Origin of the sequence: Flavobacterium akiainvivens, assembly GCF_001278115.1 — a bacterium.
Classification (GTDB): Bacteria; Bacteroidota; Bacteroidia; order Flavobacteriales; family Flavobacteriaceae; genus Flavobacterium; species Flavobacterium akiainvivens.
This window is the reverse complement of record NZ_LIYD01000005.1, coordinates 1,233,565-1,291,235: the sequence shown is the minus strand read 5'-3', so window position 1 is coordinate 1,291,235 and position 57,671 is coordinate 1,233,565. Positions and strand designations below refer to the sequence as shown.

Here is a 57,671-nt window from a genome sequence, read left to right as displayed (position 1 = left end):
TAACGTTTCACCTTGCTGAGGGCGGCGGGGTAGCGGCGGTTATTGTACCTCAGAATTAGATTGTTGGATTGTTGGATGATTCGACTGTTGGATGATTCGACTGTTGGATGATTCGACTGTTGGATGATTCGACTGTTGGATGATTCGATTGTTGGATGATTCGATTGTTGGATGATTCGATTTTTTGACATTAGAGTATAAGATTGTTAGAATTTTTAAACGTTATATAGTCATACAGACACTTTGCCTTATTTTTGGGGCAGCAATATAATCAAACCATGACCTACCAACCTTCACCAGACCGTTATACGTCTATGGAGTACCGCCGTTGCGGGGCTTCGGGTATAAAGCTGTCGGCCTTTTCATTAGGGCTGTGGCACAACTTTGGCCACGTTAATAACTTTGAAAACAGCGCCAATCTTATAAAAACCGCCTTTGATGCGGGCATTACGCATTTTGACCTTGCCAACAACTACGGCCCGCCACCGGGTTCGGCAGAAGAGAACTTTGGCAGGATACTGCACCGCGATTTTAACGGCTACCGCGATGAAATGGTTATTTCGTCTAAGGCGGGCTACACCATGTGGGATGGCCCTTATGGCGACTGGGGCTCTAAAAAATACCTGGTATCGAGCCTTGACCAGAGCCTTAAGCGCATGAAGCTGGAGTATGTGGATATTTTTTACCACCACAGGCCCGACCCAGAAACCCCGGTTGAAGAAACCATGGCCGCGCTTGACCTTATTGTGCGCCAGGGCAAGGCACTGTATGTGGGCCTTTCTAACTATAATGCAGAACAGGCCGAAAAAGCCATTGGTATACTAAAGCAACTGGGCACGCCCTGCCTTATCCACCAGCCTAAATACAGCATGTTTGTCCGCAACCCTGAAAACGGACTGCTGGATGTGCTGGGGCGCGAAGGTGTGGGCTGCATACCGTTCTCTCCATTAGCGCAGGGGCTGCTTACGGATAAATACCTTAACGGCATACCCGAAGATTCGCGCGTGGCAACAAGCGGAGTGTTTCTTAACGAAAACCACATTACGCCAGGCAAGCTAAGCAAGATTGCCGCACTTAATGATATTGCACAGCGGCGTGGCCAAAAGCTTGCCCACATGGCGCTGGCATGGCTGCTAAAGGATAACCGTGTTACATCGGTGCTTATTGGTGCCAGCAAGCCGGGGCAGATAACCGATTCTTTAGAGGCATTAAAAAACTATGCGTTTAGCGAAACCGAGCTTTCTGCAATAGAAAATATATTACAGCAGGCCGATTAACCTGCCAAAACCAGACTTCATGAAAAAACTGTTTACACTGCTGCTGGCTGTTGCCGGCCTGGGCAGCCTTTGGGCACAAACAACCCGAGAGCATTTTAATATTGATAAGGGCTGGCGCTTTGCCTTTGGCCATGCCACTGATTTTACCAAAGACTACAACTATGGCACCAACTACTTTTCGCACCTGGCCAAAACGGGTTATGGCGAGGGTATAACCACGGCCGCGTTTGACGACCGCAGCTGGCGCCTGCTTAACCTGCCGCACGACTGGGCGGTAGAGCAGCCTTTTGACCAAAAGGGCAGCCTGAGCCACGGATTTAAAGCCATAGGCCGCAATTTTCCGGAGGCCAGCATTGGGTGGTACCGCAAGGTTATAAACATACCTGAAAGTGATTTTGGCAGGCGCATAAGCCTTGCTTTTGATGGTGTGTACCGCAACAGCGAGGTGTGGGTAAACGGCCACTATATGGGCAACGAACCCAGCGGCTACCTGGGCTTTGAGTATGATATTACCGATTATGTAAACTATGGCGGCGACAACCAGATTGTGGTGCGTGCCGATGCCACGTTTGAGGAAGGCTGGTTTTATGAGGGCGCAGGCATTTACAGGCATGTGTGGCTCAACAAGACTGATAAGCTGCATGTAGCCACTGATGGTACGTTTGTAACCAGCGAGGTTAAAGACGGCCAGGCAGAACTTTCCATCTCGGTTGCTGTACAGAACGACGGCCTGCAGCGCAGGAACTTTACCATGAAGCACATACTAACTGATGCACAGGGTAAGGAAGTGGCTACCGATAACCTTTTGGAGCTGTATGTGCTGCCGTATAAAACGCAGGAGGTTGTATCTCAGCTAACGCTTGATAAGCCCGTGCTTTGGGATTTGGATAACCCGCACCTGTATACGCTAACCACTACTGTTTATGATAATGGAAAGGCGATAGATACTTACACGACTACCATTGGCATACGCACCATTCGCTTTGATAATAACGAAGGTTTTTTCCTTAACGGGAAACACGTAAAAATAAAGGGCACCAACAACCACCAGGACCATGCCGGGGTGGGCAGCGCCATGCCCGACGGGCTACAGGAATACCGTATTAAAGTGCTAAAATCGTTTGGCAGCAATGCCTACAGGTGTTCGCACAACCCACCTACGCCAGAGCTGCTTGATGTTTGCGACCGCCTGGGCATACTGGTTATAGATGAACACCGTATGATGGGCAGTTCGCTATTACAAAAAGACGACCTAAAGCGCCTTATTGACCGCGACCGCAACCACCCAAGCGTAATAAGCTGGAGTGTGGGCAACGAGGAGTGGGGCATAGAAAACAAGGTAAGCGGTGCGCGCATAGCCCAAACCATGCAGGGGTATGTAAAATCGCTTGACAGTACACGCCCTGCCACGGCGGCCTTTAGCGGCAGCATAGGCAGTAAGGGCATTACTACTACGCTCGACCTTTTGGGCATAAACTATATAGTAAACAAGAGTACCGATGACCAGCACAAGCTGTTTCCTGCACAAAGCATCTGGGGAACCGAAGAGGGCAGTACGCACGCTACCCGCGGGGTGTATTTCCGTGATGATGAAAAACACCATATTCCCGCTTATGACAAAGCGCCAAACAGCAGTTTTATAAGCATTGAAGACGGCTGGAAACACTATGCAAGCCGCGATTACCTGGGGGGTATGTTTATCTGGACGGGGTTTGACTACCGCGGCGAGCCTACGCCTTATGCATGGCCGTCTATAGGTACATACTTTGGCATGGTAGACCAGTGCGGGTTTTATAAAGACGATGCCTGGTACCTGAAAAGCTGGTGGGGCAATGAGCCGGTACTGCACCTGCTGCCACACTGGAACTGGGAAGGTAAGGAAGGCCAGCCCATTGAAGTATGGGCGCACAGCAACTGCGATGAGGTAGAGCTGTTCCTGAACAAAAAGAGCCTGGGCAAAAAGAAGATGGAGGCCAACAGCCACCTGCAATGGATGGTAAACTACACCCCCGGCACACTTGAGGCCGTGGGCTACAAAAACGGCAAAAAGGTACTTACCGACAGGATACAGACTACCAAAGCCCCGGCGACGCTTGCCCTTACGGGGAATGCCAGCACTATTAAGGCTAACGATACTGATATTGTAATGGTAACCGTAGCCGTTAAAGACAAAAACGGCCTCGCAGTGCCTACTGCCGAAGACGAGGTGGGCTTTAGCATAAAAGGCCCGGGCAGGATAATAGGCGTGGGTAATGGTAACCCGTCATCTTTAGAGCGCGACCGCTTTATTGAAACCATAGAAACCGCACCTATTGAAAACCTTAAGGAGAAGATAGTTACCGCCACTACAGGTAACGAGGCATTGGTAACCGAAAGCTATGATGCCACGGGCTGGGACAATGCCTTTAAGGACGACCGCACGCAGGAGTTTGGCCAAAAGGCACCGGCGCTGGTATACAGGGGCAGCTTTACACTGCCGCAATGGCAAAAAGATGCTACCATAACCCTGTTTAGCAGTAATATAGGGGTAGAGCAGTCGGTTTACGTAAACGGTAAGCTGGTAGCGGCTAACCTTAAGCAAAAGGCTGAGCTGGTACTGCCTCATGACATACTGCACACAGGGGCTAACAGCATAGCCATAGTAGCCACACCCATACTTAAAAACCGCCCGTGGGATTTTATAAACATGAACCCCGGCCTGGTAAGGATATTTACCCCGGCACCGCAATGGAAAAGAAAACTGTTTAGCGGGCTGGCGCAGGTTATTATACAAAGCACCGGCGAGGCAGGTAGCATTGAACTGACCGCAACCGGAAACGGGTTAAAACCGGCTACACTAACCGTTAAAGCGCAGAAATAATTTCAGGAGAGACGTTTTTACTGTTTCACACCGTGAAAATGAATTCCGAAAGTGAAAAATTAGCGTTAAAATTGTGTTAATATGTAAGAAAAGCCCCCATCATCGATGGGGGCTTTTAATTTATGGTTTTGACAAATGTAAATTATAGGCGCACACGCTTATTCCCTTCAGAATAAGACTTTTGCTCGCCCCACAAAGACTCAAGGTAGTCAGGGTCGGCCAGTACTATGGCATCCAGTTTCAGCTTGGTGGCAATATCAGTGTTTTCGGTAACATTGGTGGCAAACGGTATCTTGGTTACCACTACAAGTATTTGAGGTACAGGGTTTTCTACCTCAAAACAGTGAAATTCATACAGGTATTCCTTAGTAACGAGGTTTTGGTTGTGAGCATAAACAAACCCTTTGGTTTCGAAGCGTTTACGTATTTCTTTAAGCGATGTTTGCCCGAAGGTAAAGCCCGGTATAAGGGTAGAACCGCCTTCGGCTTTCTGGTTCCAGTCGTTTTCCATGAACACCACCTTACCTTCTTCGGTAGTTACCACAAAGTCGTTACCGTTGTCTGTACGGTACTTGGTTGTCTCGCCACTCCTGGCTATCTGTTTGATAGTTAGTTTGGTAAGGGCACTCTCCGGGCTGCCTATTTTAATGCCGAGCATAGAGGCATCGGCAACTGTAAGCAGGGCGGTGGCTATAAGGGCAACAAGGGCTTTCATAGGCTGTGTTTTGCGGCAAATATAGGCAAAGTACTATATATGGGCAATAAACGGGGTTAGGTGTGTTGTTATTGTATAGCAACAGGCCTAAAAATAGGTAATTGAAGCCTTGGGCAAAAAGATTGTATGTTATAAATTTGCGCATTAAGATTTTTTTATGATAAATTTGATGTTATCATAATTTAAGTGGTTTAAAATTAAGGAATGAGCAATGTTTGAAGGCAACAACCATAGTGATGTACTGCTGGTAGAAGCGCTGAAAGCCTCTGAAGAAAGGGCTTTCCGCACGTTGTTTGACCTTTATCACAAAGATATTTACGGCTACAGCATAAGTCTGTTAAAGTCTAAAGAACTTGCCGAGGAGAACGTTCAGGAGGTGTTTTTAAAGATTTGGCTGCACCGCGAAACCCTTGATACCACCAAATCATTTAAGGCTTACCTGTTTACCATAGCTCGAAATCAGGCATTTAATATGCTGAACAAGGCTGCTAACGATGCCGCACTCAAAGAAGAGGTATTCCACACGAGCCAGGAAGCCTATGAACAGGCCGACTATGCTGTGCGCGAAGATTTTTGTAAAAAGCTTGAAAAACAGGCGATTAAAGAGCTTCCGCCGGGCAGGAAAAAGATATTTAAGATGTCCCGTAAAAAAGGGATGACTTATGAAGAGATAAGCGATGAGCTGGGCATATCGGTCAGTACCGTAAAAAACCAGATGAGTAAGGCGCTCGAAAGCCTGCGGGTATACCTCAAGGCACATGATGAATATACATAAGCAACAAAACCAAACCTTAATATTGTTAATTGAAAATCACCTGCGGGTGATTTTTTATTTTGTAACGTATTGAAAATGTTTGTCTTGAAAAATAGTTGTAAAAAAATATAACGTTTGAATAGTACTAAAACGGTTTCGGGCTGTATTATATAAAACCGCTAATACAACCGCCGTGAACGAATCAACGGACATAAAATTACTGCTTCAGAAATTTATAAAGGGACAGTGTAGCCCTGCTGAAGCAGAAAAAGTACTTCAATACTGCAAAGACAACCACTTAACGGCAGATTTCCCTACCGTTGAAGAGGTAAAATACCTGCTCGAAACATTACCTGAACCCACACAGGAAAGGAGTGATACCCTGTTTTTAAACATTATGGCTCGTGCCCAACAGGAAGAGCAAGTTATTGAAAATGAGCCTAAAATCCGGAAAATATACTGGAAACGCTATACTGCCGTGGCAGCCTGCTTTGCCATTATGGCTACAGGCGGCTGGTTTTTCCTGCAAAATAATGAGGAGGCTAAAAAGCCTGTATTACAGCTTGATGGTACTGAGATTACCCTGCAGTTTGAAAATGGCGATATTCAGGTTATAAAAGAAGATGGTTCTACCCAAATTATTGATGCAGAAGGAAATGTGGTGGGCAGCCAGGACAAAACATCCATTACATACAGTAATGATGCTGATGTGGAAGGGCTGGTTTACAATACGTTAAAGATACCTTATGGCAAGCATTTTCAGCTGCAATTGTCAGACGGTACTGTGGTGCACCTTAATGCCGGTACTACGCTACGTTATCCTGTAAAATTCCTGGCAGGGCAGGAGCGTACTGTTTATCTTGACGGCGAGGCCTTTTTTGATGTATCTAAAGACAAAAAACATCCCTTTATTGTTAATGCCGATGAGCTGAATGTGAGGGTGTTGGGTACGCATTTTAACGTGTCTAACTACCCTGAAGATGCCCGTACCGATGTAGTGCTCGTAGAGGGCTCGGTAGGGTTATATACCGCCGGTAAAACCTTTGATGCCCAAAGCACAATGCTGGAACCGGGCTATAAAGGTAGCCTTTCTAAGGGTAATACGGTTATTAAGGTTAAAGAAGTAAGCACGCATCCCTACACCGCATGGGTAAAAAACGAGCTGGTTTTCAGGAACATGACGTTTAAAAACATTTGCCGCAAGCTGGAAAGGCAGTATAATGTAACCATTACAAACAGCAATAATACCCTTGCTAATGAGCGCTTTAACGCCAGTTTTAAAAATGAGCCTGTTGAAAAAGTATTGGGCTATTTCCATGAGCTTAACGGCTTTGCCTATACCATAAAAGATAATATTGTTACTATAAAATAACCCAAACCTTAACCCAAAACCCAATATGCTTATGAGTAGAAACTGACCCAAATGCACATAAAAAAATCGGAAAGAGCTGCGAACAATTTCCGATTAGAGAATGATTGCAAATCAGAGTTAACACAATCAATAACAAACGTATGAAAAAAAAACCAAAAGGCATTGGTTTAGATATTCCTTTGCCTAAAATTGACCTGAAATTGAAACTTACAACCCTACTGTTTTTGGTCGCTATGTTTAACATGAAGGCAAGTAGCTATGCCCAGAGCACAGTTACGCTTAATTTAAACAACACAACCGTTGAAAAGGTTATAGAGGCCATAGAGCAAAGCACAGATTTTCGTTTTGTGTACAGCCTTAGCGATGTAGAGCTTAACAGGACTGTTTCTATCCGTGTAAAAAACGAAGAAATAGCCGGTGTGCTTAAAAAAATATTCAAAAAAACCGATACCAATTACATAGTGCGCGGCACACAGGTAATGCTGAAAAGAACGGCGCCGGTGTTTTGGCCAACGCTTATACAGGAGCCTGTAAAAGGCCGTGTGGTAGATGAGTTTGGCATGCCGCTGCCGGGTGCAACCGTTATGGAAGATGCCACACGTAAAACAACTGTAACTGATGAAGACGGTAACTTTGAAATCAATGTTTCAGGGCCTGATGCAGTGCTAAGCATTACCTACCTGGGCTACCAGACCAAAACCTTTACAGCCTCTCAAAACCCTGGCACTATAGCTCTTGTGCCCGATGCGGCGCAAATGGAAGAACTTGTGGTAGTGGGCTACACCAGCACCAGTAAAAAAGACGTTACCGGTGCGGTAGGCTCAATTTCGGCCAAAGACATGAACCAGGGTGCAATAACCAGTCCGCTACAGCTTATGAGTGGCAAGTTGGCCGGTGTAACGGTTACCCAAACAGGCAGCGAGCCGGGTTCTGCACCTTATGTAAGGATTCGCGGTATATCGTCGCTTATAGGCGGTAGCGATCCGCTTGTGGTAGTAGACGGAGTGCAGGGTGATATGAACCTGCTTAACCAAATTGCCCCGGGCGAAATTGCCTCAATGGATGTGCTTAAAGATGCCAGTGCCACAGCCGTTTACGGTTCGCGTGGTGCAGCGGGTGTTATTATCATCACAACTAAAAAGAGCAAGGCAGGCACTACATCGGTAGAATTTTCGGCCAATACCTCTTTTGATTTTATCCCTAAAAAGCTTGATATGCTTAGTGCAGACCAATGGTGGCAGCAGGCACAGCTTAACGGCGTTCCGGCTTCGGCAAACCATGGTTCTGATACTGACTGGTTTGATATTATGACCCAAACAGGCTTTACCCAAAATTACAACCTGTCTTTTGGCGGAGGTACCGACAAATTTAACTACCGTGCATCGGTAACAGCTATTCTTCAGGATGGTGTGGTTATAGAAAGTAACAACAAGCGCTACATAGGCCGCCTTCAGGCTACCCAAAAAGCCCTTGACGACAGGCTTAAGCTAACTTTTAACCTAAATACCGGTACCAGCGATATTAACCGTATGGTAGCCAGCATAGGCCGTGCATCGTTCACATCAAACCTTATTACAAATGCCTACCTTATGCGCCCTACAGACCCGGTGTATAATACAGATGGCACTTATTTTACAGATCCTAACGTTTTCCAGTACCTTAACCCGTATGCTGTATCGCAAACCGTTACCAGCGAAGAACAAAACGACAACTTCTTTGGTAGCCTTCGTGCCGACCTTGATGTGGTTGAAGGGCTAACGGCTTCATGGTTTGGTTCCTGGAGGAAATCAAGCAGCAGCAACGGTTTCTTCCTTCCGGTAGAATCTACCAGTGCTAACGCCATAGACCAAAAGGGCTTTGCTAACATTAGCGATAACAGGACTAATGAAAAGCTTATGAACATGAGCCTTAACTACAGGAATACTTTTGGCAGCCACGCCATAGATGTATTAGGGCTTTATGAATGGCAAAACCAAATGTACCAGGGCAATTACAGCCAGGCACGCGGTTTTATTAATGATATTACCACCTACAATGCCATGCAGCTTGGCGACCTGAGTGCTGTGCGCCCGGGCGATATCTCATCTTATAAAAACGACCGTACCCTGGTATCATTCCTGGGCCGTGTTAACTATACATTTAAGGAACGCTACCTGCTAACGGCCAGCCTGCGCCGCGATGCATCCTCAGTATTTGGTGCAAACCACAAGTGGGGTAATTTCCCATCGGCATCGGCAGCATGGCAAATAGAAAAAGAGCCGTTTATGGCCAACCAGACTACCTTTAACGAACTTAAGCTGCGTGTAGGCTATGGTGTGGTGGGCAACCAGTCTGGACTTGGCCCGCAAAACTCGCTTTCGCTGGTAGGCGCTAATGGTGTTACTTACTTTGGCGGCCAGCAAATTACCAATTTTGCCATTTCCCAAAACGATAATGCCGACTTAAGGTGGGAAACCAAGAAACAGGCCAATATAGGTGTAGATTTCGCTATGGCAGATAACCGCCTTCGCGGTACGGTAGACGTGTTTACCGCTAAGACTGACGACCTGTTGTTCAGCTATACAGTGCCACAGCCGCCGTTCCCGTTCCCAACTATTATGGCAAACGTGGGAAGCCTGCGTAATGAAGGTATAGAGGCATCGCTTGCTTATGATGTTATCAGTACAGATGATATGAGCCTTACCCTTGCCGGTAACGTTACCTTCCTTCGCAACGAGGTGCTTAGCCTTAGTGGAAGCATAAACGGTGTGCCGCTTAATACAAACAATGTGGGCTGGGGGCCAAGTACTTACCTGATTGAAGGCCAGCCAATAGGTGTCTTCAACATACTACAGCACGAAAGTAAAACCGACCAGAATGCCGAAACCGTGGTAGACCGCGATGGCAATGGTATTATAGACCAGGGCAATACCAGTCCTGACAGGTACCTTGCAGGGCAGTCGCTTCCTAAATATACGTTTTCGTTTAACCCAACCTTCCGTTACAAAGACTTTGATTTCTCTATGCTTTGGAGGGGTTCAGGCGGAAACAAAGTGTACAACGGCCTGCGCTCTGCACTTAGTTATACCGAAAACATTGGCCGTTCTAACATACTGGCAAGCGCTGTGCCACTGGGCATATATACTTCACAGTACCAGTCAGACCTTTTCCTTGAAGACGGTTCTTTCATAAGGCTTGATAACGCCACTATTGGCTACAACCTTAATGTGAAAGACAACAAGTACATAGAAGGGCTTAGGTTCTCGGTAACCGGAAGCAACCTGATACTGATAACCGACTATACAGGCATAGACCCTGAGCTAAACTTTACAGGAGGCAACGGTGCCGGTGGAGACAACGGTATTTACCCACGCACCAGGACTATTGCACTGGGCTTAAACGTACGATTTAAATAACTATGAAAATGAAAAATCTATATATATCACTTTTGGCCTGTGCAGCACTTTTGCCGCTACAGGGCTGTACAGATGTGAGCGAAGAAGTTTATGATAAATATATATCAGATGAGTTTTACGGTACGCCGGAAGGGTCTAACGCAGCACTTGCAGCCGTTTACGGCCAGGTAGCGGGCAACTGGGGCGGTGTGGGCTATGCCGGGGCCGATAACAGCTGGTATGACCTTAACTGTATGAGTTCTGATGAGCAGGTAATACCGCACCGCAACACGGGCGACTGGCAACTTGATTTTGCACGCCTTTACAAGCACGAGTGGCTGCCTACAGATGGTATTGTGGTAAACACCTGGAACTGGCTGTACAAGTCGGTTTTTAACGCCAACCTTGCTGTTGAGCTGCTTGAAAACGGTGGTGCAGAACAGTCTAAAATAGCCGAAGCACACGTGCTGAGGGCATTTTTTTACTACCTGCTTATGGATGATTATGGCAACATACCTTTTTATACAGATAACAATATTACGGTAGACCAGATTCCGCAGGCCAGCCGCCAGGAAGTGTATGATTTTGTTGTGAGCGAACTTACCACTTATGTAGACCAGCTTGCCGCTGATAAAGGCGGTGTTTACTATGGCAGGTTTAACAGGTGGGCAGGCTACACGCTGCTTGCCAAGGTATACCTTAATGCCGAGGTATATACCGGCACACCTCGCTGGCAGGAATGTCTTGCAGCATGCGAGGTAGTAAGCCAGGGTGCCTTTACGCTGCACAGTGGCGCTGCTAACGAAAACAGTCCGTTGGGTAATGAATATTTCGAGCTGTTTGGCGATGTAAACCCGGATGATGAAACCATTTGGAGCATATTTGCAACGGCCGATGTGGTATCGCGCAATATATATGCTGTGCGTAGCCTGTATGGGCCTCATGCACAAACATTGTTTGGCTACAGCGGCTGGAACGGTACCATTATCCCACAGGATTATTATGAAAAATTTGATGCTGCCGATATGCGCCGCAACCAGTTTTTAGTAGGCAATCAGGGTGGTGGTATAAACTATGCTGTTAACGTTACATCGCTTGATAATCCGGGTGCTGCGCCTATGGCCGGTGTGCGTTGCGTTAAGTTTTACCCAGCCGGCATTGCAAACGGTGGCGGTGCAAGTAACGACTTCCCAATTTTCCGTTATGCCGATGTACTGCTTATGATGGCCGAGTGCAATGTGCGCCTGGGTAATACCGGTGCTGCAAAGCCATTTATTGACCAGGTGCGCCAGCGTGCAGGCCTTGGTGCCCTTACCGCTAACCCCACGCTGACAGATGTGTATAACGAGCGTGCTTTTGAGCTTCATTTTGAAGGCCACCGTCGCCAGGACATGATTCGTTTTGGTACGTTCCTGCAGCCCAACCTTTTCAGGGGTGCCTCTCAGGAGTACAGGAAACTGTTCCCAATACCTACCGCAGCTATGGATGCTAACCACCTGCTGGTGCAAAACCCGGGCTACTAACCTAATTAAAATCAATTATGAAACACTATATAAATAAGCTTATAGCCGGTTGCGCTGTGTTTTTTATGGCGGCTTCGTGCTCGCAGGACGATACCCTTACCGTATTGGAAGCCGTTAGTTTTGAAGGCCAGGTTGTGGCAACCCCAAACAATGTGGTGCTTACACCCGAAAACAGGTATCAGGCCGTTACCACAATTTCATGGGATGCCGTGCAGTTTCCTGTAACGGCGCCTGTAACCTATATGCTACAGATTGATGTGCCGGCCGATACCATTGGGTCAACCGCGTGGGCTAATGCCCTTAGCATTACTGTAGGCGAGGACGTACTGAGCAAAACCTTTCAGGGTGCCGACCTTAATGAAATAGCCCTTGATTTTGGCCTGCCTGAAGATGTGGCCGGGGAACTGGTAGTTAGGGTAGCGGCTACAATGGACCGCACAGTATATTCTCATGCCATACCACTTACGGTTACACCGTTTGTACAGCAAATAACCCTTACACAGCTTTACCTTCCCGGGCAGTACCAGGGCTGGAACCCTGCTACGGCTGCTACGGTAAATGCTGTTGATGTAGGTGTGTTTGAAGGCCTGCTGACTTTTACTGCCGATGCCCTTGAGTTTAAGTTTACCACTACTCAGGACTGGTCTGATTTTTATGGCCCTGACGGCAATGGTGGCCTGGCCCACATGGCCGACGGCAACCTTTCGGCTCCGGGTGCAGGTACTTACAAAATTAAGGTAGACCTTAACACGCTTACATATTCGCTAACGCCATATTCATTTGGTATTATTGGTACAGCCACGCCAAGCAGCTGGGATGCCGATACCGATATGAGCTGGGATTACCAGAATGAGCAATGGACCTGGACGGGCAGCCTTACTGCCGGTGCACTTAAATTCCGCTTTAACGACCAGTGGGCGGTAAACTATGGTACTGATGCTAATGGCACCACCATGCTGTTTGACAACCAGGGGGCACACAATGTAACCGAAGCCGGTAACTATACCGTAACCTTCTCATTGCCGTCTTACCCTGACCAGGGGCAAACGTTCCCAACAGAAGCAACCTATAGCGTAACCTTAAACTAATTAAAAAACGTAATGGCAATACTGTAAAGTTTGGGTTAAACTTTGCTTTAAGCATCCCTCCGGTAACAGGAGGGGTGTGGCCATTACCTAACACGATATACAATGAAATTATCTAAGATATTTTTAAGCTTATTTGCTTCTGTTGCGCTGCTTTCATGCAGCGATGATGATGCAGTACAGGCGCAAAGTTTTAATTATGAGCAGTATGGGCAGCCGTTTGCTAATATGCCGCTGCCGCAGGATGCCGTTATTTACCAGGTTAATGTACGTTCTTTTAGTCCCGAAGGTACACTTAATGCCGTGCGCCAAAGGCTAAGCTATATAAAAGAACTGGGTGCCAATGTAGTATACCTTATGCCCATTTATCCAATAGGCCAGGTTAACATGGCCGGTGCAGCGGGTTCGCCGTATTCGGTACAAAACTATACTGCCATTAGTGCCCAAATGGGTACGCTTGAAGACCTTCGTGCATTGGTAAACGAGGCGCATAGCCTTGATATGGCCGTAATGCTGGACTGGGTGGCTAACCATACATCGTATGACAATGCCTGGATTACACAGCACCCTGATTGGTACCAGCAGGATGAAGAGGGCAACATTATAAGCCCCCCGGGAACCAACTGGGCCGACGTGGCGCAACTTAACTTTGAAAGCACCGAAATGCGTAAAGCTATGATAGATGCCATGGCTTACTGGGTATACAATGCCAATATAGACGGTTTCCGTTGTGACGCCGCTGATTATGTGCCACAAAACTTTTGGGCAGAAGCAAACACAGCACTTCGCGGTATCAAGAAAAACCAAAAGCTGCTAATGCTCGCCGAGGGCAGCCGCTTTAACCATTTTACTGCAGGGTTTGACTATACATTTGGCTTTGGCTTTTTTGCTGCGCTTGATGAAGTGTACCACGACAACAAGCCTGCCACACATCTTCAAGATGTAAATGCCAGTGAATATGCCAATAACTATAATTATGACTGGCGTATAATTCGCTACAGCACCAACCACGATGTTAACCTTAGCCACGGTTCGGCTATGGAGCTGTTTAATGGTGCGCGTGGCTCTATGGCGGCGTTTGTAGTGGCTTCTTACATGAAATCAGTACCTATGGTCTATAACGCACAGGAAATAGGCTACGTGCCGCGTATTGATTTCCTTAATGATGCCCCTATAGACTGGAGTACGCCCGATAATGACATGCTTGAAGAATACAAAAAGATTATTGCCTTCAGGAAAAGTAGTAATGCCGTTAAGCGCGGTGCCTATACCGGTTACAGCAGTAATGCCGTGAGTGCTTTTACAATGGAAAAAGACGGCGAAAAAGTGCTTATCTTAGCTAACCTTACTAACGCAAATGCCAACTACATACTGCCGGCACAGCTTGCTGCTGAAACCTGGACAGACGGCCTTACAGGTACTGCTGCTAACCTGCCGGCAAACGTTAACCTGGCTGCGTATGAATACCGCATTTTGAAAAATTAATTAAACCCAGATAATGAATTTCAAAAGATTAACCCTTTTACTGCTTGCGTTATGCCCGTTTTTACTGGCTGCGCAAACCATTACCTCGCCGGATAAAAACTTCAGTATGAAGTTTGAACTGGTAAACGGTGTGCCCACTTACCAGCTTACTTATAAAAACAAGCCGGTAATAAAGCAAAGCACACTGGGTATTGAGGCTAAAAATGTGCCTTCTTTTACAGATGGCTTTACTGTAACCAACACCGCACAGGTAAGCGTTAATGATACCTGGGAGCCGGTAATGGGCGAGCAGAAAACCATCCGTAATAATTATAACGAGCTTGCTGTAACACTAACACAGGCTAAAAACAACAACCGCTACATTGTTATCCGTTTCAGGCTGTTTAACGATGGGCTTGGCTTTAGGTATGAATTCCCTAAGCAGGATGGATTAAGTTACTTTATTATAAAAGAAGAGCATACCCAGTTTAAGCTGGCGGGCGACCACAAGATATTCTGGATTCCGGGCGATTATGATACTAATGAGTATGCCTATACCACTTCTAAAATATCTGAAATACCGGGATTGCAGAAAAAAGCTACTATTGAAATCAATGCCCAGAGGCCTATAGAAAATCCATCGGTGCAAACCCCAAGCATGATGAAGTCCCAGGATGGTATTTACATCAACATACACGAGGCCGGGCTTATCAATTACCCGGCACTACAACTTAATGTAGATGCTACCGGCTTTGTATTCAGCAGCCACCTTACACCAGATGCAGTGGGCAATAAAGGCTATATACAAACACCACAGTCATCGCCATGGCGCACTATTGTGGTGAGCGATAAAGCTACCGATATACTTGCTTCTAAGCTTATCCTTAACCTTAACGAGCCTACCAAGTACAAAGATGTATCGTTCATTAAACCTGTAAAGTACATAGGTGTTTGGTGGGAATACTTTGTGGCAGGCCGTAGTACATGGGCTTACGGTAAAGAAAACAACGTAAAGCTAACTGATGATTTCAGTAAGCTTACGCCAAACGGCAAGCACGGTGCTACTAACGAAAGGGTAAAAGAATATATTGATTTTGCGGCTAAGCACGGTTTTGATGCCGTACTGGTTGAAGGCTGGAACATAGGCTGGGAAGACTGGATAGGCAACTGGAAAGAGGAAGTGTTTGACTTTGTAACACCTTACCCTGACTTTGATGTGGAAATGCTGCACAAATATGCCGAAAGCAAAGGTGTAAAAATAATGATGCACCATGAAACATCGGCTTCAGCTACAAATTACGAAAGAAGGCTTGACAGGGCATTCCAGTTTATGAAAGATAACGGATACAATGCTGTTAAATCAGGTTATGTAGGTACTATTATACCGCGTGGCGAGCACCACGACAGCCAGTGGATGGTTAACCACTACATTCATGTGGCTGAGCGCGCAGCTGATTATGGCATTATGGTAAACAGCCACGAGGCGGTGCGCCCTACAGGCCTTAACCGTACATACCCTAACTGGATAGCGCAGGAAAGCGCCCGTGGAACCGAATTTGAAGCCATGGGAGGCTTAGCGCCTGAGCACGGCACCATACTGCCGTTTACACGCCTTATGGGTGGCCCTATGGACTATACTCCGGGTATTTTCCAAACCGACCTTAGTTACTATGGCACAGGCAGTAACCAGCGTGTAAATACTACGCTTGCCAAGCAGCTTGCTTATTATGTAACCATGTACAGCCCGTTGCAAATGGCTGCCGACTTACCGGATAACTACAACCGTTTTTTAGATGCCTTTCAGTTTATTAAAGATGTGGCAGTAGACTGGGATGATACCTACGTGCTTGAAGCCGAGCCTGGCGACTATATTACTATTGCCCGTAAGGCTAAGGGTAAAGAAGAATGGTTTGTAGGCAGCATTACTGACGAGAATAAGCGTACAGCTAAGGTAAACCTTGACTTCCTGCCAAAAGGTAAAAAGTATACTGCTACCATTTATGCCGATGCTAAAGACGCCAGCTTTGACAAGAACCCACAGCATTATGAAATTAAAACCATAACCGTAACCAGCAAAACAAAACTTGACCAGTTTATAGCGCCGGGTGGTGGTTTTGCCATAAGCATTAAAGAAGCTGCTAAAAAATAATTTTTCGGCTTTAAAACAGTAAGGGCTGCACTAATATGATGCAGCCCTTTTTTATTCTTTGGCTTTTTTCTCTTCTGCCAGTTCTATATCATCTGCATCAGCCTCAAGGGGGGCCTGCTCATATTCTGCTGCAGGTTCATACTGCAGGTGTATGTAAATAGGAAAGTGGTCTGATTTAAAGTTTTTAAGGCGTTTCATGCCCACCAGCTTAAAATCAGGCGATATAAAAGCATGGTCTAACGGAAATCGTAAAAAAGGGTAGTGCGCATGAAAAGTGTTAAAAAATCCCCTGCCACGGCGTGGGTCTAACAGCCCACTCATTTTAAGGAACAACTCTGTAGTATAGCTCCACGCTACATCGTTAAGGTCGCCCACTACAATAACCGGAAGCTTGTTTTCTTTGGCAAGGTCGGCCACTAACAATAATTCTTTATCCCTTTCGGTAGAGCGAGGATTCTCATTAGGTACTGGTGGAGTGGGGTGCACGGCATATAGTTGCACTTCGCGGCCGCTTTTAAGTACAATACGGGTGTGTATGCTGGGTATACCATCTTCTACCATATACTTTATTTCACTGTTTTTAAGCTCAAGCTTAGAGTAGAGTATCATGCCGTAGGTATTTTCCAGAGGTACCTTTACGCTGTATTTATACTTTTCACTTAGCTTGCTTGTACCGTTATCCCAGGCTTTATTGGTTTCCAGCAATAATAGCACGTCGGGGTTAGCCTTTTGTACTTCAGCCACACAGCCGTTGTAATTTGTGTTATCCTGGTATACATTAGATATCATAACGCACACCTGGTCATCCGGCCGTTTTTGTTCAATGCGCAATACCTGCCTTTTGGCAAACATAGTAAAAGGCCATATAAGCCATGCCAGGTAAATCAGGTTTGCAGCCATTAGGGGTACAAAAACAAGAAATACCCATGTGTGAGGGTCTACATAAATAAGCAGTAGTAGTAAACAGGCTGCCGACAGTACAAATTTTTGCAGGCGTGGGTAGTCAAAAACCCTAAAGGTCCAGTAATCACTTTTTATGAGCGACATTACTGTAAATAGTAAAAGTATGCTTGAAAGTATGATCAGGAAAGTAGCCATTAAAAACAAATTTTGTAAGAATAAGAATGCTAAATCGTACTGTAAATTTAGTTTTTTGAAGGCTACATTATCTTACCACATCCGTTAAACTTTTTGTAAAAATATGTAAGATAATAAGTTATAAATTCTGGTTGCTGTTTTGATCCTGATACACAAGGTCAATCAATTTTGAAAGGGCATTTTTTATCTCGTCAGTACCTTGTTGTTTTGTAAGGTCAATACCGCAAAAAGTGTCGGCATTAATGCCCTTGTACATATTAAGGTAGTATATGCCTGAAATTAAAATGGCCATAATAGCGCGGAACTGTGTAGCATTTCCGGCAAAATACGGGTCGGTAATCTGGCTGAGGAGTAGTTCCCCGTTTACTTCGCGTTCATTTGCAATGTGCTTTAAAGAACTCCTTTCTTCCATAAGGCCCCAAAGCAATATTTTTTGCAGGTTTTTATTTTGGGCTACATAGTCAAATTGCTGTGTTAGGCTAAGTTTAGATAATTCCTGCCCGCCATCGTTTATTTCAGGTATTTCCCCGCCCTTTACATTACTCCAAAAGTCTTGTGAGTTTATATATTCATCAATTAGCTGGTCAGTTCCGCCAAAGTAGTTGTAAATCATTTTTTTGTCTATGCCTGCCGTGGCTGCAATGGTATTTATTTTTAAACCGGCAAAGCCTTCAGTCTCTAAAACCGTGCCTACAGCATCTAAAAACTTCTCTTTGCTGCGCTCTTTATTTCTAATACTACCGGCGGCTGGTTTCCTTTCCATATTGACAATTAATGAGTTTGCAATTTACTTAAATTTAGTTTAAAAATTAAGACACTTTTTAGTGTTTTATTTTATTTTTGCAAAAATTAAATTAACTCAGTCAAAACATGATTAAAGTAATATATCTCATTATATATCTATTAATAACCGCCATTCCCGGGCACATAGAACGTTATAACAGGCGGGGGTATGCAAAGGTTAGGCATGGCAATTATAATAAAGAAAAGGCCGTAGTAGTAGCAGATACTACTAAAGCAAAAATGAAGCGTGAATTTAGATTTTCAAAAGCTTCAAACTATTCATAAAATATTAAACTACTATAATGTCAAAATTTAATGTAACCCTTATCCTCTTTTTTATTGTTAGTGCCGGCTATGCACAGCTGCTGCAGTTTTTTCAGGTAACTGATGTAGAAAAATATAGGGGTAAAGAATATGTGCTTGAGGGGAAAATATTCTATAACGGGCCTATTGCCATGAATTCTTACACGGTGCTTGTGGGTATGTCTATTGATGAAAAAGGGAAAGGTATAGATGCCCCAAAGTTTAATGACGATGCCGGCGATTATTACAAGCCGGGCGAATGGAGCCCGTATGTACTTAAAGGTAAAATAGATAAAAAAGCCAAGTATTTAGTTGTAGGTATTGCAGTAGCCGGTACCGAAAGCTATTATGCTGATGACTTTAAACTTTTTATAAAAGAAGGCAAAACCAAGACAGAAATACCATTGAAAAACGCCGGTTTTGAAGATGAAGAGCTAACAGGCTGGCAATGGCATGATAAAAATGAAAATACACAATTGTTAGTATCGTCAGATAAGGTTGCTTCCGGCAATAAATCATTATTTATAGATAACTCTAACGTTAAGGTAGCGCCCACATTTGGCAACAATGCCGAAGTTGGTAACTATATAGATGTTAACGGTGTAAAACTGTATTATGAGGTATATGGAGAAGGAGAGCCGCTTTTGTTGCTGCATGGAAACAACTCTTCTATGGCAGCATTTTATAAGCAGTTTGATGACCTGGGCAAGAAATATAAGATTATAGGCCTCGATAGCCGCGGGCAGGGAAAATCAACCCCTGATAATACCCCGCTTACTTATGAGCTTATGGCTGACGATGTAAATACTTTTTTAGATAAGCTGGAATTAAAAAATGTAAATGTTTTAGGCTGGAGCGATGGCGGCAATATTGCCGTTATACTTGCAGCGCAGCATCCTGACAAAGTAAAAAAGATGGCAATTATGGGAACCGTTTTGTATAATGACGAAACTTCTGTATTTAGTGAGGTAAATGATTTACTGCACCAACAGGTTAAAGCAATGGAAGATAGGGGAGTAGCTAAAGACAATATGGATTACAGGCTCAAGATGCTATTGCTTAATGAACCACATATTAAGCCGGATGCTCTATTAAACATAAAGGCACCTACGCTTGTTATGGCCGGCGAACACGATGTTGTTAAAGAAGCGCATACAAAGCTAATTGCTAAAAAAATACCTGATAGTAAACTGGTTATTTTTAAAGGAGGCGACCACGAAGCCCCTACAAAGATTACAGAGTTATTTAATAAAACTGTTCTTGATTATTTTGATTAATATGTAGAAAACAAAACCAAAAGGCAACTGTTTTAAAATACAAAGCTTAAATCATCAATCAAAATACAGACATAAAATCAGAGTTGTGTTAGTTGACCAATAATTCCTGTACCAATGGTACGGGAATTATTATTTTAAATACACTTTTTAATTACAGCAGCAGACAAATTGTAAAACTTGTTGTATTGCCTTCGGTAGAATAGTTTAGGTAGCCGCCGTGGCCTTCAATTATGTTTTTTGAGAGGGTTAGGCCTATGCCCGCGCCCTGTTTCCGGGTAGTGAAAAATGGCATAAAAATCTTGTCTTCAATTTCTTTATCAATGCCCAGGCCGTTATCGGTAATGGTTATAAAAAGGCGGTTGGCACGCACTTCTGCCGAAAGGCTTACCTGCTTATCAGGCCTGCCGTCAAGGGCATAAATACTGTTGGTTATCAGGTTTATAAATACTTGTTCCATTTGCTGTTCGTCAAGCAGTACAACCTGGTGTAGCGTAATTGCATTTTGTACTTTAATAGTATTGGTTTTTAAAACCGGTGCCATTGCAGATAAAACATTTTCAACCAGTTGGCCTATCTCTGTAGGTGTTTTTACCGGCAGCGGCAGCATTGCCAGTGTGCGGTAGCTTTCTATAAAGTTTTGCAGGTGGTTGCTACGGTGAATCATGGTAGAAAGGCTTTGGCGCATGTCTTGTATATCGTCTTTTGTAAATGCCTCCTGTGCCGCCATTTCGTTAAGGTTTTGCGTAAGCGAACGTATGGGGGTTATAGAGTTCATCAGCTCGTGCGATATTACTTTCATGAGGTTTATCCAGGCATCTTTCTCTTTTTTTGCCACAACCGATTGTATAGAGTCCAGAAGGATAATGTAGTAGGTGCTGCCAAAAGCCATAGTAGTGCTTGTTTGCAGCATAAAGGCCTGGCTCTCGCTGTTGCCCACTTTTATTTGTACTGATGTACGCAGGTCGGTAAAATTCTGTTCTTCAATAATGTTGCAAAGTGCGGGCAGGTGTTTTTTAAGGTAATTCCAGCGGCTTACTTTAGGTACTTCAAACAAGCCGGAGAAATAATCGTTCATCAGGAATATTTCCCCATCAGCCTCATTGCGTTTCAGGATTACCACTCCGGTTTCAATATTGTTTAGTATAGAGCGGTACACCAGCTCTTTGGTAAACTGCTCATACTGCCTGTCTTTTAAGGTATTATACAGCTTAAAAAGTTCCCTGTAGCTGCCCTGACGGTCATACCGGCTAAAATCTGACGAAAAATCGTTGTTGAGTATGGCGCTTATGGTTTTGTCATAAAACAAAAAGGCATTGTTCATAAAGCTGAACAGTTCTACCAGCAGCAGCACAAATACAAGTATTAGAAAACACGCTGTGTAGGGCAGGTGCACCATAAAGGCATAAAAACTACCCGCTACTGCAAGTATAATAAGCAGAAGGCGTGCAAATAAGGGTTTATAGGTGTTTGTCATGGTGTGCGGTTAATCGGTTTTGCCCAGTTCGTGCTTTTCTATCCTGCGGTACAGCGCCGCACGCGATAGCCCCAGTTCATCGGCAGTTTTACTAATGTTGTAGTTATGCCTGCGCAGGGCTTTTTCAATAGTAGCCTTTTCAATGTCAGAAAGTTGAGCATCATCAGGCAGCGGTTGCCCGCTAATGTTTTCAAGCCCCAGCCCGGAGGTGGTTATCAGGGCATCGTCAGTAAGTATTACGGCCCGCTCTATGCGGTTTTCCATTTCGCGTATGTTGCCGTTCCATCCGTGTAGTTTGATGTTTTTAAGGGCATCATCAGTAAACGCCAGGTTAGTGCGCTCATATTTACCGGCCATTTTTTCAAGAAGGAAGTTAGCCAGCGGCACCAGGTCTTCCGGCCTTTCGCGCAACAGTGGCAACTCAACCGGCATGGTGTTAATACGGTAGTACAGGTCTTCCCTAAAGTTTTTGTGGGCTACCTCTTTTTCAAGGTCAATGTTGGTAGCGGTAATAATACGCACGTTTACAGGCCTGGGGCGTGCCTCGCCCAGGCGGGTAACCTGCTTATTTTGTATAACCTGCAGCAGCTTTGTTTGCAGGTGCAGTGGTACATTGCCTATTTCATCCAGGAAAATAGTGCCGTTTTCGGCGGCTTCAAAACGCCCCGGGGTATCGGTTTTGGCATCGGTAAAAGCACCTTTTGCATACCCAAACAGCTCACTTTCAAAAATATTCTCGTTAAGGGAGCCTAAGTCCACATGCACAAAAGGCCCTGTGGCACGGTTACTCTGCTGGTGGATGTAGTGTGCCATAACATACTTGCCTGTTCCGTTTTGGCCTAATATCAAAACATTGGCATCGGTTTTAGCCACTTTTTGGGCTAAGGTGTACGCCTTTTTTATGGCAGGCGACTCACCCATAAAAAAGCGGTCGTCCTGCTTTTGGGCGGTTTCTTTTTTCTTGTTTTTACGGGCGTGGGTCACGGCTGCCTTTACGGTTTCTACAAGCTTATCGTTATCCCACGGTTTCATTATATAGTCAAAAGCGCCCAGCTTAAGCCCTTCAACCGCGGTTTCTACCTTGCCAAAGGCAGTCATTAAAATGACTACGGTATTGGGCGAAAGTGTTTTTATTTCACGCAGCAGGTATATGCCCTCGCGGCCGTCTTCAAAGCCTATACGGTAGTTCATGTCCAGCAGCACCACATCAATATCATTTTCGGCCAGCATATGCACGGCTTTTTTAGGTTCAGACAGTGTATAAATCTCCTCAAAATGCTTTTTAAGGGTCATTTTCGAGGCAAAAAGTATGTCTTCCTGGTCGTCTATTACTAAAATGCGGGCGAGGGTTTTTTTCATGGGTGTGCTGTTACGGACAAATGGTGTTCAATATCGGACACTTTGCGGCGGTTATTAATTTTTATAGGGTTGTAAAACAGTTGGTTGCAAACTTTTAATTTGTGGCACAAAATTGTATTTATATGTACCAAACAAATTAATAAATGGACACCATCATTGCCCGTAAAAATAAAAAAAATATATACCTGCTGCTTGCCATTCCGGTTTTTTTAGGTGTGGCCTACCTGTTGTATTCAGCCGCAACCCATAAGGCCAGCCTTACTGTAAATAAAAATGAAATAACAATTAAAGAGGTTGAACAAACCTATTTTGAAGACTTTATTGTAGTACAGGCCAAGGTAGAGCCCCTTAATTCGATGCTGTTAAACGTGGTTGAGGGTGGTTCTATTAAAGAAATTTTTGCTGCCAATGGTGATTTTGTTACCGAAGGCCAGCCCCTGGCAAGGCTGTACAACCCAAATACTGAGCTGAACTACATGACCCAGGAAACCAGTATTATTGAGCAGATAAACAACCTGGATAAGGCAAAGCTTGACCTGCGCAACCAGGAGCTTAATATGGCAAAGGATTTAGTGGCCATAGACCACGATTACCAGGATGCCAAAAACCTGTATGACCTTAACGAAAAACTCTACAAGCAGGAAATCCTGAGCAAGAATGAATGGGAAAAGACACAGGAAAATTTCCGGTTCCAGAAAGAGCGGAAAAATATTATACAGCAAAGTATGCAAAAGGAGAAACAGGCCAACCGCATACAGATAGGCCAGATAGGCCAAAGCCAGGCTACTATGATGAAAAGCCTTGAAATACTGCGTGGCAACAAGCAAAACTTTCTGGTAACGGCACCACTATCGGGCAGGTTAACGTCTTTTGAGCCGGTACTGGGCAAAAACTACCTGGCAGGCGAGAGCATAGGCAAAATAGATGTTATGAAAGGCTATAAGCTGGTGGCTGAGGTAGATGAGTACTACCTGTCAAGAGTAACAAAAGGCCAAAAAGGTAAGGTAGACTTTAAAGGTGAAGAGATTGAAGTTGAGGTAGCCCGTGTTATACCGGAAATTAAGAATGGCCGCTTTACAGCCGAGCTGAATTTTATAAGCAAAAAAGAACTGGCGCTACAACAGGGGCTTAGCTTTGGCGTGAGGCTTACCCTGAGCGAAAAAGCACAAACTGTTGTAGTACCCAAAGGCCGGTTTACCGAAGAATCGGGCGGCAAGTATGTGTTTGTAGTAAACGGCACCACTGCCGAACGCAGGCAGGTAAAACTGGGGCGTGAAAACCCGGTATACCATGAGGTGCTGAGTGGGCTTAAGCCCGGTGACAGGGTAATAACCAGCACCTATGCCGATTATAAAGATGTAGAAGTTTTAAATTTAGAATAATGGTAAAGCTAATTATAACCGTAGTACTATCAGTAACAGATGCCATAGCGCAGTTGTTTTAAAGAGTTCAGTCATCAATCAATACACGTTAATTATTAACCAATCAAAAACAAAGGGGGAAGCGGGACTAATCAACCCATCCTGCCAAAAAAACAAAGAAATCATGATAAAAATCGAAAACCTGTCAAAAGTATTCCGCACCGAAGAGGTGGAAACCCGTGCCCTTAACGGCGTATCTATAGAAGTTAAAAAAGGCGAATTTGTAACCATTATGGGTGCTTCGGGCTGTGGTAAATCAACCCTACTTAATATAATAGGCCTGCTTGATGGTTTTGACGAAGGCAGCTATAAACTGCTTGATGGCGAAATAAAAGGACTTAAAGAAAGCGATAAGTCAAAAATCCGTAAAGAGAACATAGGTTTTATTTTCCAGAATTTTAACCTGATAGACGAGCTTTCGGTATATGATAATATAGAGTTGCCGCTGATTTACAACAAAGTACCGGCATCTGAAAGGAAACAAAAAATACAGGCCATTGCCGAAAGGCTTGCCATAGGGCACAGGCTAAAGCACTACCCACAGCAGCTAAGCGGCGGCCAGCAGCAGCGTGTGGCAGTAGCCAGGGCACTGGTAACAAGCCCCAAGGTTATACTTGCCGATGAGCCTACGGGAAACCTTGACAGTAAAAACGGCAACGAAGTTATGGAGCTGCTAACCGACCTGCATGCCGAAGGTGCCACCATACTTATGGTTACGCACTCTGAGTATGATGCATCGTTTTCACAGCGCACCATTATTATGAAAGATGGCATGGTGCTGAGCGAAAAGCAAAATACCAGGAAGGTAGATGTTTTAATCACTAATTAACGGTTCCTTAGCTAAAGCCAGGGGCAAATCATCCTGTTCCTTTGGCTGAAGCCAGGGGCAAATCATGGATTAACTAAAGCCGGAGGCTAATCATCAATCAACAAAACAATCATGTTAAAGAACTGGATTAAAATATTTTGGTATAACGTAAAGGCCAACACGTTTTTTACGGTGCTCAATACCTTTGGCCTCAGCCTGGGTATTGCCGGGCTGGTATTTGCCCTGCTGTATTGGAACGACGAGCATTCTTACAACGCCTGGAACCCCGAAAAAGACAAAGTGTACCAGGTTATAAACAACCTGGGTAACGATATGATATGGGCCACATCTGTTGCGCCACTGGGGCCTCACTTAGATAACATACCCGAGATAGAGCAGCACTGCTATACACGCCTGTTTTATTTTGATGAGATTATAAAATACGGGCAAAAAAGGGAGCAAATCAAAATTCTTGATGTGCAAAAAAACTTCTTTGCGTTTTTCCCTTTCGAATTTGTAAAAGGCAACGGAACAACTGCCATTCAGGATGATGCAAGCATAGCCCTGGAGGAAGGCGTGGCGCAAAGGCTTTTTGGAAATGAAGACCCTATGGGCAAATGGATGCAGTATGGCACCGGCAAGTTTTTGGTAAGGGGTGTGTATCGTATTCCGGGTAACTCATCGTTAAAACCGCTGGCGGTAACCAACCTTATAGAACCACAGCTTAAGCAAAACCTCGACCAGTGGGGCAATTTTAATTTTGGATTATTTGTCAAGCTAAAAAACCCGGCGCAGGCCGATTTGGTAAAGAAAAAAATAGATAATGTTTTCCTGGAATACCGCACTAAAAGAGATGCTAAGGAAGCAGGCATTTCGCTGGAAGAATATATAAAGAGGAGCGGCTCTACAACAGTGATACTCGAACCGCTTGCCACCGCCAGGCTGCATTCTTTAGTAGAAGGCTACCCCGAAGGCAGGGGCAACTACCAGTTTTTGCTTATCATGCTGGGGCTATCGGTACTTATCCTTATTCTTTCCATTGTAAACTACATAAACCTTGCTACGGCAAATACCGTTAAGCGTGCCAAAGAGATAGGCGTACGTAAAATAATGGGCGCAGATAAGGCCAATATAGTAAAGCAGTTTATTTTTGAAACCTTCCTTACTACTACAATAGCATTGTTGCTGGCACTGGTTATTGTAGAGCTTGGGCTGCCGTTTTACAACAGTTTCCTACACAAATCGCTTGAGCTAAAGAGTGCCGAATTTTTTATGCAGTTGCTTGCGGTACTGGTTGTAGTAATAGTGCTTGCGGGTATTTTTCCGGCGCTTTATGTATCAAACTTTAAAACGCTTATGGTGCTTAAAGGCAACTTTAGCCGCAGCAAAAACGGCATCTGGTTGCGCAACGCCATGCTTGTACTGCAATTTGCCATAGCGGCGTTTTTTATTACGGGCTCATACATTGTGTATCAGCAGGTAAGCTACATGAGCCATAAAGACCTTGGCCTTAAAGGCGACCAGGTTATAGATGTAACCTACAGGGGGCAGCGCCCGCAGCCCGATGACCCGTCACAAATTTATGCCCATTATGAAACCATAAGAGATGAGGTGCTCAAAATAAAAGGCGTACAGTCAGTATCGGCCGGGGCTTTTTCATTGGGTACCGGAGCGGGCTCTACATCGGGGTTTGCTTATAAAGACCATCATGTACAGGGGCAAAATATGGCCGTTGATTTTGATTTTCTTGATATGATGCAAATCAAATTAACGCAAGGCAGGGGGCTGTCGGCCAATTTTTCATCAGATACTATAAACGGTATGCTTATTAACGAAACAGCCATGAAAATGATGCGTGAGAAAGACCCGATAGGAAAAAAAATAGACTGGAATGGCGAGAAGCTTAACATAGTAGGGGTGGTTAAAGACTTCCATATGTTTGGCCCACACGAAAAAATTCCGCCTATGTCGTTCTTCCATTTCAAAACCATAGACTGGATGAGCTATAACCTGAACCACATCTACATAAAAATAGATCCGGCCGATATGGAGGGTACCCTAAAAGCACTTGATGCTTTCTGGACTACAAAAGTGGATACAGAATATCCATTCAGCTATGATTTTGTAGATAAAAACTTTGCCCGTACTTATGAAAACTATGTGCAGCAGCGCAACCTGTTTTCGCTGTTGAACGGCGTGGTAATATTTATAGCCCTGTTTGGCCTTTTTGCCTTGGCATCATACACCATACAGCGCCGCATGAAAGAAATTGCCATTCGCAAAACACTGGGTGCCGGTACTGCTACGCTACTTAAAGAACTCTCTAAACAATATGTAGTGTACTGCATAATAGGATTTTTAATAGCCCTTGCGCCCGCCTGGATGCTGCTTAACAAATGGCTTGAAAATTTTGCCTTCAGGATAACCATATCGGCCTGGCCGTTTGTGGTGGGGTTTGTTGCCCTTTTAATGCTAACCCTTGCCGTGGTGCTGGGCAAAGCCTACAAGGCTACACGTGTAGATGTACTTAAATACTTAAAATACGAATAGTATGCTTAAGAACTGGATTAAAATATTTTTATATAACGTAAAGAACAACAAGCTCTTTACGGCACTCAACATACTGGGGCTTAGCCTGGGCATTGCCGGGCTTGTGTTTGCATTGTTGTACAGCAATGATGAGCACTCTTACAATGCCTGGAACCCCGGTAAGGAGAATATATTCTTTACCGTTTCAGACCTGGGAGAAGACAAGGTGTGGGGCTCATCTACCGGGGCTATAGATGCCGTAAGGGGCACTGCTTTGCCCGAGGTGGAAGAGCATTGCTACATGGAAGGCTGGTACAACAGCAACATTGTAAAAAGCGGCGGTAAAAAAGTAATGGCCGAAAAGGTGCTTGATGCCCAGGCCAACTTTTTTAGCTTTTTTCCGTATGAGTTTGTGGCGGGTAATGCAAAAACAGCGCTTACGCCCAACACCATGGCCATATCTGAGGCGTTTTGCCTTAAGTTGTTTGATACTGTAAATGTGCTGGGCAAAGAGGTGCAGTATAATGATAAGACCTTTACCATAGGCGGGGTGTACCGCATTGAGGGCAAATCATCTTATATGCCTGAGGTTGTTACCAACATGATAGACTGGAAGCTTAAGGAAGAGGTAGGTAATTGGGGTAACTTCAGGTTTGCCCTGTTCCTGAAATTTAAAAACCCAAAAGATGCTATTGTTACAAAGCAAAAAATGGAGACCCTGTATTATGAGCACAATACAAAGTTACAGGCAAAGGCAGACGGCATAACCCCTGATGAATTTGTAAAGCGCTTTGGTAAAATAAAGGTAATACTGGAGCCGCTTAAAGATATAAGGCTGCACAGCGCGGCCCCCGATGTGCCGGAGGGCAGTGGCAGCTACCAGCTGTTGGTTATTATGGTTGGCTTATCGGTGCTTATACTTATCATGTCTATTGCAAACTATATAAACCTGGCTACGGCCAATGCCATAAAGCGTGCTAAAGGAGTAGGCGTGCGCAAAATAATGGGGGCATCGGGTAGTAATATAATAGGCCAGTTTGTGTTTGAAACCGTTATTACCACCCTGTTTTCCATTTTACTGGCAATGGTTATTATAGAAATAGGCCTGCCGCACTTCTGCAATTTTCTACAGCAGCAAATCACCATGGGCAGTAGCAGTTTTTACTTGCAGATGATAGGCATATTTATAGTGGTGGTGCTTTTGGCCGGTGTTTTTCCGGCGGCTTACGTGTCTAAATATAAACCCGTGGCTGTACTAAGGGGAAATGTGGGCAGGAGCAAAAAGGGCATATGGCTGCGCAACGCCATGCTGGTGCTGCAATTTGCCATAGCCGCGTTTTTTATAATAGGTTCTTATATAATATACAGCCAGGTAAACCACATGGTTAGCAAAGACCGCGGCTTTAAGGCAGACCAGGTAGTATCTATATACTATCGCAACCCTTACGACTTTAAAGTGCCGGGTTTTAAAAAGATAGTATCTAACCGCTATGACCATGTTAAAGAACGCCTTAAGGCTATTAAGGGGGTAGAAAGTGTAGCTGCTACAACAGCAGCTATAGGCTATGGTTCAAGCTTCTTTACAAGCTATGGTTTTAACGGGCACTCTTATTCGCTGCGCAACATGGTGGTTGACTTTAGCGCCATAGAAATGCTGAATATTAAAATAGACCGGGGCCGCAGCCTTATGCCCCAGTTTGCAGATGATACTATAAGCTCTGTTATACTTAATGAGGCTGCCGTAAAATTTATAGGTATTAAAGGCAATCCGGTAGGTGCCTATCTGGACTGGCAGGACGGCAAAAAACTGCAGGTTGTAGGTGTTGCCAAAGATTTTCATATTGATGGGCCTCAGTCTAAAATTGGCCCCATAATACTGTACCATTACAAAACGGTAGACTGGATGCTGCAAAACGCCCACCACATATATGTAAAGGTAAATCCACAACATAGAGAAAGCGCCATAGCAGCCATGGAAAAACTATGGATTGAAGATATAGACCCTGATTTTCCGTTCCACTATGATTTTGTAGATAAAAACTTTGCCAAAACCTATGCGCAATTCATTAGGCAGCGCAACGTGTTTTCTATGCTTAATGTTGTTGTAATTGTTATTGCGCTGTTTGGGTTGTTTGCACTTGCATCATTTAGTATAGAGCGCCGCATGAAGGAAATAGCCATACGCAAAACGCTGGGTGCCGGTACGCTGCTACTGCTTAAAAGCCTTTCTAAGCAATATGTGGTGTATTGTATTATTGGGTTTTTAATTGCCCTGGTACCGGCCTGGATACTTCTTGATAAATGGCTGCAAAACTTTGCCTACCGCATAGAGGTTACCATATTACCATTTATTATTGGGTTTGTGGTGTTGTTAGTGCTTACGCTGGCAGTAATACTGGGCAAAGCCTACAAGGCTACCCGTGTAGATATGGTGGCCTACCTTAAATATGAATAAATTTTTTGAAGTTAGTTATAGAAAATAGCCCGCTGCTGTAATGGCTGCGGGTTATAACACCTGTATTATGAAACGCTTATATTATATAACCCTGTTTTTAATAATCGTTGTAGATGCGGTTTATGCACAGCAGGTACTTACATTACAACAATGCCTGGAGTCAGGGCTTAAAAACGCACCTGAATTTCAGTTACGGCAACTTGATATACTCAGTGCAGAGATAACCCACCGCAGCCCCGCTTTAGAATACCTGCCACAGGTAAGCCTTAACGGCACGCACACATACAATATAGGTTCGGTTATTGACCCGGCTACAAACAACAGGGTAAGCAGCAGCATACAAAGCGATAACTTTAGCCTTAATGCCAGTATGCCACTGCTTGACTTTAATATATTTACCGCTGCCCGCCGAAACAAAATTGCTGCCCTTAAAGCTAAAGCCGATAAGCAGGCCACCGAGGCCGAATATGCGCTTACATTACTGGACAATTACATCAATGTGCTGTATAGCCAGGAGTTGCTGAAAATTCAGTTAGGGCAGTTTGAAAATGCTAAATTTAACCTGAACCGTATCACAAAAGAGGTAGAATTGGGCAGCCGTCCTAAAAGCGACCTGTATGATATGCAAATGAGCTACAGCCAGGAAGAAAGTACCATACTGCAAACACAGCAGCTGCTTTATAACCAAAAGCTTACGTTGTTACAGTTAATGAATGATACCGCTTATAAACCTGAAGAGGTAGTGCTTGCAGGCATATCGGCTGTAGCCGGATTAGAAGAGGCCTCTGTTAACCAAATGCTTGAAAAAGCCCTTGGGGTAGCCCCCGCGGTGCAGGCCGCAACCCTAAATGTTGAGGTTGCAAAAAAGAATGTAACCCTTGAGCGCAACAACTACCTGCCGCTGTTATCGGCGTTTTACAGTTATTCGTCTTTTTACTACCTGCCGCTCAACCAGCCGGGCAATGGGGGTGTAGCACCGTTTTTTACACAGCTTAATGATAACAAAAACCATTACATAGGGCTACAACTAAGCGTGCCTATATTTAACGGACTTAAAACCAGGCAAAAGGTACAGCTTGCCAAAACAGAGCAGCAAAAAAGCGTGGTTATGCTGGAGCAGCAAAAAATAAAGCTGCGCCAGGCGCTGGAGCAGGAAGATGCCAAGAAAAAACAAAATACCCAACTGGCACAAAAATTTGAGGAAGCCCGCACTTTTGCCGAAAAATCGTTTACTACCACGCAGTCTAAATTTAGCAGCGGGCTGGTAGATGCCATAGTGTTTACCACCAGTAAAAACCAGTTGCTAACGGCTGAATACAACCTGCTTAAAGCCAATGTATCTGCTGCTTATGCCGGAATTAAGCTGCATTTTTTACAGTTTAATGCTTTTCCACAGTAATTCATTAAGTAGTCCATCTTATAAGGTAGTTTTAGTAAAACAGCATTTTTATTTTACTGATGTACTAAAACTATTGGGGAATTTATATATTTGCCCCATAACATAACGATAGCACGGGGTGCCTGCAAAGGCTGAGATTATACCCGCTACCTGATTTGGATAATGCCAACGTAGGGATGCACTTAAGAGCGATAGCTCCATTCTCTTGGTATGCCATGGGATGGAGCTATTTTTTTTAAGCAACTTTTATGGATATTGAAAAAGTAAACCACGGGTTAATCCCGGAAACTCACGCCAACTGGCAAAACAGGCCCGAGTGGTTTTTTAACCGCGAGCATACCGATACTTATGAGCAGTGGTATGAAGGCCGCTACAAACGCGCCGAAATCTGGCAAAAGAAAGTAATGGAACAGCTGGTTACCAAAGACAAAAGGGTAAAAACCCTGCTGGAATTTGGCTGTGGTACCACCCGTTTTACCCGTTGGTGGAAAAACATAGGCATTGAGGCTTATGGCGGGGATATTTCGCCATTAATGCTATCGCAGGCTGTGCATTTGTTCGACGGCGACCTTGTAATGGCCGATTCGCACTACATGCCGTTTAAAGACAACAGCTTTGATGCCCTGGCTTTTATAACCACTTTTGAGTATTATAAAGACCCGGTAAAGGTTATCCGCGAGGCAGCGCGTGTGAGCAAATATGGCATTGCTATGGGCATGATGAACCGTAACTCGCCCAAGGTGCTTAGGCGCAGGGTGCAGCAAATGTTTGGCAAAAACCCGTTTTATGTTACGGCCACATTTTACAACCCGCAAATGCTTACGGCTATAATTCATGAGGCGCTTAAAGGCAGGCAGTACACCATAGAGTGGACGGCAACCGGCCTGCCCAAGTGGTTCCCAGTGCAGCAATGGAATGTACCGGTGGGCGACTTCTTTGGGCTGTACATTCAGTTTAAAGATGTACCATAATGGCTAAGCTGGGTAAAATAGAACCGCACCTTTTTGATGCCTATATAAGCGGCAGGTGTGGTGCGGCACGGCCGGAAGTAATTGCAGGCCCGCAGTTTGGCGTAGATGTAGCGCTGGTAGATTTGCCTGCCGGTATGGCTATGGCATTAACCAGCGACCCGCTTTCGCTGATACCCTCGCTGGGCTTACAGGAGTCGGCATGGCTTTCGGTACAGCTTATGGCTAATGATATGGCCACTACGGGTTTTGCACCGCAATACGGGCAGTTTGTGCTTAACCTTCCGGCTACATTTTCTAAAAATGATTTTAAAACCTACTGGCAGCATATTGACACCTTTTGTAAAGAAATAGGCATAGCCATTACAGGCGGGCATACGGGCTTTATAGAGGGGCAAAACTCTACCATTGCAGGCGGGGGCACGTTTATAACCGTTGCGCCTAAAGACGAAATATTGCTCTCTAAATATGCACAGCCTGGTGATGCCATACTGGTAACCAAATCGGCTGCCTTGAGCGCTTCGGCCATACTGGCCCTGAGCTTTCCGGAAACGGTTAAAAACAAGGCAGGGGCTGAGGTGTACCAAAAGGCATGTGCTTCTTTTTATGATACCTCCTGCCTTAAAGATGCACTAACAGCTAAAAGTACAGGCTACATAACCGCCATGCACGATGTTACCGAAGGTGGGGTGCTGGGTGCCATATATGAAATGGCATCGGCATCAGGACACGGCGCTGTGGTATATGCCGACAGGCTACCGGTTGATAGTGTGCAATCTGCGGTGTGCCGGGTTTTCGGGCTTGACCCGAAGTGTTGCATAGGTGCAGGTGCATTAGTAATTACCTGTAAAAAGGCTAATGTCTCGTCGGTTATTAAAGCCCTTGGCAAAGAGGGTATTGCGTGTACAGAAGTAGGGGAGGTAGTGCCCGTGCAGCAAGGCATAACCCGTGTAGATGGCGGTGTGCCCTCAGCATTAACGTATCAGGAAGAAGACCCTTACTGGGCCGCATTTTTTAACGCTTATAAAAACGGGTGGAAATGATGGCAAAAAAACATATAAAAGACGGTATTTACCTGGTTATAGACCCTGCGATGGAACGGCAAATGCTGCTCGGCCAGTTGCGAAAAGCCCTTACAGGTGCTGTAGCGGCCGTACAAATTTGGGATAACATTTTACCAGGCGAGGATATAAAAGCCCTTGTGGAACAGGTTATAGCCCTATGTAGGCCTTTTGGCATTCCTGTGCTGATAAACAACCGCTGCCAATTGGTGTACGAAACCGGGCTTGACGGTGTGCATTTTGATGCTATTCCACAGGATTTTTTTGCTGAAAATCACGGCAATATTATAGTGGGCGTTACCTGTGGAAATGACCTTGCTACTATAGAACAGGCAGTGGTATTAGGAGCAGATTATATATCGTTTTGCTCCATGTTTCCATCTGCCACAGCTACCAGTTGTGAGCTTGTTAGCCCCGAAATAGTTATAAAAGCCCGTGAACTGACCGATATGCCCATTTTTTTAGCGGGCGGTATTACTCCCCAAAATATGGCAACGCTCAGCAGCCTGCCTTATAATGGTATTGCAGTGGTATCGGGTATTATGAAAGCCGCCGAGCCACATGAGGCCATTAAAGAATATCAATCAAAACTCAACGTAAAATGAAAATAGCAACCATAAAAAAACTGTGCTGCCCTTTTGACCATGCCGATTTGCAGCTTACAACTATATCAACCAACCTTGAAGGCGATGTATTAGAAGGATTTTTGCACTGCACCACCTGCACTCGCCTGTACCCAATAGTTAAGGGCATACCCATTATGAGCCCTGACGAGTACCGCGAGTTTAGCCTTGAGCAGCCGCTGCTGGAAAGGTGGGAAAAGCACCTGGAGGGCAAAACATATAAAAACTTCAGGTTAACGGGTACAGCTGTAAATGTTATAGATAAACAATAATACGGCAGTCAATATTAAAATGCCCCATACAACGTTTTGCTTATATTTGGCTTACTGTTGCAGGGGCATTTTTATTTGTATTAAACACCGCTAACATGGTTACTGACTATCAAAAAATTGAGTTGTTTGGCAAAACGTTTATCCAGAAGTTAGATGTAAAGCCGCCGTTTGAATTTACTTTTCCTGTGGCCGAACAGGCTTGTTTTTTGTACATGCTAAGTGGCGAAATGCAATATGAGTTTAATGACAGCCAAACAAAAATACCTACGCATCATTCGCTGCTGCTTAACTGTATTAATTCCGGAAAACAGATTCATGAGGCTAACCCCGAAAGCAATGGCGAGATAGTTATAGTAACTTTTCATAAAGAAATTTTAAAGAAGATATATGAAAAGGAGTTGCCACAGGTTTTGCAGCCCGGCAATACAATAAGCAACCAGCATGGCAGGAAAATAAACAATGATTTTTTAATCCATAAGTATATTGAGGGCCTGCTGTTTTATTTTGAAAACCCTGCTTTGGTTAATGATGAAATTTTGGTTTTAAAGCTAAAGGAAATTATCCTTTTACTTTCGCAAACACAGGATGCCCAAAATGTACAGGTTATTTTATCGCAGCTTTTTTCGCCGGTTACCTATTCATTTAAACAGGTGGTAGAAGCCAACTTGTTTCAGCAGGGTACTGTAGATGATCTGGCGCAGAAAACAAACCTGAGTGTATCTTCTTTTAAAAGGGAATTTAAAAAACTGTATAACGATTCCCCTGCCAATTACATTAAAACAAAACGGCTTGAAAAGGCAGCAGAACTGCTGTTGGTTTCTAACGAACGTATTACAGGTATTGCTTTTGACTGCGGATTTAATGACCTGGCTAATTTTACTAAAAGCTTTAGTGACAAATACAAGGTGAGCCCTACCCAGTATCGAAAGCTGAACAACGTGGTAAACAACCCGGACTAAATCGCCAAATAGTTGGCCTATTTTGCAAAGCTCCTGCGCTTTTAGTGTTGCAAATTTGTACTATAAATTTAACACACTAAGTTATGGGACTATCAGCATTAGGAATTTTCCACACAGTAATTGGCATTGCCGCTATAATTGCGGCAGTTATCAGTTTTATCAGGAATGGTAAAATCAGCCTCCATCAGGTTTCAGGCAAAATCTACTTTTATTTTACCCTTGTGGCTTCGTTTACCGCTTTGGGTTTATCGAGTGTAAAGGGCTTTAATCCCGGCCATGGCCTGGCTGTATTAATAGTTATTTTGATAGCGGTGGCTTACTACCTGCAAAGCAAAAAGGCAGGTAATAATGGTTTACGCATTTTAGAGAACTTTTTGCTTACGTTTAGCTTTTTCCTGTCAATGGTTCCTACCATTAATGAAACGCTAACCCGTGTGCCTGTGGGACATCCGCTTGCAACAGGCCCGCAAGACCCTTTGGTAGGCAAAACACTATTACTGGCGTTTATCCTGTTTATTACGGGTTCTGTTTACCAGTTTTTTAAGCAAAAAAGATTAAATAAAATTACAGCAAAAAGGTGTTAAACTACTGGGTATTGAGCTTTTGTTTTCTGTATGCAAATGGCGAAATACCCATGGTTTTGGTAAATAACCTTGAAAAGTAGTAGTAGTCGGCTATGCCTAATTCCCTCGAAATATCTTTAATGCGCAACTCTGTAAAATGCAGGTACTGGCAGGCCTTTTGCATTTTAAGCTGGTTAAAATATTCTATAGGAGAAAAACCTGTTTTGCCTTTAAATAAAGTTGAAAAATGAGAAGGCGATAAATGTACAGCCCGTGCTACTTCGCCAAGGCTTATAGTGCGGTTAAGGTTGCGGGTAAAATAATCTATGGCAAATTCTGTTTTGGTTTTATTTTCGTGGGCTTCAACCGCCAATTTTGGCTCATTGTATAAAAATGAACTTACAAAGTGCCACAGGCACATATTTACATTAATCAGGTTATCAATACTATACCCCCTTTCCAGTTGGCCGTATATTTCATCAAACAGTTCTACACAGCGGGCTCCTGAACTTATAGGGGCTTTTATGCCATGCCGTTTTTTAAACCGGCTTACAACATCAGCCGAGTTATTGCCTTTAAAATGTATCCAGAATATGGTCCAGGGATTTTGTGGGTCAGCACAATAAGCGTGTGGTGTATTTTCGGGTATTAGCAGTACAGTGCCTTCTTCAATCACGTATTTATTTCCGGGAATGGTTACTTCGCCTTTGCCACGGGTGCAGTAAATAAGTATATGCTGGCCTGTACCCTGGCCGCGTTGGCAATAATGGTTGTGTGCCTGGTCATAATACCCAATATTAGTAATATACAGGTTGCTGATTATGGGGTCTTTTACACACTGGTTTTCAATAACAGATTGTGGTACGGCAATTGCTTTTTTGCCGCCGAAAGCCTCTTGTTTTCCTGTAGGGTTTTGTAAAAGCATGGGCTGATTTTGTATGATACTTAGGTGCAATTTCATTTTTATGGATATGATTATTATCCTGCCGTGTCCTGCTTTTATTTTTTATGATGATATAATTATTGTCCATTGCCTTTATACCATATTCCTGCATAAAACAAGAGTTTATGGCATATATCAAACTTTTAATACGGCTGTTGTTACTTTAGGGTTTAGTAAGCTTTCGAAAGAAAATCCATCAAAATAAAAATTTATTCCATTGCATGTTTTTACGCAATCGTTTTATTTTGGGTTATGGAGACCGGTTACAGGCCGGATTTACAAATCATGAAAAAATTATTTTTCTCACTACTGGTTTTAGTTGCCTTTTCAGGTGTTGCGCAACAGGTTTATGAGCTTGATGCCACAATGGATGAAAAGCCTTTTAGGGAAACACTGAATCTTGGAGGCAGCAATCCCGGCGGGCAGGCTATAGCCTTTAATAACCATTACATGACAATTGGCGGCCAGCCGGTAATACCCATAACGGGGGAATTTCATTTTACGCGATACCCCCGGCAGTATTGGGATGAAAGCATAAAAAAAATGAAAGCAGGCGGCATTAACGTTATTGCCACCTATGTGTTCTGGAACCTGCACGAAGAAAAGGAAGGTACTTTTTTATGGGATGGCGATAAAGATCTGCGCACCTTTATAAAGCTGTGCAAAGACAATGACATTTATGTAATAGTAAGGATAGGGCCATTTTGCCATGGCGAAATTCGTAACGGGGGGCTGCCGGACTGGCTGTTGGGGCGCCCGCTAAACATACGTTCTAACGATCCGCTGTACCTTTCTTATGTAGAGCGCCTGTACGGGCAAACCGCAAAGCAGCTTAAAGGGTTGTATTATAAAGACGGCGGCCCCATAATAGGTATACAGATTGAAAACGAATACCAGCACTCTGCCGCACCATGGGGGCTTACATACCCCGGGCAGCCGGGCGATCTTACCGCTGCTGACCGCGACCAGGCACTTACCCAGGAAGGTGTGGGCATTTCTGAAGCAGAAAACCCTTATGCCGCCCTTGGCAACGACCACATGAAGGTGCTGAAAACACTGGCTGTAAAAGCCGGTATGGATGTGCCTCTTTATACTGCCACAGGCTGGGGAAATGCGGCCATTATACCAAACGAATCGATACCCGTAACGGCGGCCTATGCTTACCCATTCTGGACACCAAAGCGGGATTACTCGCCGTTTTTCCTGTACAAGGACATGCACAAATCGCCTGATTATGCGCCGGTACGCTATAATCCTGAAGAGTATCCGGTGTTTGCTGCCGAACTGGGTTCGGGTATTATGAGTGTGTATACCCGCAGGCCCATTGCTGTGCACAAAAGCCTCGATGCCATGATAAACCGTTGCCTGGGCAGTGGGGCAAACGGTATTGGCTATTATATGTACCACGGCGGCTCTACGCCTAAAGGGCAATCTTCTTTTATGAGCGATGAAGCCTACGCGCTGCCTAAAATATCGTATGATTTTCAGGCGCCCATAGGTGAGTACGGACAGGTGCGCGAGGGTTTCCACAGGCTGAAACTGCTGCATTTTTTTGTACAGGATTTTGGCGCCCAACTCGCCCCAATGCAAACGGTTTTACCTGTAAATGCCAGGAAGCTTAAGCCTATAAACATTACTGATTTGCGCTATGCTGCACGTGTAAAGGGCAGTTCAGGTTTTTTGTTTCTTAATAATTTTCAGGATGATACTACAATGGTTGCCCAGAAAAACTTCCGCATCAGGATAAAGACAAAGGGCGGCGAAATATCAATACCCGAAACCGGCGGCATAAACCTGGATAGCGATGAAAATGCTGTTTTCCCTTTTAATATGGATGTAAACGGTGCGCACCTCAATTATGCTACAGCACAGTTAATGGCAAAAGATGAAAAAGCTGATGCCCGATATTATACATTCTTTACACCAAATGGTACAGCCGCTGAGTTTTCTTTTGCACCCGGTGTGACTGTAGAAGGTAAAGGTATAACTGTAGATAAAAATAACCGTCGCACCATAATAAAATGTAACAACGCAATTACAGAATTCAAGCTTACCGCCAACGGAAAATCGGTTAAAATACTGGTGGTTGACAAAGCCACAGCGTTAAAGTCATACAGGGTTACAATTGGCAACAAGCAGTATTTTATGTTTAGCGATGCCCTGGTACTGCAACACAAAAAAGGGTTTGAGTGTGTTAGCGATGTTCCGGAATTTGAGGTGAGCATATACCCAAAATACAACGTTATGCCTGCTATTGGAGCAGGAAACGCAGAAAGGCTACATGATGATGATGTTTTTTCGAGGTATAAAATAACCCTGCCTAAAACAGATATTGCCATAAGTAGCAGGCAGGTAAGCGCTAATAAGTGGGCTGTTACGCTCCCGGCTTCTTTGCCTGAAAATGCTAATGATGTGTTGCTTACCGTAAACTATACTGCCGATACCGCTATGGGCTTTTTAAACGGAGAGCTCGTGGCCGATGAGTTTTACAAAGGCATACCCTGGCAAATAGGCCTCCGGAAATTTTTAAACGGTAAGTCACAGGAAATGGTATTTTATTTCAGGCCCATGCAAAAAAATGCTTCATACCTAATCGATTTGCAACCATACCCGGAAAGTATACCCGATTTTGGCACGGCCTCTAAATACCTGAAAGTAGGCGCTATAACAGCTGCCACCCAATATAAAACCACTATAACATTTTAAGTCCCGATTTATGCAAATTCAGAGATATCATTTAAAAATTAATAAAAGGGGTAATGTATGGGTGAAGCTGTTGTTGCTATCACTATTGTTTTCTTCACAGATATATGCACAGCAAATAAACCTTGCAGGGGAATGGCGTTTTGCACTCGACCGTGAGGATAAAGGTACACGTGAAAAATGGTTTGAAAAAGCCCTGCCTAATGAAACGGTAAAGCTGCCCGGTTCGCTGGCTGAAAATAACAAGGGCGATGAGGTGGATTTATATACCAAGTGGACGGGCACCATTTATGACAGCTCTTATTACCACAGGCCTACGCTTGCGCGATACCGCGAGCCGGGGAATGTAAAGATACCATTCTGGCTCTCGCCCGTAAAATACTATGTGGGGGTGGCGTGGTATCAAAAAACGATAAACCTGCCTGAGGGGTGGGGGCAAAAACAGGTTTCGTTATTCCTGGAACGCTGCCATATACAAACTGCAGTGTGGCTTGACGGCAAGCTTTTGGGCACGGAAAATTCGCTGGTAGCGCCTCATACTTATTTACTTCCGAAAGGGTTAAAACCGGGTAACCACGTACTAACTATCAGGGTAGATAATCGCATTGATAAAATGAACGTGGGGCCTGATTCGCACAGCGTGAGCGACCATACACAGGGCAACTGGAACGGCATTGTAGGCAAAATTGTGCTTGAGGCTAAGCCTTTGGTGCATATTACCAATGTGCAGGTGTATCCTGATGTTCAGGGCAAAAAAGCACGTGTGGTACTGCAATTTGTCAATGGTACTGCTAAGCAGGTAAAAGGGACTATTATGCTTAGTGCAGAAAGCTTTAATACGACTAAAAAACATAAGATAGATACAAGTAAGCTGCAATTTAAGGCGGTTGCCGCAGATACCACAGTGGTAGAAGCTGAACTTGTGTTGGGCAACGGTATGCAGTTGTGGGATGAATTTAACCCGGCGCTATACCGCTTAACGGCCACCCTTGATACCGGTAAAGGTAAGGATGAGCAGCAGGTGACCTTCGGGATGCGCGATGTAAAAGTACAGGGACGGTTTATTACCCTTAACGGGAATAAAATACATCTTAGGGGCGATTTAAACAATTGCGAATTTCCACTTACGGGTTACCCGCCTACCGATGTAGAAGGATGGAAGCAGGTATATGCAGCGGCAAAGGCACACGGCCTTAACCATTTCAGGTTCCACTCATGGTGCCCGCCCGAAGCAGCATTTACCGCGGCAGATGAGGTTGGGTTTTACCTTCAGCCGGAAGGCCCCACATGGCCTAACCACGGCACTACATTAGGCGATGGCGCTTTTATAGATAAATATTTATATGAAGAAACCGCACGCATAATGCAAAGCTACGGCAACCACCCGTCTTTTTGCCTGTTTGCATCGGGCAATGAGCCTGCCGGTAAAAACCAGGCAACCTACCTTGAGGCTTATAATGCATACTGGAAAAGTAAAGACAGCAGGCATTTGTATACAGGGGCATCGGTAGCTATGAGCTGGCCGTTATATCCGGGTAGCGATTATATGATTAAATCAGGGCCACGCGGGCTAAACTGGCACAACCAGCGGCCTGAAACCATGACGGATTATAACGATAAGATTTCCCAGTTTGATATTCCGTACATAACCCACGAAATGGGGCAATGGTGTGTCTTTCCTGATTTTAAAGAGATAAAAGAGTACACCGGGGTAATGCGTGCCCGAAATTTTGAACTGTTTGAGGCCGACCTGCAAGCACACGGTATGGGAAATCTTGCACAGGAATTTTTAATGGCTTCGGGCAAGTTGCAGGCACTATGCTACAAACAGGAAATTGAAAAATCGCTGCGTACGGCAAACAGCGCGGGCTTCCAGCTGCTTGGCTTGCAGGATTTCCCGGGGCAGGGCAGTGCCATTATTGGTGTGCTCAATGCGTTCTGGAAGGAAAAAGGCTATATATCGCCTGAAGAATGGAGCCGTTTTTGCAACAGCACCGTATTGCTGAGCCGCATCCCTAAATTTACCTATACCAGTAACGAAGCGTTTACCGCGACTATTGAAGCCTACCATTATGGCCCGGCCGACTATAAAGATACAGCAGTAAAGTGGACCCTTAAAAATGATGGAGGAACAATTATAGCGCAGGGTAGCCTTAACACCCCGGCTATAAGCAGGGGTGGGGTTAGCACGATAGGAACTGTAAGCACCCCGCTGAATACCGTTACTTCAGCACAGCGGCTTACGCTTGAGGTGAGCCTTGAAGGTACTTCTATAACAAACAATTGGAGCATTTGGGTATACCCGGCACAATTGCCTGATGTAAAGACTGACGTATATTTTACAGATGTGCTTGATGCCAAAGCCGAAGCCGTACTTAAAAAGGGCGGCACGGTGTTTTTAAACGCTGCTGGCAAAGTGTTAAAAGGCAAAGAGGTAGAACAGTATTTTACACCGGTGTTCTGGAATACATCGTGGTTTAAAATGAAGCCGCCACACACCCTGGGTATATTGGCAGATACGGCCAGTGCTGCTTTTAAAGACTTCCCAACATCTTACCATAGTGATTTGCAATGGTGGGAAATTGTAAACAGGGCACAGGTAATGAACCTCGAAGATTTTCCGCAGGGGTTCAGGCCGTTGGTGCAGCCCATAGATACCTGGTTTATGAACCGCAAGCTTGCTCTCCTGTTTGAAGCCCGTTGCGGTAATGGTAAGATAATAGTTTGTAGTGCCAATCTTTTTACGAATAACAAAGAAGATGTTGTTTCAAGGCAACTGTTGTACAGCCTGAAACGGTATATGGCTTCGGCAGAGTTTAACCCTAAAGAAAGTGTAGATATAGCACTGATAAAGAAACTTTTTACAGAGCCATCTAAAGAAGTTTGGGACAGTTTTACCAAGGAAAATCCCGATGAGTTAAAGCCATTACCCGCTGTAAAAGATTAAAAGCATTTTTATCCTGATTTTGTGATTTATGTAGTAAAAACAGGGTAAAGGGCTAAAAAATATTCGCAGATTATAAATATTATGATACTTTTGTTTCTATTTAAATTAAGTCTAAATAGCGATGAGAGGCGTGCTGATATTTTTATTGGGATTATTTGTGGGTAGTATGGTATCTGCACAGGTGCTTCCTGAATCAAAAAGCCTGGAAGAGCGTGTTTTACATAACAGGAAACTGATTTTTACCGAGCCGGAAGCCTATTTAAAAAACCTCGATGTTTTAATGGGCCTGGCATTAAAGCAGCATAACCGTGATGCGGAACTTGAATTATTGGCACAACGCTATAACTATTACTATTTTTCTGAGGCAGATTTTGAGCACATGCTCGATGCTGCCCAAAAGCTGCTGAGAAAATCACTGGATTATAACAGTTTTTTGTATGAGGCGGTGGCGCATAAGTATATGGCGCAGACCTACCTTTTTAACGGGTTGTACAGCAGGTCAGGAGCTGATTTACAAAAAGCTTTAGATGCCCTTGATAAGCTGAATGCTACCGATAAAGAAGTAATCCAGGAAAAGGCAAAGGTGTATACGGCATTTTCTAATTTGTTTACCCAGACAAAAGAATATCCCAAGTCTATACAATATTTACGGTTTGCACTCTTAGAGCACCAAAAACTAAAGGATACTGAGCTAAAAAGGGGTACATCATACATGGACTATGCTAACCTTGCGGGGGCGTATTTAGAAGTAAATATAGACTCGGCAGAGTATTATGCCCATAAATCCAATTCACTGCGCAAAGTAAGTGAGTCCAGCCATGAGCTAACGTTTCTTAACTACATAGTGCTGGGTAAAGTGTATTTGCAACGAAAAAATTACAGCGAGGCGTTGAGTCATTTTAAGAAAGCCGAAACCATTGAAGAAAACAAAAACTTTCTTAATGTTCAGGAGTTGTATGAAAGCCTTATAAAAACATATAATGGCCTGGGCGATGCTAATCAGGCCAATGTATATAAAAGAAAATTAGACCAGTATAAACTGTCAATTTCAGAAAATAAGAATAAATCGCTCGTAAAGCTGCTTGATGAAAAAAATAAGGAAGATGCCAAAGGCAGTTTGTTTCCGTATGGGATTGTGATTTCGGCAAGTGGTGCTTTGGCACTTATTATTTTAAGCGTTTACTTTATTAGGAAAGGTAAGAAAAAACAAAAAGTTACCATAACACCCGAAAGATATGAAGAGCTTGTAAAGCTATCGGGCGAAAACTCGCAGGCATTTATACTGGCGTTTGACCAAACGTACCCTGATTTTACAAAACGCATACTTGATATTAATCCCGGCATAACGCATGATGAACTTGAGCTCCTTGCCATGATTAAACTAAACCTGTCCAGCAAAGAAATTTCGGCAATAAAATTTGTACAGCCCAAAACGGTACAAAACCGCAGGCACCTGGCACGCAAAAAGCTGGGGCTTTCTACTTCAGACAACCTCTATAAATGGGTTGAGGCACTGTAATTTTATGCAGCCTTTAGCTTTGATGTGTTATTTATAACTGTTTTTATTTAAATAGTTGTAATTCTACAACTTAGGATAAAGAAAGGAAGCTTCAGGGAACCTTTCGGGACATTGTTTTTTACCTTTCAGGGTACATTCATAGCTATGTTTGTGAAAGCAAAACAAATAAAAATGTTTTGCAGCTTGTTTAACAACCACACAAATCTATCTATGAAAAAAAGTACTTTTTTATTTTGCCTGGCAGGCTTGTTTTCGCTTACAGCGCACGCGCAGGACTGGCAACAATTAGGCGAAACCATTCAGGCCAATGATGCCTATTTACAATTAGGATACAGTATAACGCTTTCGGCAGACGGTACAACCTTTGCAGTTGGCGCTCCGGACACCCAGGGCAGTGGCGGCACTATTGAAGACCATAGTTATGTTAATGTATACACATGGCAGTCTGGTGTATGGGCACAGGTGGGCGACACCATTTGGGGAGGCGAACCTTTTTTAAGCCCGCCAAACAGTAATTATTTTGTGCCCGGTGGCGGAAATGATATACTACTGTCTGAAGACGGAACTACTATTGTTATTGCAGAAAGGGGCTATTACTACATTAACCCCCAAAACGAAAATGAAATTATATTTAGCGACCGCGTACGCATTTTTGACCTTACTGATGGCGAATGGGTACAGGCCGGCGAAGATATCTTTGAGCCGGGTGTGCGTAATATTAACCTTTCTCATGATGGCAATATCCTTGCAATAGGCGATGATTATAATGATACTAACGGCGATAATTCGGGCTCGGTAAAAGTATTTGAAAAGCAGGATGGCGAGTGGGTGCAGCTGGGCAGTACTTTGTACGGTACAGGAGATCTTAACTATTTTGGTTCATCTGTAGCCCTTTCTGCCGATGGTGGTGTATTGGTTATAGGATGTTCCAGAGGCGCTGCGGGAGGCATAACCCCTAATCCCGGTTATACCAACGTATATAATTTAGAGAATGGCGAATGGGTATTAGATGAAACATTTGCAGGCCTGTATACAGATTACTGGGGTTCCGGTGCGGGTTGTGGTTCGAGCGTTGCGGTATCTCATGACGGTACTGTTGTTGCAATGGGCAGCTACCAGTACGTAAACGAAGGCACTACTACGCCTGTGGGCAATGTAAGGGTGTTTCAAAAAACCGAAGGTACCTGGCAGCAGGTGGGTGGCTCTTTAGAAGGTTCAAGGTCAAGCTACGAAAATACCAAGCACATGATAGACCTTTCTGCCGATGGTTCAATACTGGCAATAGGTACAAGGTCATCTTCAATGCTGGGTAATGTTAAGGTATACCAGCTTACAGAAGGCGAGTGGGTACAGGCTGGTGAAACCATATCTTCTGCCGCAACGGGCGAAAGCAATTTTGGTACGGCACTTTCGCTGTCTTCAGACGGTAGCATTGTAGCCGTGGGCATATCTGGTGCAAACGTAGGCGATTTTTTGAGTGCAGGTGCAGCTAAAGTATACCAAAACTGTTCGCTTACCCAAATTACAACCGAGGCTGAAGACGGGCAAACGGCGTGTAATGGCTCAACCGGTATACTAACCGCAACGGCCGGGCCTGAGCTGTATGCTAATGCAAGCCTTAACTGGTATGACAGCGCTGATGCTACCGAACCTGTGTTTACAGGTGCTACGTTTACAACTCCTGAGCTTACAGCCGATACTACTTACTGGGTAGAGGCAGAAACCGCCACCGGATGTTCATCCGCAAGGGTTGAGGTAACCGTAACGGTAAATGCTGTACCCGATGCCCCTGCAACTGAAGCAGAGCAGGAATTTGAAGAAGGCGCAACTTTAAACAGCCTTGTTATAGAAACTACGGGAACTGTGGTGTGGTATAGCGATGAAGCGCTGACTACCGAAATACCGGCAGGTACGCTTTTAGCCGATGGCACTACTTATTATGCAGTACAGTTGTAAACGGGTGCGAAAGCGCAGCTGTGGCAATAACCGTATCGAGGCTTGTGGGGCTTGACGGGCAAACACTTGCATTTGCTTACTATCCTAACCCGGTTAAAGACAGGCTGTACTTTTCTGCGCAGGATGGTATAACCAATGCGGAGGTATTTGATATTACCGGCAGGAGGGTTATAAGCCTTATAGATAATGATGGTATATCAAGTATAGATATGTCTGCCTTAACCCAGGGTACTTACATGGTAAGGGTTAAAAACCAGGAGCATACAATGGCATTTAAAATGCTTAAACAATAATTATTAGCTGCTACCCTGTGCAGGTTTACTGCCGGGGTAGCGCTTTTTTATAAAACACTAAATGCTTTCAACAATTTTATTGCGGTATGTATATAAAAATGAGAATGAAACCCGTGTGCTTATACTGGGCATAGCCGGTTTTTTGTTGCTCATTTTTGCCAGTATGTATACCCATACTCATTATTTTGGCGTGCTCGATGCCCGTTATTTGGCCGATTTTCCGCAAATGTTTATATGGGCTGAAAACGGCATAGTGGTAGCGCTGTTGTTTGTATTATACAGCGGTATGGCCCGCTATATAAACGGCAGTGTATCATGGCTTCAGGTACTGGGCGTGGTGCTTATAAGCCGTGTGCCATTTGTACTCTTTACGTTACTAAACATAAAAGGTTTTATTAGCGATATACTGATTATTAATTCGGTAAAGCTCAATAATGGCATTTATGACTTTTTAGCTTTTGATGTAGCTGCCATTTTACTGTTTGTAGCTATTGCCGTTAGCGTTATAGCCACATCTGTTTATTTATTATACAGCGGATTTACATTTACCATAAGCCTTAACCGAAACAAACATAAAGCGCTGTTTTTTATGGTGCTGCTTGTTTGTGAAATTGTTTCAAGAATACTGATTTACCTGTTGTTATAATACTTTTTTACATCCAACAAACTATCATATTACCCTCATATTTAAAAAACTAACACTAAAAATGAAGCCCACTTTTTATATTGTACTACTCTTTTTAAGCCATTATATGGTGCAGGCACAGGGGCAAATGCAAACGGCACACTGGTTTTTTGGCGGTAATGCCGGGGTAGACTTTAGCAGTGGTGCACCACAAATAGAACCCAACGGGCAGGTAGTGGCATTAGAGGGAACAGCCAGCATATCTGACGAAGACGGCAACCTGCTGTTTTATACTAACGGGCGCTATGTTTATACCCATGAACATACTGTAATGGAAAACGGTTTTGGCCTGCGGGGCGACAACTCAAGCACGTCATCGGCAGTAATAGTGCCTAAGCCCGATGACTGTAACATTTACTATGTTTTTACCATTGATGTGCGCGACGAGGAAGTGCCTTTTTTCAGGCCAAAGCGCGGCATGGAATATAATATTGTAGACATGAGCCTTAATAACGGGCTTGGTGCAGTAACCCAAAAAAATATAGAAATACCCATAAACGGCATTCAGCAGGGCTATGAAAGGCTGGCCGCCATAACCAATGCCGATAAAACCGGCTACTGGATTGTTACCCATTTTGAGGGTAATTTTTACTCTTTTTCCGTAACGCCTGATGGTGTAAACCTAACCCCTGTTGTTAGCCCGTCTCCCCAAATATTTGGGGGCAGTACCTATATAGGTTACCTGAAGCCCTCCCACAACGGTGCAAGGCTTGCTATGGCCGGTGAGAGCGAGAACTATTGGCACAACAACGGTTACCTTGCCGTTTATGATTTTGACAACCTTACAGGCAGTGTTTCTAACGAAATATTAATTTATGCCCCAAACAGTACAAACCCCGCCTGTATACATTATTATGGGATTGAATTTTCTCCAAACAACCAGCTTTTATATTGCAGTAAAATGCAGCGCTTATATCCCGGTAACGATTCAGATATAACCATGAGGCATGAAACAATACAATATAATTTAACCCAAAGCCCCATTGCAGGCTCAGAATATGTTTTAGGGGAAACACATGTTTATGGGGCACTGCAAATGGGGCTTGACGGTAAAATATACCAAAACCAGGGCATGGACGAAGATGCTTATTTGGCAGTGATTACTAATCCTGATGTGGCTTACAACCCGGTTACAGGTGCAGCCCCGGGGTTTGATAACCAGGGGTTTTACCTGGGGTATTTTGAATCGGGTGCAGGATTAGGCCTGCCCACATTTCTTAACAGCTATTTCCGAATAGCCATAACGGTTAACAGCCTTTCTATACACCAGGAGCAGTCTTATTGTACCGGCACACCGCTGGACTTTGATTTTTGCAGCCAGGGTGGCGATATAGACAGCATAAACTGGGATTTTGGCGATGGCACTACAGCTACTGATTTTTATCCCAGCCATTATTATAACGAACCCGGGGCATATACCATAATCCTTACGCTAATTGTTGAAGGCGAAGAATACATAAGGCATTTTGATATAACCATAACCGGTCCGCCCGATGTGGTTGACGCTACCCTTACGGTATGTAAAAATGAAGGGGAGGAGCACACCTTTAACCTGCAGGACAGTACTACAGGGCTAAACCCCCAAAACGGAAACTACCAGTTTGCTTTTTTCCAAACCCTTGAAGATGCTGAAGACAACCAAAATGTGCTGGCATTGCAATATAGTATTACCCAAAATAGTACGGTATGGGTTAGGGTAACCGATGAAAACGGATGTTATGTTATCCGCACGGTAAGCCTGGTATATGATGTGCCTACGGTAACTGTGGCAGCACCGGATTATGATGTGTGTGCAGATACACCAGTGCAGTTAACGGCAAACACCAATAGTGCGGATAATATTATAAACTGGTACAATTCAGAAACGGCTACTGCACCCGTGTTTACCGGTAATCCATTCACTACTCCAAATATTGGTACTGATACCACCTACTGGGCAGAGGCCGTTAATACAGCAGGGTGTACATCGGTAAGGGAACCGGTAACCATAGAGGTACTATTGCCCGAACAGCCGGTATTTAACATACAACAACAGTACTGTATAAATGGATATGCGCCTGCCTTGCCTTCAATTTCGGCAAACGGGTTTACCGGTTCGTGGAGCCCGGCGGCAATTAATACAAGCGCCACAGGTCAGCAAACGTATGTATTTACGGTACAAACCGCCGATTGCAGCAACGGTGTTCAATACACGCTACAGATTGAGGTTATAGGCCTTATTGTGCCGGAGTTTGCATTACAGCAGGAATATTTTTTTGGCGGACAGCCGGGTACCTTCCCCAATACATCTTTAAACGGTATAACCGGTTATTGGGCAACAACAGCAGATGGCTATGTAACCTACCATACTTTTTATGCCGATGAAGGCCAGTGTGCAGCAGGTACTTTTGTAGTTAGGGTAATAGATTATCCGCGGTACTTTAGCCCTAACGGAGACGGTATAAACGATTACTGGAGCCTTATAAACATTAATAATTATACTGCTATAACCATAAGGCAAACTTATATTTTTGACCGCTATGGCAAGCTGCTGCATTCCCTTTCGGGAAATGAAAGGTGGGATGGCACGTTTAAGGGCAAAAACCTGCCCTCAACCGATTACTGGTTTAAGGTTAACTATCTTGAAAATATTTCGGGCGGGCAGCCGGTAGAAAAAACATTCAGCAGCCATTTTAGTTTAATACGATAGCAGGGGGTAGCCTACCAGCTTTCCTGAAAGCCATTATTAAGCGCTTCCTCATAACGCTGTTTGTCAAAGCTGTAATAGTTTGCGGCTTTGTGTGCACCACCCTTACGGGTTTCTTCCAGCTTTTGGAGTATGTTGTAGCGCATCATCTTCCTGTAAAAATTGCCCCTGTTAAGTTCTTTGCCCAGTATTACCTCATACAGGCGCTGGAGCTGCGGCATTGTAAATTTTTCGGGCAGCAGGGTGTAGCCCACAGGCTTATAGTTTAAATCGCGCCTTAGTTGCAGCAGGGCGGCATCATAAATTTCTTTATGGTCCATAGAAAAGCCCGGCAAATCTGCACTATCATGCCAGGAACAGGCATCGCTAAACATATCAATTTCAGGGCTTAATGTGGTAAAGTCAATCAGGGCATAATAGCCTATGGATATGAAGCGTTTCTTTTGCCATAAATCATCGGGCAGGCCTTCAAAAAAGCCTTCAGAACGGTTTGTTTTTCCAAATGTTTCAAACTGTTTCAGGAAAATATTGGTAGCGCCCGTGCGCTGCTGCAATATGCGTTTGGCGGCATCATAAATATTTTCCTCGTGCTGTACATAACCACCGGGTAATGCCCAGTTGTCTTCGCCTTCAAAACGGGTAAGCAACACCTTAAGGCAATCATCATGAAAGCCAAAAACTACACTGTCAATAGAAATATGGGATAGATAAAGCTCGCTGTACACCTTAGAGTTAGCCAGCATTTTATCAACTAAACTTTTAAACATTTTTCAAAGATAACCCTTAAATGCTAATAAAAACACATCATTTATTAGTTTTTATATACATCGATGTAGTGAATAATTATATTTTATTACTGTTAAAAAGTTGAGGTTTTAAAATTATCACAAAGTTTTTTTGAATTTTCTCTATGCTTTCTTTTGAAGCAAAGAAATTTTAAATTAATATTGCTTCGTATTGAAGCAAACTTGTTTTGTTTTCGCAAACGATGTAACCCAAACTTTAGTTTATATGTATAATAACTACACTGCAATGCTGCTCCCAAACTGCGGCATTGAAACCAAACGCAGGCACGTGCAGCCCGTAGAACCATCAACCTGTTTTTTAAACTAAGCTTTATTCATGAAACCTAAACAGACACAAGCAGACAAAATGAAGAAAAGCGGTTTTAAATTAGTACTGGGCGGGCTGCTTATGGTAGCCGGAACCGTAACAGCACAGGAAGACACAAAGCTAACGGTACAGGACTCCATCAAGCTTAACGAAAAAATTAAGACAGACAACGGCGGCGACCGTAACGTAATGCTTAACGCATCGAGCAACTCAGGCCCAAGGGATGTAAATATTGGCCTTCCGGCATCGGTAGGTGGTATTACAATCCTTGAGAATGATTTGCCTGTGGTGTACTTTTTTTGGCCGGAGCTGCCCAACAAAACCTGGAGGCAAAGCGTTAGCCTGCAAAACACGGGGCTGCTAAAAATGGAAGACCTTGCCACAAACATGGGCGACCTGGGTTTTGCGGTAAACTCGTACACCCAAAACGGCACCAAAGACTTTAAGGTTAAAGGCAGCCTTTCGGGAAGCCACTTTGGCTGGCTTCAGGGCGATATAAATGTATCTGGCCCAATATCTAAAAACGGCTGGAGTTATTCGGCCGGGGCATTTTTAAACTTCGACCCGTCTACCTATGATGTTGGCTTTAACCGTTATGAAGACCAAACCAAGATTTTCAGGGCAGGTGTAACCAAGTTTTTTAAAGATGACAGAGGTGAGTTTAACGTGTTTTATAAGTATGCCGACTCTTATGTAAATACCAATTATGCCGTATTTGAATATGGCCCTAACGGTAAGGCATCTGAAATACCGGGCTTTGAAATAGGCAATAGCTCTTATTATGTGAGGGATGGCAAGATCAGGTTTCAGGATGCCGTTAGCGGAGACTATTACTGGGGCGCGTTTGACGGCCGTGATAACACAAACAGGAGCCACACGGTAGATGTTTTTGGTAATTATAGGTTAGATAACGGCTGGAACTTTAAGTATACCACCCGTTTGCACCTGGCAAAAGCATCGCTTATGTACAGCATACCGCTAAGTATATTTAACGCTACCGGGGCAGATGGTTATACCATTGCCGAAACCGGCCAGGCTTATGAAGGTAATGTGGGCACACAACTGGGTATGAACAGCCCAAGCATACCCACCACATCTATAATGGGGCGTTTTTCATTAAACAAACAAATTAAGGGTCACGACCTTAGCCTTGGTATTTTAGAGCAGTACTACCATGTAGACAAATACCATTCTAACCGTTCGCTGTTTTTCCAAACGGTGGAAGACCAGCCGCAGCGCCTTATAGGCCCGGGTACAGATGAGTATGGCTTTTACGGCTACAACTCAAGTGCAGAATATTTTGACGGAACTGAGAACAAGTTTTCGGTTTATGGTACAGACAACTGGAAAGTATCTGAAAGGTTTAGCCTTAAAACAGGCCTTATGCTAAGGAGCCAGATATTAAACGGTAACTATAGCCAAACCCCGCGTTCGGCAGGGTTTACCATGCAGGATGCCGAGCTGACTAATATTAACGACAGCTATTTTCACGTTGCCGGTACGGTTAATGCCAACTATAACATTACCAAAAACTTTGGTGCGCTGGCAAACTTTCTGTATACCGAAGAAAACGGCCGTTTAGAGAGCTTTTCTACAGCCATACCGCCAAGTGTGGTTAAGAGCCGTAGCCCGCTTGCAGGAGTGGGGGTATTTTGGAACACGCCATACTTTAGCCTTGTATCTCAGGCTACCTACCTTACAAAAAACAACTACCTGAACCGCTTTAACCTGGTTAACCCGGTAGATGAAACCGAAACCCAGCAGGCCACTATATTCTACAACATACAAACCCTTGGCTGGACAACCGATATGATGATTACCCCTTTTAAAGGCTTTAACCTTCATTATCTTATTACCCTGCAAGACCCGGTTTACAAAGATTTTTCTTTCTCGGCTTTTGGCAATAACTACAATTACAGCGATAAGACCGTACTGGAAATTTCTAATGTGCTTATGGAAATAGACCCAAGCTACTCGGTTGATAAATGGAGGTTCTGGGCCAGTTTCCGTTACTTCAGCAAGCAGTATGCAAACATTACAAATGCATTGTATTTTGCCCCAAGGTGGGAAAACTTTGGCGGTATCAACTACCAGTATAACGACCACTTAGGTTTTGGAGCTACGGTGGTAAACTTCCTTAACCAAACCGGTGCTAAAGGAACCATTAACGGTGCCGAGCTTATAAACGATGCCAGCCCTTACTACGGACAGGTGCTTACAGGTTCTTACATAAGGCCGTTTACGGTACAGCTATCGGTAAACTTTAACTTTTAATGCATAACGGGCAGTGCCACCTGGCGCTGCCCTTTTATTTATACTATTATGAAAACAAAATGTTTAACCCTGCTTGCCCTTTGCCTGTGCGTGTTTACAGCTGTTGCCCAAAGCAACATACAGCCGCGCATGAGGGTAATACTGGATAATGATTATGCGGGCGACCCTGACGGGCTTTTTCAGCTGGTGCACCACGTGCTTTCGCCATCGGTAGAAATAAGGGGTATAATAGGCTCGCACCTGCGCCCCGGAGATGGTTTTGACAGTTCTGACCAAACCGCCACACACGCTGTAAACAATGTAAACGAGGTACTAAAGCTCATGAAGCTACAGGATAAGTTTACCGTATACCAGGGCAGCAATACGGCACTTACTGATGCAAAAACAGCTATAAATTCTGAAGGGGCAAAGGCCATTGTAAAAGAAGCCATGCGTACTGATGTTACAACTCCCCTTTACGTTGTATGCGGTGGTGGCCTTACCGAAATTGCCAGTGCCTATCTTTTAGAGCCACAAATTGCTGATAAACTTACGCTGATATGGATAGGTGGGCCTGAATATACAGATATTGCCATGCCACCACCGGGCTATACACCGCTGGAATACAATACCAATATTGACATTAAGGCGGTACAGGTAATTTTTAACCAAAGCAACATACCGCTGTGGCAGGTGCCACGCAATGCCTATCGCGAAACGCTTATGGCATATTCTGAACTGCTTACTAAGGTAAAACCGCAGGGGAGCATTGGTAAATACCTTAGCGAAAAGATAGACCGTGTTGTTGAGCTCACCAACCAGTACAAAATTTACACCGGCGAAACCTATATAATGGGCGACTCTCCGCTGGTGCTGCTTACTGCATTGCAAAGCGCCTTTGAGGCCGACCCGTCTTCAAGCTTTTATGCCGTTAAGCAGGCGCCAAAAGTAAACGATGCCGGGCTGTATGAAGTAAACCACTCGGGCAGGAATATACGTGTATACCACCACCTGGATAACCGCCTGATGTTTGATGATTTTTATGCGAAGCTTCAGTTATTCAACAAAAAATAATACCATGAACAAATACACAATAGCGGGCTTTTGCATGGCGCTTGCCGTGCAGGCAGGCCTGGCACAAGAGGCTGGTTTTAAAACCGTAACAAGCAAAAGCGGTACGGTACTGGGCTACAGCAGCACCAGTGGCGTAAAGATACTTACCGTTAACGGCGAGAAGTTTAAAGACCTCAATAAAAACGGAAAGCTCGACAAGTATGAAGACTGGCGGCTTCCGGCCAATGAACGTGCCAAAGACCTGGCATCTAAAATGACGGTTGAGCAAATTGCGGGGCTTATGCTGTACAGCCAACACCAAAAGCTGCCCAGTAATCCCGTGGGTTTTGGCGCGGGTACTTACAACGGCAAACCCTTTGAAGAAAGCGGCATGCAGCCGTATGAACTAAGCGACCAGCAAAAGAAATTCCTTAAGGAAGATAACCTGCGCCACGTGCTGCTAACGGCATTAGAGTCGCCCGAGGTAGCCGCTAAATGGAACAATACTGCACAGGCTTTTGTAGAGGGGCTGGACATGGGCATTCCTGCGAATAACAGCAGCGACCCACGCCATACCGCCACAGTAACTTCTGAATTTAACGCCGGTGCGGGTGGCACCATTTCGCTGTGGCCTGATGGGCTTGCCATGGGTGCAACGTTTGACCCTGAGCTGGTAAAACAGTTTGGCCGCATTGCCGCACAGGAATACCGCGCACTGGGTATTGCCACGGCGCTTTCGCCACAAATTGATTTGGGTACTGAGCCCCGTTGGTACCGCATAGGCTATGTGTTTGGCGAATCGCCGCAGCTGGTTACTGATATGGCTAAGGCTTATGTGGAGGGTTTCCAGACATCTGACAAAACAACTGAAATTAAAGATGGATGGGGCTATACCAGCGTTAACGCCATGGTAAAGCACTGGCCGGGCGGCGGCCCTGAAGAAGGCGGCCGCGACGGGCACTGGGCCATGGGCAAGTATGCCGTATACCCGGGTAACAACTTTGCCAGCCACACAAAACCCTTCCTTGAAGGGGCGTTTAAGCTTGAGGGCGGTACCAAAAAGGCATCGGCGGTAATGCCGTATTATACCATAAGCTTTGACCGCGACACCAAGTATAATGAAAACGTAGGCAACGGCTTTAGCAAGTACATGATTACTGAATTGCTGCGTGATACATACGGTTATGACGGCGTGGTATGTACCGACTGGCTTATTACTGCCGACGAGGGTAAAACACCCGGAGACTTTGCCGGTAAGCCGTGGGGTGCTGAGGTGCTAACCATTGCGCAGCGCCATTATAAGGTGCTTATGGCAGGTGTAGACCAGTTTGGCGGAAATAACGATAAAGGCCCTGTGCTTGAAGCCTACCAAATGGGCGTTAAGGAGTTCGGCAAAAAATTCATGCGCAAGCGTTTTGAGCGCAGTGCCGTGCGCCTGCTGGAGAATATTTTCCGTACGGGGTTGTTTGAAAACCCATACCTGGATGTAGCCCAAACCAAGGCTACTGTAGGCAAGCCCGAGTTTATGAAAGCCGGTTATGAGGCGCAGCTAAAGTCGGTTGTGTTGCTTAAAAACAAGGCACAGGCGCTTCCGGTAACGGAAAAGAAAACCGTGTATGTGCCTAAAATTTACACGCCTGTAAAAACCGACTGGTGGGGAATTCCTACACCGGCAACGTTTGACTACCCGGTAGACCTTAACCTGGTCAAAAAATACTACAATGTAACCGAAGATCCATCTAAAGCTGATTTTGCCCTTGTATTCGTCAGAAATCCGCAAAGTAAGGAAGGCGGTTATAGTGCTGTAGACCGTAAAGAGGGTGGCAACGGCTATGTTCCCATTTCGCTGCAATATGGTACTTATACTGCCACTACGGCGCGTGAGCAAAGCATAGCAGCCGGAGATGCGGTTATAGACCCAACCATAACCAACCGCAGCTACAAAGGCAAAACCACTACGGCCAGCAATATTATGGATTTGAGGACTATTGAAGATACCAAAATGCTGATGGGCGATAAGCCGGTTATTGTTTCGGTAACGGCAGATAAGCCTATGATATTCTCAGAATTTGAAAACCAGGTAGAGGGCATTGTGCTCAATTTTGGTGTGTCTACACAGGCGGTGCTTGATATTATTTCGGGTAAGGCAGAACCATCCGGGCTGTTGCCGCTGCAAATGCCTGCTAATATGGAAACGGTTGAGGCACAAAAAGAAGACGTTCCGTTTGATATGGAACCACACCTTGACAGCGAGGGCAATGCCTATGACTTTGGCTTTGGCCTGAACTGGAAAGGCGTAATAAACGATGCCAGGACCACAAAATATAAAAAGTAAATAAACCCAAATATGAAAAAAACTGTTTTATCTGTAAAAACACTGGCTGTAATAGTTGTGTTTACAGTACAATATGCCCGTGCGCAAAAAAAAGCACCACAGTTGGGCAAAGCCTCTATAGAGGAAGTAATTAATGCCATGACCCCCGAAGAAAAAGCCCTGCTATTAGTAGGCCCCGGTATGCCGGGTTATGCCGGGCTTACCCCCCTTGAGGGCGAGCCGGATATGAGGGTACTGGGTGCTGCGGGTGGTACAGCTGCCATTCCGCGCCTGGGCATACCGGAAACAGTAGTGGCCGATGGCCCTGCGGGGCTGCGCATTCAGCCTAAGCGTAAAAACAACACTAATACGTTTTATGCCACAGCTTTCCCTGTAGGTACATTGCTTGCCAGTACGTGGAACCCCGAGCTTATAGAAGCGGTGGGCAAGGCCATGGGCGAAGAGGTTAAGGAGTATGGTGTAGATGTGCTGCTTGCCCCCGCACTAAATATTCACCGCAACCCGCTTAACGGCCGTAACTTTGAATATTATTCTGAAGACCCGCTTGTGGCCGGTAAAATTGCCGCGGCTTATGTAAGGGGCATACAGGCAAATGGCGTGGGCACATCGGTTAAGCACTTTGCGGCAAACAACCAGGAAACCAACCGCCTTACGGTTAATGCCCATATAAGTGAGCGTGCCATGCGCGAGCTGTACCTGCGCGGCTTTGAAATAGCCGTTAAGGAGTCGGCACCGTGGACCATCATGTCGGCCTACAATAAGATTGACGGTACGTATGCATCGGCTAACAAAGACCTGCTTACTACGGTTTTGCGTGATGAGTGGGGCTACAAAGGCTATGTAATGACCGACTGGTTTGGCGGTTACCCCGGTTTTGAAAACATACTTAAAGAAGGTGTGGTGAGCGATGTGCCTGCACAAATTGCTGCCGGTAACGACCTTATTATGCCGGGTATGGACGCACAGCGCGCCCTGCTTGTTGAGGCTATTAAAAGCGGTAAGGCCGATAATAATGCCATAAACACGAGCCTGAAACGCATACTGGGCTATGTGGTAGAAACCCCTACATTTAAAAAATACAAATACAGCAATAAGCCCGACCTGAAAGCGCATGCTGCCGTAACCCGCACTGCCGCTGCCGAGGGTATAGTGCTTCTTAAAAACGAAGGCAGTGTATTGCCTTATACAAATACCACACAAACCATTGCCGTATTTGGCGATACGTCTTACAACTTTATTGCAGGCGGTACCGGTAGTGGC

The 57,671-nt window shown here is 44.6% G+C and carries 40 protein-coding genes and 1 riboswitch (2 of these 41 only partly in view); of the genes, 33 read left to right on the top strand and 7 right to left on the bottom strand.

Annotation, left to right across the window (positions count from 1 at the left end):
* The 3 genes from AM279_RS05850 to galA form a co-directional block, all read left to right on the top strand.
* A protein-coding gene (locus AM279_RS05850) for a glycoside hydrolase family 97 protein (RefSeq protein ID WP_054406816.1) crosses the window boundary here: on the top strand, nucleotides 1-59 show its final stretch. It extends 1,927 nt beyond the left edge of the window; only the last 59 of its 1,986 coding nucleotides appear in the window; the start codon falls outside the window, past its left edge; its stop codon occupies nucleotides 57-59.
* A gap of 219 nt (nucleotides 60-278) precedes the next feature.
* Nucleotides 279-1,277 (top strand): L-glyceraldehyde 3-phosphate reductase, encoded by a 999-nt coding sequence (gene mgrA / locus AM279_RS05845; protein ID WP_054406815.1) that lies wholly within the window; start codon nucleotides 279-281, stop codon nucleotides 1,275-1,277.
* Nucleotides 1,278-1,296: 19 nt separating this feature from the next.
* Nucleotides 1,297-4,137: a beta-galactosidase GalA gene (gene galA, locus AM279_RS05840; protein WP_054406814.1), complete on the top strand. Its 2,841-nt coding sequence runs from the start codon at nucleotides 1,297-1,299 to the stop codon at nucleotides 4,135-4,137.
* A gap of 142 nt (nucleotides 4,138-4,279) precedes the next feature.
* Here the strand turns inward: galA and AM279_RS05835 are convergent, their stop codons facing one another.
* Nucleotides 4,280-4,852 carry a hypothetical protein gene (locus AM279_RS05835; protein ID WP_054406813.1) on the bottom strand — a complete coding sequence of 191 codons (573 nt, stop codon included), beginning with the start codon at nucleotides 4,850-4,852 and terminating at the stop codon, nucleotides 4,280-4,282.
* Between the two features lie 211 nt (nucleotides 4,853-5,063).
* On the opposite strand from AM279_RS05835, the gene AM279_RS05830 reads away from it, so the two are divergent.
* The 7 genes from AM279_RS05830 to AM279_RS05800 all read left to right on the top strand — a co-directional run bounded on the left by AM279_RS05830 (nucleotide 5,064) and on the right by AM279_RS05800 (nucleotide 16,573).
* Nucleotides 5,064-5,627 (top strand): RNA polymerase sigma factor, encoded by a 564-nt coding sequence (locus AM279_RS05830; RefSeq protein ID WP_054406812.1) that lies wholly within the window; start codon nucleotides 5,064-5,066, stop codon nucleotides 5,625-5,627.
* Between the two features lie 172 nt (nucleotides 5,628-5,799).
* Nucleotides 5,800-6,978: a FecR family protein gene (locus AM279_RS05825; protein WP_054406811.1), complete on the top strand. Its 1,179-nt coding sequence runs from the start codon at nucleotides 5,800-5,802 to the stop codon at nucleotides 6,976-6,978.
* Nucleotides 6,979-7,118: 140 nt separating this feature from the next.
* Nucleotides 7,119-10,373, top strand: coding sequence for a TonB-dependent receptor (locus tag AM279_RS05820; RefSeq protein ID WP_054406810.1), 3,255 nt, complete (start codon nucleotides 7,119-7,121; stop codon nucleotides 10,371-10,373).
* Between the two features lie 8 nt (nucleotides 10,374-10,381).
* Nucleotides 10,382-11,875, top strand: coding sequence for a RagB/SusD family nutrient uptake outer membrane protein (locus tag AM279_RS05815; protein WP_236688498.1), 1,494 nt, complete (start codon nucleotides 10,382-10,384; stop codon nucleotides 11,873-11,875).
* Nucleotides 11,876-11,892: 17 nt separating this feature from the next.
* Complete coding sequence (locus AM279_RS05810) at nucleotides 11,893-12,963, top strand: SusE domain-containing protein (protein WP_054406808.1); 1,071 nt, start codon at nucleotides 11,893-11,895, stop codon at nucleotides 12,961-12,963.
* Between the two features lie 102 nt (nucleotides 12,964-13,065).
* Nucleotides 13,066-14,445 (top strand): alpha-amylase family glycosyl hydrolase, encoded by a 1,380-nt coding sequence (locus AM279_RS05805; RefSeq protein ID WP_054406807.1) that lies wholly within the window; start codon nucleotides 13,066-13,068, stop codon nucleotides 14,443-14,445.
* Nucleotides 14,446-14,458: 13 nt separating this feature from the next.
* A complete protein-coding gene (locus AM279_RS05800) occupies nucleotides 14,459-16,573 on the top strand; it encodes a glycoside hydrolase family 97 protein (RefSeq protein WP_054406806.1) in 2,115 nt (704 codons plus the stop codon).
* Nucleotides 16,574-16,624: 51 nt separating this feature from the next.
* Here AM279_RS05800 and AM279_RS05795 read toward each other — a convergent pair whose 3' ends face one another.
* Together AM279_RS05795 and AM279_RS05790 are read right to left on the bottom strand one after the other, a co-directional pair.
* Nucleotides 16,625-17,671, bottom strand: a complete 1,047-nt coding sequence (locus AM279_RS05795; RefSeq protein ID WP_054406805.1) for an endonuclease/exonuclease/phosphatase family protein — start codon at nucleotides 17,669-17,671, stop codon at nucleotides 16,625-16,627.
* 118 nt (nucleotides 17,672-17,789) lie between these two features.
* The gene (locus AM279_RS05790) at nucleotides 17,790-18,434 is read right to left on the bottom strand and encodes a TetR/AcrR family transcriptional regulator (protein ID WP_054406804.1); all 645 of its coding nucleotides are present in this window, start codon (nucleotides 18,432-18,434) and stop codon (nucleotides 17,790-17,792) included.
* A 322-nt stretch (nucleotides 18,435-18,756) separates the two neighbouring features.
* On the opposite strand from AM279_RS05790, the gene AM279_RS05780 reads away from it, so the two are divergent.
* Nucleotides 18,757-20,034, top strand: a complete 1,278-nt coding sequence (locus AM279_RS05780; protein WP_054406802.1) for an alpha/beta fold hydrolase — start codon at nucleotides 18,757-18,759, stop codon at nucleotides 20,032-20,034.
* Between the two features lie 151 nt (nucleotides 20,035-20,185).
* Here AM279_RS05780 and AM279_RS05775 read toward each other — a convergent pair whose 3' ends face one another.
* Both AM279_RS05775 and AM279_RS05770 read right to left on the bottom strand, forming a co-directional pair.
* A complete protein-coding gene (locus AM279_RS05775) occupies nucleotides 20,186-21,508 on the bottom strand; it encodes a sensor histidine kinase (protein ID WP_054406801.1) in 1,323 nt (440 codons plus the stop codon).
* Nucleotides 21,509-21,517: 9 nt separating this feature from the next.
* Complete coding sequence (locus AM279_RS05770; protein WP_054406800.1) at nucleotides 21,518-22,867, bottom strand: sigma-54-dependent transcriptional regulator; 1,350 nt, start codon at nucleotides 22,865-22,867, stop codon at nucleotides 21,518-21,520.
* A gap of 143 nt (nucleotides 22,868-23,010) precedes the next feature.
* Between AM279_RS05770 and AM279_RS05765 the strand changes: the two genes are divergently transcribed.
* The 11 genes from AM279_RS05765 to AM279_RS05715 all read left to right on the top strand — a co-directional run bounded on the left by AM279_RS05765 (nucleotide 23,011) and on the right by AM279_RS05715 (nucleotide 35,946).
* The gene (locus AM279_RS05765; RefSeq protein ID WP_054406799.1) at nucleotides 23,011-24,249 is read left to right on the top strand and encodes an efflux RND transporter periplasmic adaptor subunit; all 1,239 of its coding nucleotides are present in this window, start codon (nucleotides 23,011-23,013) and stop codon (nucleotides 24,247-24,249) included.
* 163 nt (nucleotides 24,250-24,412) lie between these two features.
* On the top strand, nucleotides 24,413-25,117 hold the full coding sequence (locus AM279_RS05760; RefSeq protein WP_054406798.1) for an ABC transporter ATP-binding protein: 705 nt from the start codon (nucleotides 24,413-24,415) through the stop codon (nucleotides 25,115-25,117).
* Between the two features lie 111 nt (nucleotides 25,118-25,228).
* Nucleotides 25,229-27,646: an ABC transporter permease gene (locus tag AM279_RS05755; protein ID WP_054406797.1), complete on the top strand. Its 2,418-nt coding sequence runs from the start codon at nucleotides 25,229-25,231 to the stop codon at nucleotides 27,644-27,646.
* Between the two features lies 1 nt (nucleotide 27,647).
* Nucleotides 27,648-30,080, top strand: coding sequence for an ABC transporter permease (locus AM279_RS05750; RefSeq protein WP_054406796.1), 2,433 nt, complete (start codon nucleotides 27,648-27,650; stop codon nucleotides 30,078-30,080).
* 67 nt (nucleotides 30,081-30,147) lie between these two features.
* Nucleotides 30,148-31,479, top strand: coding sequence for a TolC family protein (locus AM279_RS05745; RefSeq protein WP_160316432.1), 1,332 nt, complete (start codon nucleotides 30,148-30,150; stop codon nucleotides 31,477-31,479).
* Nucleotides 31,480-31,583: 104 nt separating this feature from the next.
* Nucleotides 31,584-31,673, top strand: a riboswitch (TPP riboswitch).
* 54 nt (nucleotides 31,674-31,727) lie between these two features.
* Nucleotides 31,728-32,450: a class I SAM-dependent methyltransferase gene (locus AM279_RS05740; RefSeq protein WP_054406794.1), complete on the top strand. Its 723-nt coding sequence runs from the start codon at nucleotides 31,728-31,730 to the stop codon at nucleotides 32,448-32,450.
* Nucleotides 32,450-33,490: an AIR synthase-related protein gene (locus AM279_RS05735; protein ID WP_236688497.1), complete on the top strand. Its 1,041-nt coding sequence runs from the start codon at nucleotides 32,450-32,452 to the stop codon at nucleotides 33,488-33,490. The genes AM279_RS05740 and AM279_RS05735 overlap by 1 nt, the downstream gene beginning before the upstream one ends.
* Nucleotides 33,487-34,113 (top strand): thiamine phosphate synthase, encoded by a 627-nt coding sequence (locus AM279_RS05730; protein ID WP_054406792.1) that lies wholly within the window; start codon nucleotides 33,487-33,489, stop codon nucleotides 34,111-34,113. The genes AM279_RS05735 and AM279_RS05730 overlap by 4 nt, the downstream gene beginning before the upstream one ends.
* The gene (locus tag AM279_RS05725; RefSeq protein ID WP_054406791.1) at nucleotides 34,110-34,403 is read left to right on the top strand and encodes a Trm112 family protein; all 294 of its coding nucleotides are present in this window, start codon (nucleotides 34,110-34,112) and stop codon (nucleotides 34,401-34,403) included. Before AM279_RS05730 ends, AM279_RS05725 begins: the two co-directional genes overlap by 4 nt.
* Nucleotides 34,404-34,498: 95 nt before the next feature.
* Nucleotides 34,499-35,362 carry an AraC family transcriptional regulator gene (locus AM279_RS05720; RefSeq protein WP_054406790.1) on the top strand — a complete coding sequence of 288 codons (864 nt, stop codon included), beginning with the start codon at nucleotides 34,499-34,501 and terminating at the stop codon, nucleotides 35,360-35,362.
* An 83-nt stretch (nucleotides 35,363-35,445) separates the two neighbouring features.
* A complete protein-coding gene (locus AM279_RS05715; RefSeq protein ID WP_054406789.1) occupies nucleotides 35,446-35,946 on the top strand; it encodes a hypothetical protein in 501 nt (166 codons plus the stop codon).
* Between the two features lies 1 nt (nucleotide 35,947).
* Here AM279_RS05715 and AM279_RS05710 read toward each other — a convergent pair whose 3' ends face one another.
* Nucleotides 35,948-36,886: an AraC family transcriptional regulator gene (locus AM279_RS05710; RefSeq protein WP_201782533.1), complete on the bottom strand. Its 939-nt coding sequence runs from the start codon at nucleotides 36,884-36,886 to the stop codon at nucleotides 35,948-35,950.
* Between the two features lie 267 nt (nucleotides 36,887-37,153).
* On the opposite strand from AM279_RS05710, the gene AM279_RS05700 reads away from it, so the two are divergent.
* The 7 genes from AM279_RS05700 (at nucleotide 37,154) to AM279_RS05670 (ending at nucleotide 49,660) form a co-directional block, all read left to right on the top strand.
* Nucleotides 37,154-39,574, top strand: coding sequence for a beta-galactosidase (locus AM279_RS05700; RefSeq protein ID WP_074961457.1), 2,421 nt, complete (start codon nucleotides 37,154-37,156; stop codon nucleotides 39,572-39,574).
* Nucleotides 39,575-39,584: 10 nt separating this feature from the next.
* A complete protein-coding gene (locus tag AM279_RS05695; protein ID WP_054406785.1) occupies nucleotides 39,585-42,518 on the top strand; it encodes an exo-beta-1,4-galactosidase in 2,934 nt (977 codons plus the stop codon).
* Between the two features lie 121 nt (nucleotides 42,519-42,639).
* Entirely contained in the window at nucleotides 42,640-44,037 is a 1,398-nt protein-coding gene (locus AM279_RS05690) for a tetratricopeptide repeat protein (protein ID WP_143090334.1), read from the top strand.
* A 210-nt stretch (nucleotides 44,038-44,247) separates the two neighbouring features.
* Nucleotides 44,248-45,993, top strand: a complete 1,746-nt coding sequence (locus tag AM279_RS05685) for an Ig-like domain-containing protein (RefSeq protein WP_054406783.1) — start codon at nucleotides 44,248-44,250, stop codon at nucleotides 45,991-45,993.
* Between the two features lie 20 nt (nucleotides 45,994-46,013).
* Nucleotides 46,014-46,286: a T9SS type A sorting domain-containing protein gene (locus AM279_RS05680; RefSeq protein ID WP_054406782.1), complete on the top strand. Its 273-nt coding sequence runs from the start codon at nucleotides 46,014-46,016 to the stop codon at nucleotides 46,284-46,286.
* Between the two features lie 61 nt (nucleotides 46,287-46,347).
* Nucleotides 46,348-46,932 (top strand): hypothetical protein, encoded by a 585-nt coding sequence (locus AM279_RS05675; protein WP_054406781.1) that lies wholly within the window; start codon nucleotides 46,348-46,350, stop codon nucleotides 46,930-46,932.
* A 61-nt stretch (nucleotides 46,933-46,993) separates the two neighbouring features.
* Nucleotides 46,994-49,660, top strand: coding sequence for a T9SS type B sorting domain-containing protein (locus AM279_RS05670; RefSeq protein WP_082344186.1), 2,667 nt, complete (start codon nucleotides 46,994-46,996; stop codon nucleotides 49,658-49,660).
* An 11-nt stretch (nucleotides 49,661-49,671) separates the two neighbouring features.
* Here the strand turns inward: AM279_RS05670 and AM279_RS05665 are convergent, their stop codons facing one another.
* Nucleotides 49,672-50,424 (bottom strand): NUDIX hydrolase, encoded by a 753-nt coding sequence (locus tag AM279_RS05665; RefSeq protein WP_054406779.1) that lies wholly within the window; start codon nucleotides 50,422-50,424, stop codon nucleotides 49,672-49,674.
* A 355-nt stretch (nucleotides 50,425-50,779) separates the two neighbouring features.
* Between AM279_RS05665 and AM279_RS05660 the strand changes: the two genes are divergently transcribed.
* The 4 genes in view from AM279_RS05660 to AM279_RS05645 are tightly spaced (at most 48 nt apart) and all read left to right on the top strand, a layout consistent with a single transcriptional unit that may run on beyond the window.
* On the top strand, nucleotides 50,780-53,044 hold the full coding sequence (locus AM279_RS05660) for a TonB-dependent receptor (protein WP_054406778.1): 2,265 nt from the start codon (nucleotides 50,780-50,782) through the stop codon (nucleotides 53,042-53,044).
* Between the two features lie 48 nt (nucleotides 53,045-53,092).
* Entirely contained in the window at nucleotides 53,093-54,097 is a 1,005-nt protein-coding gene (locus AM279_RS05655) for a nucleoside hydrolase (protein WP_054406777.1), read from the top strand.
* A 4-nt stretch (nucleotides 54,098-54,101) separates the two neighbouring features.
* Nucleotides 54,102-56,411 (top strand): glycoside hydrolase family 3 protein, encoded by a 2,310-nt coding sequence (locus AM279_RS05650; protein ID WP_082344185.1) that lies wholly within the window; start codon nucleotides 54,102-54,104, stop codon nucleotides 56,409-56,411.
* 12 nt (nucleotides 56,412-56,423) lie between these two features.
* A protein-coding gene (locus AM279_RS05645; RefSeq protein WP_054406776.1) for a beta-glucosidase family protein crosses the window boundary here: on the top strand, nucleotides 56,424-57,671 show its 5' portion. Its footprint extends 1,116 nt past the window's final position; 1,248 of the gene's 2,364 nt are visible here — the first part of the coding sequence; it begins with the start codon at nucleotides 56,424-56,426; its stop codon lies beyond the right edge, outside the window.

Excerpts from the sequence above, each read along its gene's own strand:
- mgrA (WP_054406815.1), top strand. The coding sequence starts at position 279 with ATGACCTACCAACCTTCACCAGACCGTTATACGTCTATGGAGTACCGC.
- galA (WP_054406814.1), top strand. The coding sequence starts at position 1,297 with ATGAAAAAACTGTTTACACTGCTGCTGGCTGTTGCCGGCCTGGGCAGC.
- AM279_RS05835 (WP_054406813.1), bottom strand. The coding sequence starts at position 4,852 with ATGAAAGCCCTTGTTGCCCTTATAGCCACCGCCCTGCTTACAGTTGCC.
- AM279_RS05830 (WP_054406812.1), top strand. The coding sequence starts at position 5,064 with ATGTTTGAAGGCAACAACCATAGTGATGTACTGCTGGTAGAAGCGCTG.
- AM279_RS05820 (WP_054406810.1), top strand. The coding sequence starts at position 7,119 with ATGAAAAAAAAACCAAAAGGCATTGGTTTAGATATTCCTTTGCCTAAA.
- AM279_RS05815 (WP_236688498.1), top strand. The coding sequence starts at position 10,382 with ATGAAAAATCTATATATATCACTTTTGGCCTGTGCAGCACTTTTGCCG.
- AM279_RS05810 (WP_054406808.1), top strand. The coding sequence starts at position 11,893 with ATGAAACACTATATAAATAAGCTTATAGCCGGTTGCGCTGTGTTTTTT.
- AM279_RS05805 (WP_054406807.1), top strand. The coding sequence starts at position 13,066 with ATGAAATTATCTAAGATATTTTTAAGCTTATTTGCTTCTGTTGCGCTG.
- AM279_RS05800 (WP_054406806.1), top strand. The coding sequence starts at position 14,459 with ATGAATTTCAAAAGATTAACCCTTTTACTGCTTGCGTTATGCCCGTTT.
- AM279_RS05795 (WP_054406805.1), bottom strand. The coding sequence starts at position 17,671 with ATGGCTACTTTCCTGATCATACTTTCAAGCATACTTTTACTATTTACA.
- AM279_RS05790 (WP_054406804.1), bottom strand. The coding sequence starts at position 18,434 with ATGGAAAGGAAACCAGCCGCCGGTAGTATTAGAAATAAAGAGCGCAGC.
- AM279_RS05780 (WP_054406802.1), top strand. The coding sequence starts at position 18,757 with ATGTCAAAATTTAATGTAACCCTTATCCTCTTTTTTATTGTTAGTGCC.
- AM279_RS05775 (WP_054406801.1), bottom strand. The coding sequence starts at position 21,508 with ATGACAAACACCTATAAACCCTTATTTGCACGCCTTCTGCTTATTATA.
- AM279_RS05770 (WP_054406800.1), bottom strand. The coding sequence starts at position 22,867 with ATGAAAAAAACCCTCGCCCGCATTTTAGTAATAGACGACCAGGAAGAC.
- AM279_RS05765 (WP_054406799.1), top strand. The coding sequence starts at position 23,011 with ATGGACACCATCATTGCCCGTAAAAATAAAAAAAATATATACCTGCTG.
- AM279_RS05760 (WP_054406798.1), top strand. The coding sequence starts at position 24,413 with ATGATAAAAATCGAAAACCTGTCAAAAGTATTCCGCACCGAAGAGGTG.
- AM279_RS05755 (WP_054406797.1), top strand. The coding sequence starts at position 25,229 with ATGTTAAAGAACTGGATTAAAATATTTTGGTATAACGTAAAGGCCAAC.
- AM279_RS05750 (WP_054406796.1), top strand. The coding sequence starts at position 27,648 with ATGCTTAAGAACTGGATTAAAATATTTTTATATAACGTAAAGAACAAC.
- AM279_RS05745 (WP_160316432.1), top strand. The coding sequence starts at position 30,148 with ATGAAACGCTTATATTATATAACCCTGTTTTTAATAATCGTTGTAGAT.
- AM279_RS05740 (WP_054406794.1), top strand. The coding sequence starts at position 31,728 with ATGGATATTGAAAAAGTAAACCACGGGTTAATCCCGGAAACTCACGCC.
- AM279_RS05735 (WP_236688497.1), top strand. The coding sequence starts at position 32,450 with ATGGCTAAGCTGGGTAAAATAGAACCGCACCTTTTTGATGCCTATATA.
- AM279_RS05730 (WP_054406792.1), top strand. The coding sequence starts at position 33,487 with ATGATGGCAAAAAAACATATAAAAGACGGTATTTACCTGGTTATAGAC.
- AM279_RS05725 (WP_054406791.1), top strand. The coding sequence starts at position 34,110 with ATGAAAATAGCAACCATAAAAAAACTGTGCTGCCCTTTTGACCATGCC.
- AM279_RS05720 (WP_054406790.1), top strand. The coding sequence starts at position 34,499 with ATGGTTACTGACTATCAAAAAATTGAGTTGTTTGGCAAAACGTTTATC.
- AM279_RS05715 (WP_054406789.1), top strand. The coding sequence starts at position 35,446 with ATGGGACTATCAGCATTAGGAATTTTCCACACAGTAATTGGCATTGCC.
- AM279_RS05710 (WP_201782533.1), bottom strand. The coding sequence starts at position 36,886 with ATGAAATTGCACCTAAGTATCATACAAAATCAGCCCATGCTTTTACAA.
- AM279_RS05700 (WP_074961457.1), top strand. The coding sequence starts at position 37,154 with ATGAAAAAATTATTTTTCTCACTACTGGTTTTAGTTGCCTTTTCAGGT.
- AM279_RS05695 (WP_054406785.1), top strand. The coding sequence starts at position 39,585 with ATGCAAATTCAGAGATATCATTTAAAAATTAATAAAAGGGGTAATGTA.
- AM279_RS05690 (WP_143090334.1), top strand. The coding sequence starts at position 42,640 with ATGAGAGGCGTGCTGATATTTTTATTGGGATTATTTGTGGGTAGTATG.
- AM279_RS05685 (WP_054406783.1), top strand. The coding sequence starts at position 44,248 with ATGAAAAAAAGTACTTTTTTATTTTGCCTGGCAGGCTTGTTTTCGCTT.
- AM279_RS05675 (WP_054406781.1), top strand. The coding sequence starts at position 46,348 with ATGCTTTCAACAATTTTATTGCGGTATGTATATAAAAATGAGAATGAA.
- AM279_RS05670 (WP_082344186.1), top strand. The coding sequence starts at position 46,994 with ATGAAGCCCACTTTTTATATTGTACTACTCTTTTTAAGCCATTATATG.
- AM279_RS05665 (WP_054406779.1), bottom strand. The coding sequence starts at position 50,424 with ATGTTTAAAAGTTTAGTTGATAAAATGCTGGCTAACTCTAAGGTGTAC.
- AM279_RS05660 (WP_054406778.1), top strand. The coding sequence starts at position 50,780 with ATGAAACCTAAACAGACACAAGCAGACAAAATGAAGAAAAGCGGTTTT.
- AM279_RS05655 (WP_054406777.1), top strand. The coding sequence starts at position 53,093 with ATGAAAACAAAATGTTTAACCCTGCTTGCCCTTTGCCTGTGCGTGTTT.
- AM279_RS05650 (WP_082344185.1), top strand. The coding sequence starts at position 54,102 with ATGAACAAATACACAATAGCGGGCTTTTGCATGGCGCTTGCCGTGCAG.